The organism is Halomonas sp. KX33721 (genome assembly GCF_001596805.1).
GTDB lineage: Bacteria > Pseudomonadota > Gammaproteobacteria > Pseudomonadales > Halomonadaceae > Vreelandella > Vreelandella aquamarina.
Genome location: NZ_LVIA01000036.1, coordinates 1 through 56779, shown reverse-complemented (window position 1 = coordinate 56779; position 56779 = coordinate 1). Strand labels below are relative to the sequence as shown.

Sequence of the window (56779 nt, the reverse complement as noted above, 5' to 3'; positions counted from 1 at the left end):
ATCTTCACGATGTGCAATTTCTGCTAAGCCCACTTCAAATGAACGGTTCAGCAGATTGTAGGGGTTTTGGATGGAGGCAACACGAGGCAGTCCTAGTTGATCAGAGAGCTGTAACATCCGCATGACGCCCCAAGGGGTATCATTTGAGAGCCCTACAGCGCGAATTTTACCCGCATCGACCAGCTCTTTAAGTGCGGAGAGCGTCTCTTCCAGCGGGGTGGCATCTTCCTGCTCAGCGTGGGTGTAGCCGAGTTTGCCGAAAAAGTTGGTGTTACGATCAGGCCAGTGCAACTGATACAGATCGACGTAATCCGTTTGCAGACGCTCAAGGCTGGTATCAATGGCTTGATGAAGGTGGTCCCGGCTCATTTTGGGGCCGCCGCGGATATGCTCCAAACCTGGGCCTGCCGCTTTGGTAGCGATGATGACATCGTCGCGAGCGCCCCGTGCTTTTAGCCAACTACCGATATAAGTCTCTGTTAACCCTTGTGTCTCTGCTTTTGGGGGAACTGGATACATTTCCGCCGTGTCGATAAAGTTAATACCGAACGCCACCGCGCGGTCGAGCTGTTCATGAGCCTCAGTTTCGCTGTTTTGCTCACCAAAGGTCATGGTGCCTAGACAGAGTCGGCTGACCTCAATTCCGGTTCTACCCAGTGGGCGCGTTTGCATGATTGTCTCCTCGCTAAGGCGAAAATGTGTCTGGAAAGGTGGCGATCCATATCGCCGATACCAGCCTGTGGGAGGCATGTTAGCGAGGGTCTACAAAAGCAGCAAATCAATAGGGTTGAGTCATGGCGAAGGCAGGCGTATGCTTGCCAGCCCATCGACCGGCCAAGCGCCGGTTTATCGTATGGTTAGCCGTCGCGGAAGGTGAGATGGTTAGCCGAAGGTCTCAACAGATAGGCAGGGTGGTTGGCCATGCCGCAGGCATCATCATTGTTTACACGGTTAGAGTTTCGACTGGCCGAACAGTTGTTCCATACTCGTTGGTTACTACCGCGCTCACCGCGCACGCAGCGCCTTACCATGCGACTGTTTAAACGGTGTGCAGAAGCGGGGCACCCAGATGCGCAGTCTATTTACGGGCATATGCTGTTCCATCGCAGTTTATCTCCACAAGATAAAGCTCGTGGTGCGCGCTATGTGCTAGAAGCCGCCCAGGCGGGCGATGTAAAGTCGCAGTATCAGGTTGCGCAAATTCACGAGCACGGCTGTGTACAGTACCCCCGTCGTGAGGATTATGCGGTCACCTGGTATGCCCGTGCGGCACAGGCGGGGCACTACTTAGCGGCTGAGCGCCTGGCGCGTGCTTACCGAATCGGTGAGCTAGGCTTGGCGGTAGATCACGAGCAGGCCGATTACTGGCAGCGCATGGCAGAGCAACAGCCAGCAGTGGAGATGGCCGCCGCCTAAATCGTCAGTCAGGTTGCGATACGTAAAAGAGGAAGTCAGTGTCCGAGACGCTACCCACAGTGCTAGATATTGAAGCGTCCGGATTCGGGCGCGGCAGCTACCCGATTGAAGTTGGCATTGCGCGTGCTGACGGTAGCTGCTGCGCGTTTCTTATTCAGCCATTAGATGAGTGGACCCATTGGGATCCAAAAGCCGAGCTACTGCACGGTATTTCTCGTGATCGGCTGATGAAAGAGGGCTACCCGGTGCGCCAAGTTGCCCAGTGGCTTAATGATGAACTGCGGGAGCTAGGTAAGGCTTATAGCGATAGTTGGGGCTACGATAATACCTGGCTGTCGTTACTGTTCCACCATGCTGGCATGCTGCCACGCTTTCGCCTGGAAGCGCTACGCATCCTGCTCAGCGAAGAGCAACAGGCGCTGTGGAGCGATACCAAAGAGGCGGTAGTGGCTGAGCGTGGCATCCACCGCCACCGTGCTGGGGAAGATGCTCGCTTGCTCCAGCTCACCTATCAGCGTACGCGCACGCTGACTACCAAAGTATAAATTTCCATTCTACTCTGCTCGTACTCAGCTTAGTTCTGCTTCTAAAGCGTCTAATAGCTGGCTGGGCGTCGGTGCATCAAGCAGCATATCTCGTGTAGCTTGCGCCAGAAAACCGTGGCTGACCGTGCTGTCTAAAAACGCCAGCAGTGGGGCGTAAAATCCATCGGTATCTAGCAGGCCCATCGGCTTGTCGTGTAGCCCCAAATAGCCCCAGGTCCAGATCTCAAACAGCTCCTCAAACGTGCCAATGCCACCGGGCAAGGCGATAAAGGCGTCAGCGTTCGCCGCATGGTGGCTTTACGTTCATGCATATTAGGCACGCAAATCAGCTCGGTTAAGCCGAAATGTGCCTGTTCACGCTCAACGAGATGGTCGGGCATAACGCCGATGACGCTGCCGCCCGCGTTTAGCGCTGCATTGGCCAGTTCCCCCATTAGTCCGACGCGTGCGCCGCCGTATACCAAGGTGTGCCCGCGTTGCCCAAGAGCCGTGCCAAGCGTATGGGCGGCTTGGCGGAATGCTGGGCTGTTGCCCTCTCTTGAGCCGAGGTAAACACAGATGCGTGACATAGTCGGGGAGTCCTTATCGAGGAGTTAAGGGTGAATCAGCGGGAGGCATTGCAGGACATCTAGCCTAGGCAGCGCTGTACGTCGTAGTGTTCGTCCATCCACTGTCCAATCACATTGTTACCGCACAGATGATGGGCGTATTGAGTATGTAGGCAGCGCACCTGCTGCCAGTTGCTGATGCCGCCTACACCGCGTTCGGTGAGAACATCGGTGTAGCCCAGGCGTGCCACTTCTTCGCGCTGAGCCTCGCTCATAAAGCGCCAGCGGGCATCAACGTAATCGCGATGGCTCTGTTGGTAAGCGGCTAAGAAGTCAGGTTCGTCCTGCAGACGCTGTTCTAGCGACTTGATCACGCCGACGGCTTCAATGCGCGAAATCTCGATTTTAAGCAGGTCGGAGCAGAGCCAGTAAAGCGTGGGGAAAGGCTTGCCATCCACAATCGGCGACATGCGCAGCACTAAAGGGGTGCCCTGTGTATCCGTGGCTGCAACGGCTTCGATACCGCGAGGCGCTCGCCCGAGCTGTTGGGTAATAATCGCCAGCTGGCGCTCGTCGGGTGCTTGGTCGGTACGAATTACCATTGCGTAGAACTCTCACTTTCGGTCGTCTTGAACAAATTTATTTGAGCGGCCAACGGCACGGAAAAAGCAGCGGTTAAGCTGCTCTGGAGAAGCGACATAGCGCCATTTCTCCTCGCAATACTCAGCTGCGCGGGCCATTAGCACGTCGTAAAGTCGATTGAATGGGGCATCATAATCGTAGGGGTCTGCGCCGAACAAGCGGATATGCGGGTAATCAGCGAAGCGCTCCATGAAGTAGCGTTCAAGGTCGGCTTCCACGGCGCGATGCTGCGCCGTGTTGTCAGGATCAATCCAGAGATTATAGCGAATAGCCATGGTGACTCCTGGAAGGCCCCACCATACATGGCAGGGGGAATTAAGCGGAGGCGGGCGCGGTATCCAAATGTGCTGTCAGCGCCTCGCGCAGCTCACCCTCAATAGGAACGGCGCGCTTCTCTTGATGGTCGTACTGCACCATTACCGTATGCCCTAAGTTGGTCAGCGTACCATGCTGCCGCGCTTCCTGGGTGACGGTAAACGAGCTGTTGCCCAAACGGGTTAGATAGGTACGGATTTCGATGTCATGGCCGTAAAACAGTTCAGCGCGGTAATCCACTTCCATGCGCGCCATGATTAATCGCCACTGTTTAGGGTTCAGGTCGGGCGTAAACAGTTTGAACAGGTCGTTGCGTGCCAGCTCAAACCAAGCGGGGAGCCGCGTGTTATTAATATGGCCGAGGGCATCCGTATCGTAAAAAGCGGGCTCAATGGTGCGAGTGAACATAGCGCTATCCTTATTATTAGAGGGAACGAGGGAGGTAAGAACCCTCCCAGAATTAACCCAAGCGAGCGCTTGGTCAAGCGTTACGGCGCTGTTGCCAAGCAGTGAACTGCATCCAGCCAAGCAGCCATAGGGTCGCGGCGAGAAATCCTGCCAGCGTTCCCCAGAAAAGCCCCAGCGTGCTGTAAGTGTACGAAACGCATAGGGTATAGCTCAGCAGCGAGCCAAGGCCCATGGGATAATGCTTAATGACTGTGGCGACGGGGGCATACCCATGCCCCACGTGCAGGATCAGCAAAAATGGCAGCATGGTGACGGGAAATGCAGCCAGCGTGCCTGCCCACTCTGGGGGGAGCCAGTGGGCGATACGGGTGATAGCAAAAATAATAACAGTGGCAAGCCCCGCGCGTGCCGCTAGCGCGGGCCAAGAAAAGGCGCTGCTCGCGGTACTCTTCACATCGGGAATGGAGCGGAACAGCCAACTGAAGACGCCAATGGCACAAAGCGTCACCAGCGTGCCGCTGAAGCGGGTGAAGCTGAACTGCGCGAGCAGGGTACTCATGACCAGCCACGCGGCAAAGCCTCCCAGCACACCGCTAATAACGCCCTTGATGCCAGGCTGGCGGCCTGTGACCACATAACCTGCCCCCAATGCCATTGTCGCGGTAAACCCGGCCAGCGTATGCACGGCGCTCTGGGTAGCGAAGGTGGGCGAGATCTCTAAACCGATAAAAAACAGCGCTAGTGCGGTGCCTAAAGGATAACCTGAGAGTAGCCCTGCAATGCGTGGGCTTGCACGGACAGCGATAGCGCTTAAGCCCAAAACCATGCTGACGGAGAGCCCCAGCTTTGCTAACTGCCAAGTGAGTGGTACTTCTACCATGCGGCGTTTTCCTTACGTTTATTATGTGGTTGCTATTATTATGTCGCTGATTTTTAGCACATTAGGTGTTATTAACCGTTAAGACGTTGCTAGCGTGCGAGGCTGTTTACCGTGCCCCTTTCACCGGATTCCGGCACCCACGTGCTCTCTCCGCCGCCTAAACCCAGTGGCTGCGAACTGTGCCAGCGTGCATCGCCGCTCACCAAGCACCATCTCATTCCAAGGACGCTGCATAACAAGCCGCGTTATCAAAAGCGCCATAGCCGTGAAGAGCGGCTAACGGCCATTGTGTGGCTGTGTCATCCCTGCCATAAGCACATTCTCCGTCTCTACAGCGAGCGCGAACTGGCCGACCGCTTGGCTAGTTTGGAAGCGTTGATGAACGATGCCGATATTCGCGCTTTTGTCGATTGGCTTGCCACCAAGCCTGCGGGCTTTAAACCGAAATCACCGGGGCGCAAACGGCGCTAAGCTATACCAGCCTCAGCCCCTGTTGGTCGCTCCAGGCAGCTGCCAGAGCCTCGTCCAGCGGTTCGGCTAAGTGGGCAGGCAGGGCGGCGCGGGCTGCATCCAGCGAATCAAACGAGCGGTTACGCAGCCAGCAGTACGCCCAGGCGCAGGCTTCTTCATCGCTTTGCGGGGTGGGCCGAGCGGGCATCTGGTTGAGCAGAAACACCGCCGTGCGTGGCGCCCACAGCGGTATCTCGCCCTGCTGGTCTTGGCTCCACTGCTCTAGCGTGGCGCCACTTGGCGTAGCATCGGGGGTGCCTAGTTTAGCGACCCTAGCGGTTTCTGCCAGGATGAGTGCCAGCTGGTCGGCATCTGCCTGCCCCAGCGAGCGCCACTGCCGCAACAGCGCCGATAGGCCAGCGCGCATCTTGGTATAAAAGTCATCTTGCGGCATGCTCAGTGTTTACTCCCGTGGAAATAAGTGAGATTTGTTATGGCGTTCGATTTTGCCACGCCCGTCGAGCGACGCGCTCCCGAAGGAAATTACGCCTCGCAGAAATGGCACCGCTATGCGCAGGATGTGCTGCCGCTATGGGTCGCCGATATGGACTTTCATTCGCCGCCTGCGGTAATCGACGCGCTCCAACGGCGGGTGGCCCACGGCGTTTACGGCTATGGCGAAGTGCCCGCCACGCTCACCGCGGCCCTTTGCCAGTGGAGCGCTCACCACTATGCGTGGACCATTGAGCCCGAATGGCAGCAGTGGCTACCTGGTGTAGTGCCCGCGCTGCACTTTGCTGCCATGGCATTGACCCAGCCAGGGGAGGGCGTGCTGACCATTGCACCTATTTACCCGCCCTTCCTGGCCGTGGCTGAACGCACTGGGCGGCTAGCGCAACAGGCGATGTTAGCGGAGCCAGCCGCCCCTGGCGAGCCTTGGCAGCTGGATATCGCAGCGCTGGAAGCGGCCATTACCCCGCAAACCCGGCTACTGCTCTGGTGCCACCCTCATAACCCGACCGGGCGCGTATGGATGCTGAGCGAGCTTGAGCAGTTAGCCGCCTTGGTCGAGCGCCATGATTTATGGGTAGTCTCCGATGAGCTGCACTGTGATTTGCTGCTGGATGAAGGAGCACGCCATCGCCCCCTGGCGGCGCTGTTCCCTAAGCTTGCCAAACGCACGATTACTCTATGGGCGCCCTCAAAAACATTCAACGTGGCCGGGTTAACCAGCGCCTGCGCGGTCATTCCCGACGCCACGCTACGAAAGCGCTTTGCCACGGCCACAAAAGGGTTTCTACCGGATGGAAATGTGCTGGGCTTGGTGGCCGCCGAGGCAGCGTATCAAGAGGGCGAGCCTTGGCGACAAGCACTGCTGGACGTTCTACGCAGCCATCGAGCAGCGTTAGAAGCACGTGTGGCAACGTGGCCTGGGGTGTCGCTGAGTGCGCCAGAATCGACTTATTTAGCGTGGCTAGATATGCGTGAAACGGGCCTGGGGGCCTCTCCCGCACAAACGCTGTTGGAGCAGGCGGGTGTGGCGTTGTCAGACGGCGCGGCTTTTGGCTGCCCAGGGTTTGTACGGCTTAACTTTGGAACCACCGCTTCCCAATTGGAAGCGGCGTTATCACGGATGGATACGCTGTTAAAAGCGTAACGTTGCCTTCGTCAGGCGCTATCAATAGAGCAGGGCGAACAGCTTGCGGCGGTAGGTGACCGTTAGAGGGTGGTCGGCTCCCAGCGCGTCAAAGACCTGTAGCAGCGTTTTGCGGGCCGCGTCGTCGTTATAGGCGCGGTCCTGCTTCATCAGCGCCAGCAGAGCTTCCAGGCCTGCATCGTACTGGCCATCGGCCACTTGGCGTAGCGCCCGCTGGTACTGCGCTTCGCTGTCAGTGCGATCACCCAGCGCGGCGATCTCTTCTGTTGAGAGTGCCTGTTCGCTGAACTCGATGCTGGCGCGAACGCCACGGGCGGGTGCTGCATCGCGCTCCTCTGGCGGCAGGTTATCCAGCACGCTACGGGCTTCTTCACCACGCCCTTCCGCCACCAGCGCTTTGGCAAGGCCAATTTGGTAGGCGTAATGTTCCGGGTATTGGCCAATCAGCGTTTGGTAAATCTCCCGCGCGCCTGCGGCATCGCCAGCGCTCAAGGCTTCTTCCGCCTGCTCTTCGGGGCTGGGCGGTGCGTCGCCGGGGGCAGGGAAGTAGCGGTTCAACCACTCGCGCACTTCTTTTTCAGGCAGTGCCCCTTGGAAGCTGTCTACTAAGCCGCCTTGGCTAATGAGCTTCACGTCAGGCACCGAGCGCACGCCCAATTGCCCAGCGATCTCTGGATTGGCTTCCACATCCAGCATTGCCAGCAAGAAGGCACCGGCGTACTCCACCGCCAGTTTCTCAAGCACCGGCATCAGGTTCTTGCACGGCTCGCACCAAGGAGCCCAGCAGTCCATCAGCACCGGCACCTGCATAGAGGCTTCCAGTACCTGCTGAATGTTGCCTGCGTTGAGCTCAATGATGACCTCTTCGCGAGTCACGCTAGGGCGCTCGCCACTGGTGGGCGCATTATTGCTCGCGACAGGGTCGGCAGTCATCGGGTTGCCGGTACGGGGATCAATAATCGACATGGGTAAACTCTGCATCGCATGAAAAAGGTTACTTCATGATATGCAGGCAGCCGCCCAGGGATTCAAGGAAGTGAAGGGAAATAAAGCGCAAAGCGCATGTGAGACTTTCTTATTTGCGCTTTGGGGTGGCTGTGCAGATGTGCAGGCTTGAGGTGGCGATCCCAGCTAGGTCGACGATGGGTAACAAGTTGCTTCAACAGATGACGTTGTAAAGCGCTGGTGGAACGTAGGCTGGTGGCGGCGCTGTCATTTATATTACCCAGCAACTCGCCAGAAGATGCCTCGTTAGCGATAAGAATTGATCATAGGCCGCAAGATGACTTTAAGAAGGAGTGCCTGAGGTAAGCCAAACCCCAACGCACTCCAAGGCATTATTGAGCAAGGCAATTAACGAGAGCACTAAAGTGCCAGCCTTAATGCTCTTCTTAGGCATCCCGTGCGTTATTAATTTTTCAGTGTGTTCTTGACCAATCTGCCAGAGTGTCGCCATCTTTGGCGATGCGCACTTTGAGTGGTAGATCCGGAGGTTTTACCAGGCACTCGGCATCCAAGTCGTGACTGATATGAGTGAGATAAGCCCGAGGGGGATTCAGTCGAGTGATGATATCCAACGCCTGGGTGATGGTGTTGTGATTTCGCGGTGTTAGGTAGGACGCTGGATGGCACGCATCCAGCACTACCACGTCGGGTTGCCAACTGTTGAGGAAGCGCTCTGTTTCTACCGGCAGACCGAAAGTGTCGGTGAGATAGGCAAGCCTTGTCCCGCCATCATCAAGACAGTAGCCTAACGTTGGCTTTGAGTGCTTAAGCGGCACCGGTGTTACTGTCAGGCTATCGAGCTTGATAGGCTTGAATGGTTTAAGCCCAGGTTGAAAATCCAATACTCCAGGATTGCGATGCAAATCGGCGCAGCCGTGGGGGTCTTTGGGGCCATAAACCGGGATGGATTCTCCACTGCCCCAGCGCAAATGGAAAAGCCCCTGAACGTGGTCGGCATGATAATGCGTAATTAGAAAAGCCGCAGGCCGCTCAATCTCGCAACTAAGGGCCAAGTCCATGCGTCCGGCGTCGAGCAAGTAACGCTTGCCATCGACCCGAACCTCTGCTGAACAGGGGCCGCGCTGTAGGCTAGTGAAGACTCTGGCCCGCGTACAGGCCGCGCAGCCGCATCCAAAGCGTGGCACCTGAGCACTGTCGCCGGTACCTGTAAAGCGAAACTCCATCAATAGCTCTCCTGCCATGAAGTCACAGGCAATCAAGCCTGAGCAGAACATCCCTTGATCACCGCTGCCAGTTCCGTAAGGCTGTCCGCAAGGCGTCCTCCATTGTTGACTCGGGCAACGCCAGGAAAAGCATCCATCAACTCACGCTCCATTTCCTGATGGCGCTTAAGCCGATGCTCAATTTCGTTGATCGACTCTCTTCCACGCGCAATAAGCCGACGGCGCAAAACATCCGGGGGCGCAGTGATCACCACGGGCACCAGTGCATCACCGAAGCGTTCAAGCGCCATCGGCAACGCCCGACGGCTACCGTTGAGCAGCACCGTCGTGCCCCTGCTGAGCCACGCTTCGACCTCTACGCCAACGCCGTACTTAAGCCCATGGGCCTGCCATGCCAGGCATAGCATGCCCAACTCACTGCGCACCGAGAACTCAGCATCGCTGAGCGCGACACAATCCTCGGTGGCACTACTTTCCCGGGTCAGATAGCGGTGGGCTACCAGCCATTCCGGATGCGCACGGCGGGCTGCCTGCAGCAGGCAATCTTTACCGACGCCACTGGCCCCCATCAGGTAGATCAAGCGGCCCATTAGTACACCTGCTTACCGGCACACCACACTCTCTGAACCAGAGGATGGTTATCGACTTCACGCACACGAATCAGGTCGGCACGCAACCCTTCGGCAATGCGCCCACGGTCATTCAAGCCCACCGCTTCGGCAGGTTTTCGTGAGGCAGAGGCGACGGCACGAGGTAAGTCATAGCCATCCTCCATCTTGCTGATCAGGAAGACCGAATCGAGCAGCGCAGCGGGGTAGTAGTCCGAGGAAAGAATGTCGAGCACACCGAGCCGCACCAGTTCGCTGGCAGCAATGTTGCCCGAATGAGAACCTCCACGTACCACATTAGGCGCGCCCATCATCACGGCCATGCCGTGGTGGTGAGAAGCATGAGCGGCCTCTAACGTTGTAGGGAATTCCGCCACTTGCGTGCCGTACTCAAGGCTTTCGGCCACGTGCTCAATCGTGGCGTCGTCATGACTGGCGAGCGCTAGACCACGCTCATGGCAGGCCTGAGCAATCGCTTTGCGGTAGGCACTTGAGTATTGAGCACTAAAGCCTTGCTGACGCTCGATGAATGCATCCAGGCTGGCGTCATCAAAGCCGTGTTTGCCCTTGTAGTACACCCGGTAGGCGTCGAGGCTGGCGAACTGGCGCTGCCCCGGCGAGTGGTCCATCAACGATACCAACCCAAGCTCGGGTGTGTCCGCAAGGGATTGAAAGCGTGCCAGCGTATCCGGGTGGCAAACTTCACAGCGTAGATGCAAACGGTGGTCCACCCGCGCGATACCGCTGCGGTTGATGTCAGCTAGCGCTTCCACCATTTGATATAGCGCCTCTTGGCGCATGCTCTGGTCATCCACATCGCCGATGGAGACAGCATCAAACACCGTGGTGATACCGCTTGCTGCCATTTGGGCATCGTGAGCCAAGGCAGCGGAGCGTGATGGCCAAGACACCTTGGGCCGCGGCTGAAAATACTTCTCCATGTTATCGGTATGCAGTTCTATCAGCCCTGGGATTAGCAAGTCGCCTTCGCAGTCGATAGCATTGGGTAGCGCGGTAGCCCCTTGGTCGATCGCCTTGATGCGCCCTGCCTGAATCACCAAGCTGCCACGGACGATATCGTTATCAAGCACTAAGCGGGCGTTGGTCAGAACCTGTTCATTCGCTCTCATCGTGGCGACTCCTGGGTATCATTGTTCACGGCGGTTGAGGCATCACCCGCTCTCAACATATGCGCTTCCAGCGGCAGTTGGCGGTCAGCGACACGTTCGCGCACATCCTCATCATGGAAAATTCCCAGCATCGCCGTACCGCGTGCTTTGGCCTCCTGAATGAGTTCAACCACCACATCGCGATTGGCGCTATCCAGCGAGGCGGTAGGCTCATCCAACAACAGCAACGGATGTTCGGCGATAAAGCCTCGAGCGATATTTACACGCTGCTGTTCGCCACCGGAGAACGTTCCCGGCGCTAGATCCCATAGCCGCTTAGGCAGGTTGAGCCTTGCCAGCAGTGCCTCGGCTCGGCAACACGCTTCGTCCAGCGCAACGCCTTGCGATAGCAGTGGCTCCATCACCACCTGCCGCGCAGAGACCCTGGGCACCACGCGTAGAAACTGACTGACGTAGCCGATCACATCGCGCCGAAGCACGTGCCAGGCCTGGGCGGGCAGGTCGGAGAGCTCCAGCTCTCCGTCATCAAAGTGCAGCGTCAACCGACCTGCGGAAATGCGATAGTTGCCATTCACCATTTTGAGCAGCGTGCTTTTACCGATACCACTACGTCCGGCCAGCACAAGACATTCACCGGGCATCAGACTCAGCTCGAGACCGCGCATCACATCTAACTGCTGGCCACTCTGTGCGTGTAGCACGAAGGACTTGTCGAGCGCCGACGCGCTCAGAAAAGGTTGCCTTATCGCCGTCATAGCAGGCTCCTGAACATGAGATCCTGAACATCAGTGCGGCTCATGGTGTTAACACCGATGAGACGAGTAGTTGGGTATAGTCGTGCTGCGGGTCATCGAGAATCTGGTCGGTCAGACCGGCCTCCACGACCCGACCTTGCCGCATGACCATCAGTCGGTGGGCCAGCAGACGGGCAACGGCTAAATCATGTGTCACCAGGATCACCGATAATCCAAGCTGCCGGGTCAAGGTGCGGAGCATGTCGAGCAGACGCGCTTGCACCGACACGTCGAGCCCGCCGGTGGGCTCATCCATGAACACTAAGCGAGGCTCGGTCACCAAGGTGCGGGCAATCTGCAAGCGCTGCTGCATACCGCCAGAGAAGGTACGCGGCGCATCATCGATACGTCGTGGGTCCAGTTCCACGCGGCCCATCCAGTCCTGGCTTGCGGCGCGTAAATTGCCATAGTGACGCTGCCCCAACGCCATCAGACGTTCGCTGACATTGGCCCCGGCGGAGACACCAAGACGCAGACCATCGCGGGGATTTTGATGCACTAGTCCCCACTCCATACGCAGTAGCGCGCGGCGGCGCGCCTCGCTAATGGCGTAGAGATCAAGTGCGCCTTCGGCCCCGCCTAGCCCGGTGTGAGCTGGCTCTGGGCTAGTAGGCTCTGTGCCCGTAAGCTCTGAAAAAGAGGGTTCAGAACGGTGATAAATCACCTGACCGTTGTCCGGTTTTTCAAGCCCTGAAAGCACTCGTAGCAAAGTCGATTTGCCCGAGCCAGACTCACCGACAATACCGAGCACTTCACCCTGGTGCAGTGTGAAGTCAATCTCTTCGCACCCCTGCTTGGGGCCGTATAGACGAGTGATATTGCGTGCTTCAAGCAGTGCCGGGCGTATTAGCTGTGGACGTTTCATGCCATCTCCCCGCGACATTGCTGGCAGTAATCCGTGTCTGAGCAGACGAACATTCGCCCGCCTTGGTCATCGGTAATGACCTCATCTAGGTAGCTGTCCGACGCTCCACATAGGGCGCATGCCTCATCCCACGACTGGATCTCGAACGGGTGATCCTCGAAATCGAGACTCTTGACCTGGGTGTAGGGAGGAATCGCGTAAAGGCGCTTCTCACGCCCAGCGCCAAACAGCATAAGCGCCTCATTCATATCGAGTTTGGGGTTGTCGAACTTGGGAATGGGCGAGGGATCCATCACATAGCGTTCATCCACCTTGACCGGATAGGCATAGGTAGTGGCAATATGACCATGGCGAGCAATATCTTCGTAGAGCTTCACGTGCATCACGCCGTACTCTTCGAGAGCGTGCATCACCCGAGTTTCCTCTTCGCTCGGTTCGATAAATCTCAACGGCTCAGGAATGGGCACCTGGAACACCAGGATCTGGTGTCGAGAAAGGGGACGTTCTGGAATCCTATGACGCGTCTGGATAACGCTTGCTGCCTCTGTACGGGTGGTGGTTTCAACCCCCGCCACACGCTCGAAAAATGTGCGAATGCTGACGGCATTAGTCGTGTCATCCGCGCCTTGATCGATCACTTTAAGTACATCGTCAGCACCCAGGATGCTGGCGGTAAGCTGCATCCCACCGGTACCCCAACCATAGGGCATCGGCATTTCGCGACCACCGAAAGGCACCTGATAGCCGGGAATCGCCACAGCCTTTAGCAGTGCGCGGCGAATCATACGTTTGGTCTGTTCGTCCAAGTAGGCAAAGTTATAGCCGCTGTAAGCTAGACCGCCTTGGTCATCAACGCGGGGAGTCATACGGGGCGCTCCTGCTCTGAGGGTTCGCGGAGGTCGTGCTCCCGGCGTAGGCGGCGCAACAGCTCTAGCTCCGACTGAAAATCGACGTAGTGCGGTAACTTCAAGTGAGACACAAAGCCCGAGGCCTCGACGTTATCGGCATGGGCAAGCACGAACTCGGCTTGCTGGGCGGGCCCTTGTACCGGTTCGCCAAGCTCTTCAGCGCGTAAGGAGCGGTCGATCAACGCCATTGCCATGGTTTTGCGTTCATTGCGACCAAAGGCCAAACCGTAGCCGCGGGTAAACTGCGGCGACTTTTCGCGGCTGCCGCCGAACTGGTTGATCATCTGGCATTCACTGATCATGACCTCACCGATACACAGAGGAGCATCGAAGCCTTCCACTTCGATTTCCACTTCGACGGTGCCCTGACGAATCTCGCCAGCGAAGGGGTGGTTACGGCCATAGCCACGCTGAGTCGAGTAGCCCAGCGCCAGCAAGTAACCCTCATCGCCTCGCGCTAGCATTTGTAAACGCGTGGCTCGGTCGACGGGGAAATCCGGGGGATCCCGAGTGATGTCATACGGCTCGGTGCCATCGTCCCGCTCTTTTTCAATCAATCCTTCGGCATCGAGCGAATCCAGGATCTGGGGGCAAGCCTCAAGCCCTGCCTGGGCTCTTTCCGGATCAGGAATCTCCCCTTCGGCAAGCAGCATGAAATCCAGCAGTCGATGGGTGTAGTCGTAGGTTGGGCCCAGTACCTGCCCGCCAGGCACATCCTTGAAGGCGGCACTGATACGCCGCTCGACATGCATGGCCTCTGTTTTGAGCGGCACGCTGTCGGCGAGCCGGGGTAACGTGGTTCGATAGGCACGCAGCAGAAACACTGCTTCGGTTAGGTCACCGCTGGCTTGCTTCAACGCCAACGCGGCAAGCTCAACGTCCATCAGTGAGGCCTCTGCCATGACGCGATCCACCGCGAGCCCCAACTGGTCACGAATCTGTTCGGTCTGCAGTTCAGGCTGGTGTCGGTCGCCTCGACGGCGATCCGCCATCCAGCGGTGGGCGTTCGCAATGGCCTGCTCGCCTCCTTTAACGGCAACGTACATCAGACGCGCTCCTTGGCTGGATGAGTAAGGGAAGTGGGTGATGCGCCCTCCAACGGCTTCTGGATACGCGTGCTACGGGGAATGGCCGTTAGGGAAGATCCCGAGGTGAGAATCGTGTCGAGACCCAGTGGAAAGCTTGCGCGGTTGAGCGCTAGCCGTTGCATTAGCGCCTCAGCCGTGTCATCGAGCTCAAGCACTCGCTGGTTTAAAATGCCGGGGCCGCTTAACTGCCAACATGTATTACCGCGCTGGCTGGCATCACTACGCGCTTCCGCCAAGGACTCCAGCACCACGATGAGTGTGGTACTCCGGTCAGGGTAGGTATCGCTGCCTTCAGAAAAGCGCGGCATTGCCTGACAGGTGGAGGGCACCACAAGCGCAAAATCAGCCTCATCTGCGCGGCTCACAATGCGTGCCCCGGTATGGAAAGCGATCGCCTCGGCTAAACCATCACGGTTTAGCTCGTCAGCAATCCATACCCGTGTATCCAGGTCACACAGCACCAGTAGCACTGCCCAGGCAGCGGGCGACATCGCAACGTCTTGCGGTAGCGGTGCCAGGTTCACCTCAGCAAAGGTGCCGGGTTCGGCCATACTGCTTAATACTTGTCGGAACAGCTGCTGGCTGTGGTGAACCGCTTCCTTCAATGCTGGCCATTGATGCGGCTTGGGCACATGAGGTGACTGTTCCGACGACGAGAGCTCCATGGTGATGTCGTGCATATCTACTCCCCTCGCACCATTGTGAAGAAATCGACCCGCGTTGCTGCAGCAAGCTGGGAGCGCTCAGCGCGTTCGTCCGCTAGCGCCTGGGTCAGTGGTTCAATCAGCTCCGCATCGATACGTCGCGCCCAATGCGCTTTGTGTGCGCAAGCGTTGATCAAGGCGACTAATTCCGCGTGTTCACGGCTCCGCCCCGCGACCCACCCGTGGCCGATATCGCCGTCATCGGGCGCATTTTCATCGAGCACCACGCTGACACGGGTCATGGTCATCTCGCCCAGGTTAAAAGCATTGCCCGTCCCGCCTATACGGCCACGCACCATAACCATCCCGGTTTCAGGCCCGCGTACGCAGCGATGAGTCGCTTTGATGCCGAGCTTCATCCAGCCTTCATTAAGGCGCTCTAAAGGTGTCAGCGCGAGAATGCGGTGACGCTGTTCAGGAGTCATCATTGTTCCTCGTCGTTGTCAGATCGGTGAAGGCCGACCCTGAATTAGCGCTCATTCGGAAAATCAAAGTGGTAGGCGACACGGTCGGCCCGGGCGCGACTGACGGAAATTTCCACCAAGCGCCGTGATTCATCGACGTTGTCGCTGGTCAGAATCAGTAGCGGCGCAAGCTGTGGGCACTGCAGTAAGCGGCTATCGTCGCGATCCGCCTGGGCGGCATCCAAGCGAACTTGGGCGCGGGAGAGTCGCAGGCCATAGTGCTGGTCAAGCACTGCGCGGGTAGAGCCACCGCGATAACGCTCACACCAGTCGGGTACGCGTGTGGCATCGAACCAATGACGCAAATGAAGCAGCGGCGCACCATCCACAAGCCGCAGCGTATCCACGCATAACAGACACTCACCCTCCGCCAGTTCAAAGCGCTGAGCGATCGCTTCTGGCGGCCGTAAAAGCCCTTGATCCAAACAGCGTGTTTCGGTGTTAAGCCCCAATTCCGCTAAGTTGTGGGTGACCTTGCTACCGGCGCTCACCATGTAGTCCAATCGCCGGTCTACCACTTGCGTGCCCCACCCTTGATGGCGTGTCACCATGCCGGCCGCGACCAGTTCATCCAGCGCACGGCGAACCGTATGGCGATTTACCTCAAAGCGTTTGGCCAATGCCTGTTCGCTGGGTAGCTGGTCACCGGCGCTATGGTTGTTACGGATTTCCTGGGCCAGAATCGTGGCCAATTGGCGATAGCGCGGCTCGCTCGCTTCCTGGCGGTGGTGCTGTATTAGTTGTCTAGACATTTATACTCCTGCCAAATAGACGCTGGGTTGCCAAGCTAAATGAAGCGCTTGCGTAAACGCTGGGAGGCCACATCAAGCAACGTGACGGCGACGATGATGACCAGCATGATGGTGGCGGTTTCAGCGAACTGAAATCCGCGCATGGTTTCCCACAGCGCCACCCCAATGCCGCCACCACCCACCATGCCGAGTACGGTGGCAGAGCGAATATTCGACTCGAAGCGGTAAAGGCTGACCGATATCCATAGCGGCAGTACCTGGGGGATCAGTCCAAACGTGATCTCCTCAATACGACCTGCTCCGGTCACGCGAATGCCTTCCATTGGGCCTGCATCGCTGGCTTCCACTGCCTCTGAAAACAGCTTCGCCAGTACCCCCGTTGTGTGTACAAACAGAGCCATCGTGCCGGCAAAAGGCCCCAGCCCTACGGCCACCACGAACAGCATGGCAAAGACCAGTTCATTGATGGCACGGCACGCGTCCATGAGACGACGCATCGGTTGGTAAACCCACCAAGGCACCAAGTTTTCGGAAGAGAGCAGGCTGCAGGGAACCGCGACAATGATGGCCAGCAATGTGCCCCAAATGGCGATTTGGATCGTCACCAGCATCTGGTTGATGTAATGCCCCAGATTGCCAAACGCAGGAGGAAAGAAATCCCCAGCCAACGTGGCCATGTTGTCAGCATTCGTCACCAGCAAGCTGGGGCGCATTTCGGCACCCTGCCAGGACCATGCCAACACACCCAGCAACACACCCCAGGCGATTAGCGAAAACCAGCTGCGTCGATGCTGCAGCGGTGCGGTCATTTGAGAAGCGTGAGTATTCATGGTCTCTCCGGGCTGGGGGATCGGCCAGCGATCCCCCGCCGTGGATAATCAATTAGGTGCTTGAGCGTTATTCGGCGTTGGCCACAGAGGGGGCGTCGGATTCAGCCTCTTCCATTTCCTTGAGGCGTTGATTGAGCGCATCCAGCTGTTCATCTAACGCCGCTAGCTGCGCTTCACGATCAGCGTCAGAGAGACTCTGGTCATTGGCGATATCAGCACGCTGACTAAACAACGCAAGTTGACGAACCGGTAAGAGGCTATCGTTGCTGGAAGGAGCAAAATTACTCCACTGCAGCGGGGCTAAAATCTCCTTCTGTTCTTCGCTTTCGCCGTAATTGAAGAAGAAGTCGCGCAAGTTCTCTTTGGTCTCTTCGGGCAGGTTGCTGCGCCATACGAGGGGATCAGAAGGGATCAGCGGAGATTTCCACACCACGCGAAGTTGTTCCGCTTTATCAGGTGCGGTGATCTCCAGGCGCGCCATACTCTCTGTATTGAAGGTCGCCACATCGACCTGGCGGTTGGCGACCGAAAGCGCGTTCGTTTCATGGTTAGAGTTCAAGGTGCGCTTAAAGGCAGAAGAAGCATCCACGTCATTCTGGGCAAACACGTAGTAACCGGGCACCAAGTAACCAGACGTTGAATTGGGATCGCCGTTACCAAAGACGAGATCAGATGCGTTAGCCAATACGTCTTCGATGCTGTGCAGGTCGCTATCCTCATGCACAATCATCAAGCTCCAATACCCTGGCTCACCACTCTCAGGGATCGTCTGGGCAAACACCTCGCCACCCGCACGATCGACGGCTTCCATCGCCGATTTGTTGCCGTACCAGGCGAGATCGATCTGATCGAAGCGCATTGCCTGAATCACCGCGGCGTAATCGGTCGCAAAGAAGGGCTCAACTTCTACCCCAAGGCTCTGTGACATATCATCCAGAAACGGCTGCCACATAGGTTGCTGGTTCTGGCTGGATTCGGTAGAGATAATGCCAAACTTAAGCGTTTCGGCGGCATAAAGCTGGGCGCTAGCCACCAGGCCAATTCCCGCAATCAACGGTAGAACCAAACGGCGATATGTAAACGTCATGGGTGTCTCTCCAGATTAATAGGGTTATCAATGGCAGGTTTCATACGTGACCGGCACGGGTATCAACCCAGCACGGGCGTGACGACGGTGTGTGGCGTTCTATTTCTGCGATCACTGGGCAGCGCTTCGCCGTTTGAGGCTTCGCTTGCGCGGAGCTCATCAAGATCGGCATTTTCGTAAAGCGCTTGTAGGCGTTCATCGGTGAGTTCGTTAATTGGGCCATCGAAGTACAAGCGGCCATCCTTGAGCGCAACGGCACGGTGACAGTAGCGACGCGCTACATCGACCTGGTGCAGGGTGACGACGACAGTGCGGCCATCTTCAGCGTGGATACGGCTGAGAATTTCCATGACCTCGCGGGCACTACGCGGGTCGAGAGAAGCAATGGGTTCATCCGCTAAAATCAGTTCTGCGTCCTGCATGAGTACTCGGGCAATGGCGACCCGCTGCATTTGTCCGCCCGACAGCGTATTGGCACGCTGATGCATGAGCTCTTCCAGCCCTACTCGCGCTAAGCAAGCGCGCGCACGCTGGCGCTCCTGATCGGTAAAGCGGCCACAGAGAGCTCTTAGCCGCGACATGCTGCCTAACTGCCCAACCAGCACATTGGTCAGTACGCTGAGACGTCCTACCAAGTTGAACTGCTGAAAGATATAACCGGTGCGGCAGCGCTCGATGCGAGCGGCTCTGCGCAAACGCCCGCTCGCCTGCACTTCACGACCCATCAGCGACACATGGCCACCCTGATGACGGTTTCCGCAGGTCAGACCGACCAAATGGCGTAGTAACGTGGACTTGCCTGAGCCTGAGGGCCCAATCAGCGCAACCATCTCGCCTTTTGCAACGCGAAAGCTGACGTCGTTTAGCACCTGACGGTGTCCAAACGACTTGTTTAAGCCTTCAGCGTTAATAGTAGGAATAGACATGACGCTTCTCCTTTAGGGATAGCGCCATTCTGGTAGAAGGAGATGAACACCAGTTGTCTAGACAATGTCATTTTGATGATATTTTTGACGGATCAAGAGCAAATTCGCTCAAAGCGGACACACTCGACCAACCGTATATCAATAGCTTGGCTATAATTGACTTGTTTTTGCCATTCTTATGACACTAAATCGTCATCTTTTTTTCGGGGCTTTATCGTGCGGTTGCGAGGCGAGTAGGGTGGTCGTGGGCACGAGAGAAGCTAGTTAAAAGGAGCACTGGTTGGGTAAGCGATTTGCTTGGTTTTGAGGTCGAGCAAGGGGGAATAGAAAAACGAGGGAAAGGGTGGTGGGTTGCCTAAACGTCGTAGGAAATTCTTGTGGGAAAGAAAAAATGCCACGGTGTCACATGTCGCCACAAGAAATTGGCTAACATGCAAATACAAAAAAGGCAGATCAGTAAGAAACTGATCTGCCTTTCAAAAAATTGGTAGCGGGGACCGGATTTGAACCGATGACCTTCGGGTTATGAGCCGGATTGATTTGATTTCCTTAGCATTGCTTTATTTGTTGTTATTTGTCAAAAATAGCTGCTATATAAGGGTTTTCGTCGGTTTTTGAAATGCTATTTAGGTAATTTAAGGTCAATTTCGCACGCTAAAGAGTGTCACAGAATAAAATGTAAAATTTACAGCATAAATGACCGTTAGGCTGCTGCTGAGGTCGGCAGCGGGTTAGCCGGACTCTGAAACCGGCGGGACTGGCATCATAGGTTTTGTCAGAACGGATTGTTTGGTATGCCAGTTCCCGTGAGATGGCGCTGGGCGGATGTTCCAATTGTCGGGCGACGGTTCGGATTTAGTAGTGAACCCGCATCTGCATGATGGCGGCTCGGTCTTCAGTAGAGAGGTCGCAATAGCAGTGAGTCGTGGCAAAAGCATACCGGAGGGTCAGATATTGCATTTGGTCATTGAAACCGCCAACCCAGGTGCGAATAGTCAACGGCATCTTATTGGTGATACGGCTACAGTGGAAACAGCTTGAAGCATTCGATTGATGAGCTTATTATATCTGAACTGATATAAATTTATGGCAGTCAAGGAGCCAGTGTGGCGCGCAAGAAACCTGTTGCATTCGTTGGAGACTCGAAGGATCGGCTGCGCGACTTCTCTCTGGACGCCAAGCGAGAAGCGGGGTTTCAGATAGACAAGATTCAGGCTGGAGGCCAGCCGGACGATTTCCGCCCAATGCCAAGCGTTGGCCCTGGTGTCATGGAAATCCGCATTCGGGAACACAACGGCGCCTTTCGGGTCTTCTACGTGGCCAACCGGGGCGACGCGGTATTTGTGCTCCACTGCTTCCAGAAGAAAACCCAGCAGACCGCCAAAAAAGACATCGACTTGGGCAAGCAGCGATACAAGGAGCTGCCCTGAGCCCAACCACCAAGCGAGGTTAGAAAATGGCCATCGAGTATTACGACAGTGTGTGGGACGCCATCGAGGACACTCCTGAAGAGGCGCTGAACATGCGGCTGCGCTCCGAGCTCATGGCGAGGATTGCTGGCCGTGTAAGGGAGTGGGATATTACTCAGAAAGAGGCTGCACATCGTCTGGGAATCACCCAACCCCGCCTCAACGACTTGCTGAACGGCCAGATTAATAAGTTCAGTCTCGATGCTTTGGTCAACCTGACGGGGCCAGCTAACTTCCATCTCGAACTGGAGATTGAAGACGAGAAGGAAGTAGCCGCCTGAGAGTGACCAGATAAACTGGGTTCAGCTAGACAAGTGAAGAAATTCTTGGCCTCAGTTCACTTGATGAGCTTTTAACGACTGACTGCCTCTCAAAGGCTAAAGCAATCTGGTTTGCCCGGAAGCGATAAACTTATACCTCATAGCCTTATAGCCTTTCTCACGCTTTCGGAACATTCGCTCAAGCATAGGCAGGCCAGTATCCAAGTAATCATAGACAGTGACTTCTAGTTTGCCTTCGGTGTCTCGATGGAGTCTGCCTGCATACTGTGACAGCGTTCCTTTCCATGCGATGGGCAGAGCTAAAAACAGGGTGTCCAGTCGAGGCAAGTCAAAGCCTTCTCCAATGTATTTCCCAGTTGCAACGATGACTTGAACCCTATGCAACTCTTTTTCTGCCAACTGGCGCTCTTTGACGCGCATCCCACCACGTAAGATAACTGACGATATGGATTCAGCATCCAGCAGTGTCGCCAAGGTCTCGGCATGTTCTCGTCGTTCCGTCAGCACAAGGCAATTTGCTTGGTTGTGCGCACAGCTTGCAACATCCTGAACAATGGCCTCATTTCGGGCGCTGCTCTGGGCAAGCCAATGGTAAACCGATGCGATATGGGGCCGCACGCTAGGCTGGCAGATGTGGGTGGGTGGCGTTTCGTGATGCTCTCGAACAATGACGTGTTGAATAAATCGGTTACTGTGGTGCGCCTGGGCTTTGTGACGAATGGGCCCTGCAACCATCAACATGATTTTTTGGTGGCCATCCTGACGATCAGGCGTTGCTGTCAAACCAATGACGTATCGGGCGCTGACCTCATTAAGCAACATCTCGTAACGTGGCGCTGAGATATGATGGCATTCATCGATGATGACTTGCCCGTACTCCTTGACCTGCTTCGAGACTGTATTGTCTTTCTTATTGATCAAGCTTTGGTAAGTGGCAACGTCGACCTGCCCAGTAGGTTTCTTTTTACCGCCGCCAATTACACCGATGAGCGCACCCTCAAGGAAGGTGTCGAGTCGCTCCTTCCATTGATCAAGTAGCTGACGACTGTGCGTGAGGATCAGTGTGTTGACTTGCCGCCTGGTTATCACGCCAATAGCCGTTACGGTTTTACCGAAAGCGGTCGGTGCATGAAGTATTCCGGTATCGTGTTGGATAAGTGCCTGCACCGCCTTGTCCTGGTCGCTACGCAGCGTTGCTTTTAGGCTGACTCCAGGTAAAAACTGGCCTGATATTCTACGGTCATCAATGTCCACCGTGATTCCCTGTTTCAGCAGCAGATCTTGAAGCTCATCCAAGCAGCCTCTGGGAATAGAAAGATAACCTTGCTCAATATGGGCGCATGATATGTAGCGAGGGATGCCATGCGTCGAGAAACGAAGCGACTGTGTTTTGAAAAATACAGGATTAGCAAAGCTGGCCATTCGCTTTATTCGTGTCGCCAATGTTCCTGGAATGCCTGATAACTTTATATAAATGTGACTGGTCAGGATGAGCGTGATGCTTTCAGGACATCCAGAAAGCTTCCCTGTATCAACCGGTAACGTTGACTCCCACGGCAACACAGTATCTACAGTCACACCGGAATTAGCCTCATTGCCGATCAGCTCTTCAAGTTGAGCTGATGCAAGTGTCTGTTGCTGACTGAGCAGTGCCCATTGATCCGGGTATGGCGCAAAGTTGTCGTCGACGAAGACGGTGCATCCGCGACTTCGCGCCTCGTGTTGAAGCGGCAGGGCAATCAGATTGCCAAACCCACCATCAGGCATGGTGTCTTGGTTGGGAAATAGCCGGTCATAGGAGTCGAAGGATAAGCCTGGATGAAGCTCCATGGCCTTATCCAACAATTTGAATCCCAACCTCCTCGCTGATGAAGCTTGAACAGCTTCTGAAAAGAAAACCCATAGATGGGCACCCGCACCGGACCGAGAAACCTCCATAAGATAGGGTACGCCTTCACCACGACAGGCCTGGGCTAGTGCACGAACATTCGCTTTCCAGTCCCCCTTATCAAAATCCGCCGCCAGCAAGTAACAAGAGCTATCCGGCAGTAAAGGGTAAAGGCCGGTCACATGTTTGCCAGACAGGTGGTCATAAACTGCATCAAAATCGAGGGGTTTGAAATTTTTGTGTCGACATTCTCCGCACTTGATCCTTGGTTTCTGACAGATGACCAGCATCCACTCGTTCGCACAAGCGACAGCATAGCCGGAACGACCGCCGGAACTCTGCCAGCGAACCGCATAAACATCCTGCCTGCCTCGAAAGAGTTTTCGGTATACTTCAACTTTCTGGCCAGGGGTGAGTAGCGGTAAATCATGTCGGTTTGCAGAGCGATACAGCTCTTGCTTTCGAGAAAGGAGAGCAGCCTTTTCTTGTTCAAGCTCTGATAGTCTCAGCTCAATAGTGACGAGTTCTTGATCTGTGCGGATACCTACCTCGTGCCCAGTAAAGCTATAGGGGTCTACGGTTTAACAGGTTAGAGACGCTTATTTGTAGTCTAGCTTATCGTCAGCACTCGGCTGACAGACCACACTCGTCACCATAAAAATTTACGGCGATCTATTTTGATATAATAGTAATGCATTGGACTGACAACACTGAGGCATGGTGTGACAAAGTTGGTAATATCGAAGATCAAACCCCCTTCCGGAGCGCTCGCTGAGATCGAGCGAGTCAACATTAACATTGCCAATCAATTGCCAGTATATAAACGATGTCGTATGAAATCATGTTAAAGCGTATATATGCGCCGATAGAGGATCACGACGGCACGCGCGTGCTGGTTGATCGGGTACGTCCTAGCGGGCTGTTTCCCAGTTTACTGGCGCTGAATGAGTGGTACCCGGAGATAGCGCCTGCATCTCAATTATGCCGTCAGTATCGACAGAAAAAAAATCAGTCAATCACTCTTTCTTGAGCGCTACAGGCGTGAGCTGAAGGCATGTCCTGACAAGCTACTGCCTTTAATGAGATTCGCACGAGCGGGGCGGGTTACCCTACTAACCGCCGCTCGTGAAATTGAAGATTCCCACCTTCCAGTAATCAAAGAGCTGGTGCTATCAGCGCTCGAAGAGGAAGACGCCAGTGATCGTGAATTTTGCTCATCGCCCTGCCTGGCGCACACATTACCCACTTCTCAACGTTAGACCGTTTGCTTCACGCGTCATCATTGGGCTTGACGATGAATGGGTTGGTGCCAGTGCGCCTAATATTCATGGCTTAATAAGCCCAGATAACCGCAAACAAAATACCCCACCCCAGAGCACTGGCAGCCATGATTGTGTAAGTGGCTGAGATCGTAGCAACATCAAATTCTTGATGGGTACAGAGTGCTTGTAAGCCGTGGTAAATCAAGCTGCAAGAGATGCCCAGCCCGCTAAGTATAACCACTACGTTGAAAAGTAAGCTGGGTACCAATAGTGCCAATGAAGCGACGAATAACGGTAGTGGTGCAAGTGTGGCAAGTAAATAGGCATCTTGATAGCTGATAGATAGCTCTTCAGTTCCATTGACTACAGCGTAGATTACCCAGCCAATAACGAAAAAACTCAATATCTCTGCTAGGAAAACAATTGTCGTGATAAAACGCCACTCTCGGTCAGCAAAGCCTGCCATAAATGCATCGCCGTAATGGGTGCCCGCATAATAGAGCATTACTGGCGGCAAGAGCGACATGGGTAAAACCACCAGCCACGCTAGTAAAGGAATGGAGGGGGAGGAAGCCTGTAGCTCTTTCCAGCCTTCACGATGGTTGAATGGTAATTTGAGAAAAGTTAGTGCTCTCATTTCAGATCCCCCCTGCAGGTGTAATCTCAATGGTTATTTGTATCATGGTGTGATATTGTATTTTTTTAAAGCGCTCTAAATTGGCGAGTCAGCAATAGCCGAGTATGTGGTAAAGAGAATTGGAAAAATGAATAACCCTCAGACACTTGATAAAAGCGACTTTGAGCGGCTGTCGCAATTTCGTTACCGGTTGCGTTGCTTTCTTCGCCATAGTGAAGATATCTGTCGCCGCTATGGGCTGACGCCCTTGCAGTATCAACTATTGCTACATCTTCGTGGTTTCCATGGAAGAGACTGGGCGACGGTGGGGGAGCTAGCGGAACGGCTTCAATCAAAACATCATGGGGTGGTGGCGCTAGTTGATCGCTGTGAGCAGCTATCATTGGTTGTGCGGCGGCAAGGGCGTGAGGATCGCCGCCAAATAGAAGTGCATTTATTGGAAGAGGGCGTGAATCGGGTAACGCAAATCGCTGAAGCTCATCAACCTGAGTTGCGTCATTTGCAGGAAGAGACGCCATTTCCGGGTTGGCATAAGTCCACTTAATGCAGAGCTTAAGACGTTGGATATAGCCAATATACATCGAATGTCCTCATTAATAATGCTTGGTTCGATTGCTGTGTTTAGCTCTTAAGTGTGGTGTGTGGCATTTAGTTTCTGTACTTCTATACTGTGAACTTCAATTTATCGTTAAGGTATTGCACTATGACAAAGCATGATTTGCCTTCTGGAGCTGGAGATGTCGCAAACCAGTATCCTGAGATATGGGAAGCTTATGCCGCTTTGGGCAAAGCCTGTGCTAAAGCTGGGCCGCTTGATGAACGTAGCCGACGCTTGATAAAACTCTCGCTGGCCATAGGGGCACGCTCCGAAGGGGCCGTTCACTCCCATGTGCGTCGTGCCTTGGAGGAGGGAGTGAGTGCCGAGGAACTGAAACAAGTAGCCATGTTAGCGATTCCTACCACCGGATTTCCGACTGCTGTGGCGGCCTTAACCTGGATTGAGGACATCACGGATCCTGATTAAGGGCGCTCTGGGGGCGCTCTTCTGAATCTAGAGGCACTGTCCGGATCCAATCGACGCGAAAGTGCCGTGATGCTACAGATATTCCGACCGTTCAGTGCTTGGCGTTCTGAAGAGCCTGTTCTTCGATGTCTCTATCGACTGAAGAGACGTAGTATTCGTCATCGAAAGCGCCTTCTGGCTCCTTGAGCCACACTAGGCAGATAACCCAACTAATGAAGGCGCCGGTCGCGATGATGTAGAAGAACTGCGACGGTGTGACAAACGTAAAGATGGTGAGGTAAACCACCGCGCCAACATTACCGTAAGCGCCCGCCATGCCCGAGATTTGACCAGTGATGCGGCGCTTGATGGAGGGAATGATACCGAAGGTTGCCCCCTCAGCCCCTTGCACGAAAATCGAGGTGCCGATGGTCACCGCAATGGCCAGAATGAGTGGCCAACTCGAATTGAGCATGGCCATTAGCAAGAACCCAACGCTAATCCCAAACATGTAGCACAGCATCACAAAGCGCCGGTTACCCATGCGGTCGGAAACCATGCCGCCCATGGGGCGCGCCACCAGATTGACGAACGCGAATGACGCAGCGATCAGGCCGGCCGTAGCGGCATTCAGGCCCCAGGTCTCCTCAAAGAACATGGGCAGCATCGATACCACTGCGAGTTCAGCGCCGAAGTTGGCAAAGTAAGTACTGTTAAGCGCAGCCACACTGTTGAACGAGTACTTGTCATCCTCAGGCACCCCCTTGCGCAGAATCGGCAGGTTGACCCGCAGGATCTGTATGATCTGATAAATAACGATCGCCACGATGGTGAGATAAGCGATGACCGCCCCGGTGATGGATAAATAGCCCATGTACTGGATGCGCCAGACCAGGATGGCGAGTACGCCGACCAGCGGGATCGTCCAGATGATCAGCTTGATCATATCGCCCCAGGAGCTCACTTCCATGGCGGCGGTCTTACGTGGTTTGCGGTGGGCCTGGGCATCTGGGCCATCAGTGATCGCGAACCAGTAGTAAACACCGTAAGCGGCCATAACAAGGGCACTCTGCGCGATGGCCCAGCGCCATCCATCCGGGCCGCCATACATGCTCAGGGCGATAGTCGGCAGCGACATGGCCGCTACGGCGGAACCGAAGTTACCCCAGCCAGCGTAAAAGCCTTCGGCGAAGCCGATGTCCTTGGGCTTGAACCACAGCGCCGTCATGTGTATACCCACCACGAAGCTGGCACCAATCGAGCTCAACACCAGGCGCGCCACTAGCAGCTGCGTCATGCTGTTACCGAAAGCAAATGCCAGCGCCGGTAGCGACATGCTTACCATGAGTACCGAGAACACCCGACGTGGCCCAAAGCGGTCCAATGCCATACCGACGATAATGCGCGCTGGAATGGTCAAGGCGACGTTACAAATAGCGAATAGCTTGAGATCGTCCGGGGTCAGCCAGTCGACGCTTTTGAGCATGCTCGATGCAAGCGGCGCCATGTTGAACCAGACATAGAAGGTAATAAAGAAAGCAATCCAGGTCAGGTGCAAGGCCCGGATTTCAGGGCTGCGAAACTTGAATACAGCGGAAACTTTCATGGTCGTATCGTCCTGTGTCCCAAATGTGGTTAGAGGCTGCTTAAGGGCTGGGTAGGATCAACAAGGGACACTCGGCGCGTCGGGCCAGGAATGAGCTGACGCTGCCGAAAGTCATGTAGTCGAGTTCATCAACAAAATAAGTCAACGACTTGGCGATGATGCCGCCGTCCGGCTGATGGCTATGGCGGGCAATGACCAGTAGGTCTGGCGAGAGTTTGCGAGTGGCCTGAAGCAGCATCTTGCGTGCATCCCCCTCGGCGAGAAGCTGCTCGGCCTGGAAGCCCTCACCGATGGCGAATGCCACGCCCTCTTGAAGGTGTTGTTTAACCTCATCGTGTTCCTGCTGAAAAAGCGCCTCGTTGTTATCGGTAGCGTCGAGTGGGTTCTCCACCACGCCAACCAGTACCAGCAGGGGTTGGTTACAGCGGAACATATTGACGACCTGAGCGAGTGCCAGCTTGGCGTTTCGCGAACCGTCATAGGCGATCATGATTTTCATGGTGTCCTCCCGCATTGGGGTAGGGGGTGAAGACCCGGAGCTTGGCTCCGGGCGTAAAGACGCAAGCCCTATTTAGGGGTTCTTAACGTAGGCACCTTTGCGTAGGTAGAACCACCAGTTGATGACCAGACAGATGGCGTAGAAGACCGCAAAGCCGTACATGGCAAGCTCCGGTGTGCCGGCCTGGATTTGCTCGCCCATTACCCGCGGGGCGATGAAGGCGCCATAGGCAGCGACGGCTGAGGTCCAGCCAAGTACCGGGCCTTTCTGCTGCTGGTCGAAAATAACCCCGATGCTGCGGAAGGTAGAGCCGTTGCCGATACCACTGGCGGCGAATAACACGATGAAGAGCAGCAGGAATAGCCAAAAGAATTGATTGGGATCGGTGGCGTTATAGGCCTGCATCATCACGTAGCCGGTGGCGATAGAGGCGACCACCATGATCGCAGAGATTATTTGGGTAACGATGGAGCCACCCACTTTGTCGGAGATCCATCCGCCCAGCGGACGGATCAGGGCGCCCACGAAGGGGCCTATCCAAGCCCAGGTTAAAGCGCTGGGCGCCTCTGGGTTGGCCACGCGAATCAGCGTGCCATCGGCTGTCGCTTCCATCATGTTGCCGAAGATAACGTTGATGGAGAGCGGCAGGGCTGCAGAGAAGCCGATAAAAGAGCCGAAGGTCAGAATGTAGAGGATGGTCATTGACCAAGTGTGCTTATTGGAAAATATCGCGAACTGCTTTTGGATATTGGGCTTGATGTCGCCAGGAATCAGGCGCAACAGCACCAGAGTCAGAACAATGGTTAGCGGCAGGGCAATCCACATATTAAGCCAGCTGAGAGCCAGCATGCCGACGATGGCAGTTACCATGCCGACGCCGTAGAGGCCTAATATTTTGCTGAAAGCAGCAAGCGAAGAACCAGGGTTGGGCGTAATAGTGCGAAGATTGTTCATGCCGAACCAACCGGCGAATGCTAATGGGATTAGAAATAGAAGCCAGATAAAGCCAGCATTCTGGATCCAGGTATCGGTGCCTGCTTCAATCCGGCCGATCAATGTACCGCTAGCGCTTTGCAATTCCATCGGCGAACCGGCCATAGCGCCGAAAATGCCGACGGTCATTACCAGCGGGATCACAATCTGCATGGTAGTGACGCCGAAATTACCGAGGCCTGCATTCATGCCCAGGGCGTAACCTTGCTGTTTGCTGGGATAAAAAGTGGAAATGTTGCTCATCGAGCAAGCGAAATTACCGCCGCCGATACCGGAAAGTAGCGCCAACGCCTGGAATACCCAGAACGGCGTGCCTGGATTCATCAAGGCGATACCCGTTCCGGCAGCGGGGATCATCAATAGCGCGGTAGTCAGGAAGATAGTGTTACGCCCGCCTGCGATGCGGATCATGAACGACGCAGGGATGCGCAGGGTGGCACCTGCTAGACCGGCAAGCGCCGTCAGTGAAAATAGCTGGTTAACCGTGAACGAAAAACCCAGGTTCTGCATCTGGGTGGTAATCATTCCCCACATCATCCAGACAGCAAAGCCCATCAGCAGGCTGGGAATGGATATCCATAGGTTGCGGTTGGCGATGTGTTTGCCTTCCTGTTCCCAGAATTGGGCGTCTTCGACATTCCATTTCTCAATGTCGGCATTTATCTTGCGCATGGCGGTTTCCCCTTGGCATCAAACCTTTCTGCGTTTGGCAGTTAGAAGGCAAGATACGCTTGCAAAGGGGGTTGGGAAACTAAGGGAAATGACCTATAAATCAGCGATATACCTCTTGAGAGGTAGTCGCTGAAAAGCCAAGGTTCATTGATTTTAAAGACAAAAAATCGAGAGGGGGTAAAGGCGGATCAGAACAAAAAGTACGCTGGGAGTCTTTAGAGGTAACCACACAGAACCAGCTAGTGATCGATACCTGCCTGAACGGCCCAGACGGCGGCTTCAACACGTGAACGCAAGTTGAGCTTTTTGAGCAGGTGCTTGACGTGGACCTTGACCGTGCCTTCAGTAATATCCAGCTTGCGCGCAATGAGTTTGTTGGAGAGGCCGCCAGCAAGCTGTTGCAGAATTTCACGTTCACGCTGCGTTAGGCTATGAACATCAGGGGTGGTGGGGGCATTGCGCTGATTACGAAGCGCTTCAGCGAGTAAGGCGGTCAGGCTTTCGCTGATGACCATGCGCCCCAAAGCAGCCTGACGCAGTTGGCGAACCATGTCTTCAGGCTCCATATCCTTTAACAGGTAACCGTCGGCACCGTTACGCAGTGCGGCGACAACATCATCCTCATGGTCGGAAACAGTGAACATCACCACACGGCCGCTATAGTTGGCTTCCCGTAGGCGGCGCAAGGCTTCTAAGCCATTGACGCCCGGCATGTTTAAATCCAGTAAAACTAGGTCAGGCTCAAGTTTGAGGGCCAGTGCAATGCCTTCTTCAGGGTCACCCGTCTCGCCAACCAGTTCAAGATCGTCCTCTAGCCCAAGCAGCTGAGCGACGCCACGCCGGAGTAGCGGGTGGTCATCAATAATCATCAGGCTGGCGGGTGTATCGTTGGCGGTGGTCAGCGTCATTAAGAAGTCCCTGTGCCTAAGTGAGAATCGGAGGCAGCCGAATCGGGCTGCTGTTGAATTAAGCGAGCGGTCAACGGCGTAAAGACAAGTTTAACACCGGTACCACCAGTAGGGCGGTTGGCGATACTCAGTTCCCCGTTCAACGTGTTGGCCCGGTCACGTATGATCACCAATCCATAGTGCATTGGCGGTGACCTGTCGTCTTCCAGACCGATGCCGTCATCCTCGATGCGAACCAGCAATTGAGCATCGGCGAAGCGCACCGTCACGGCAGCCCAGTGGGCTTTGGCGTGCTTGTGGGTGTTGGCCAGCGCTTCACGAATGATCTGCAGCACATGAATTTCTTCATTGGGATTAAGTAGGTAAGGCGGCACGTCGTAGTCAAGCTCGACCGTTGCTCCCATACGTTGGGTGAACTCATCGACAGTCTGACGCAGGGCGAATTGTAAACCCGGGCCTTCGAGTTTGAGCCGAAAGGTGGTGAGTAGTTCGCGCAGTTGGCGATAGGCGCTGTTTAATCCGTTACGCAGCTCATCGAATACCGCAGACTGGGCCTCTCGAGTTGCCTCTTTTTGCTGCATGCGTTCGAGTCGCGCGACCTGCATCTTAAGATAAGACAGCGATTGTGCCAGAGAGTCGTGCAGCTCGCGCGCAATGATGGTTCGTTCGTTGATCAGTGTGACGTGCTGCTGCTCCTCGATACGTCGCTGCAGATACACCGCCGTGGCGAGCTGGTCAGCTAACATGGTAAGCAGACGATGGGTGCTATCGTTGAGCCGCTCCTGGGGATACCACACTTCCAGGGTGCCGAGCAGCGTATCGCCTACGCTGATAGGTAACAGCAAACACTGCGACTGGTTGTTGTCAATCAACTCCAATGGACGAGGGTCGATCAAACAGGCATGGCAATCCTGATCGCGGCAATACTCAGGTCGGGTACGCGAATGGGTTTCCAATACCGGCATTTCCCGTTGGTCGAAGGGGTCGTTTAGCGAAAGCCGTATCGGCCCGACATCCAGCAGCTTTTCCAGTTCACGCAGCATGGGGGCGGCGCTAGAGCAAAGATCGTTGCCGCCGCCATACAGCGAACGGCTGGCATCGTGCATCACCCGCAGCGCCTGATTGCTGCGCTCAAGCTCCTGCTTCTTGCGCGAGACTTTGTCTTCCAGCGCGGCGTAGCTGGTTGCCAGCTCGGCAGACATCTTGTTAAAGGTGTGGCCCAGCAAGGCCAATTCGTCACTGCCACGTAGCTGAGAGCGTGGCTTAAAGTTACGCTGTGCCGCCTCGCGGGCAAGCACCATAAGCTGACGCAAAGGCACTACCAGATTGTAGCGAACATCGTAGAGGGCGATTGCGACTACAATAGCGATCAGCACTAAAAAGAGCACTTGCATCATGCCAAGCAGGCGCACCTTGGCCTCGGTGCTCTGTTCCAGGAAGGTCACTAGCCCTTCGATGTCATTGACCATCGCAACGATCATCATTTCCAGCGTATCAAGATCACGTTCAGCGGCGCTGGGCTGGGCCTGTAGGGCAGGGCGAAGTGTGCGCTGCCAGTAGGTCTGAATCTTTTCCAACTGACGGTGGCGCTCGTGACGGTCATCAGTCGGGATAGTTTGCTGTAAGGTTGTGTCATGCAAACGCTGATTAAAGCTCGCCATCAAGCTGGCTAGTCGCTCTTCACTGGTTTCCTCGGGGGCATACTCCAGACGCTGCAAGGTCCCCATTATTTGATAAGCATTCATGCGTAACGAGCCGGCGACATTAATCGCCGCAGCATCGCCACGGCTGCTGTTAGACATTGCCATGGTCAACGTGATGCTGATAAGTGCCATACCGCTAATGGCTAGCAGCGACGCAATGATGCGAGCAACCAGGGAACGTTGAAGTAATTTCATGGTAGTTCCGATAGCGCGGAAGAGGTAAGAGAGTGTGGCACTGTCTGCATCTTGATACGAGGGCTATTCCTTTGGGGTTAGCCGACCTACCTCCGATGTTTTTTGACCTACGACCTGTATTTACAGACAATTCTTACATGTCTTCCGATGTCTTTATACCCTCGCTGGGAAATGCCATGCCATCATCTGTGCCGCCTCCCACGTTGGAGACATCAACACAGCAAGTCAATGGTTATCAGTTACTGGTAGCCATGCTGCTAATGCCGCTGGCAAGCGCTTTAGCGGTGGCTGGCTGGACATTTTATGCCCTGCTCGCAAAACAACCCCTCTATGTGCTGGTACCGTTGAGTAGCGGTGTGCTGTTGGCATGGCCTGCTTGGTATATCGCCAGGCGGGGAGACACCTGCCGCTTGATGCAATGGCTATTACTGGGGCTAGCGTTGGCGCTGGGCGGGTTTGGGATGGCTAGCCGGCCGTGGGAGTTTTTGTTAGTGGGGGCTGGGCTTGGACTGGGAGGTGCGGTGATTACGACGGGCATCGCCCACGCCAAAGGCTGGATGCCTGGTTGTTGGGTGAGTCTTTGTGTTGCCCTTTTTCTGGCTTTAGCGGCGGGGGTAGCGTTTTCCTTGCGGATGGCGCCTCTGGTAGTCCAAGCCTATGGTTGGCGCGCGGCGCCACTTAGCCTGTTGATCCCTCTGTTTATGGTAATGCTGCTGCTGTGGCTTTTCGTAGAGTCACCCGAGTAACGCCGCCTATGAGTCTCACCTGTTCATTCTTACCTACTCTCTCACCTTCTGATTCTAAACCACTAGCGATAAGGCCCATTTTATGACCATAGCGACATTTGCCGATTTACTGCAGGAAGCGCGTAAACAACCTAAGCCCCAGCGCCTGCTGTTTGTGTTCGTTCACGCAGAGCTGCCCGACTTCCCTGATGCTGACCAGCGTCGTCGCTTCGAACAGGGTGAAGGGGGTGTGTTGGTGCCTGTGGTATGCGTAGATAAGTCGACGGAGGAGTTGACCAGCATGGCGGCGTTGGTTGAGGAGTCACGCCGTACCGAGATCGAATGGGATCTTGTCTTCACTGCTGCCATGGACGATCCAAAAGATGATGCCGAGGTTGAACGGCAACTCCAGCGTATGATGGAGTCGCTGCAAATGGGTAATATCACCGCCTATCTTGCCTTCGATCATCACGGCAATGCGCTTAACGTCGGCTAGGGATGGTTAGCATGGAGCACTATTTCCTCATCAAGCATTTGCACATGACGGCCGCTGCGCTGAGCATCACGTTATTCGTAGTGCGCGCCTGGTGGTCGGTGCAGGAAAGCCCGCGACTCAACGCCCGTTGGGTCAAGGTATTGCCTCATCTTATTGATACGGCTCTGTTGGGGCTGGGGGTGACTTTGATGGTATTGCTTTCCGTATGGCCCTGGCAGCTTCCCTGGCTTGGCGCCAAGCTATTAGCACTGCTGGCCTATATCGGTATTGGTACCATTGCGATTAAACGTGGGGCCACGCCAGCGGTGCGAGCCCTAGCCGCGGTAGTGGCGGTGGCTATCTTCGCCTATATGGTGGGGGCCGCTGTTCATCACAGCCCTCTCTCCTGGCTGGCCTGAGGGGTGATTGCCTTCAGCACTTACTCCATACTTTAGAGCAAGTTGATGTGCCATTGATTGAGACGATTATTTTAGCATTTTCAAGTACTGGCGCAGCACTTCGGCATTGTTATGTCGCTCTTCTTTAGAGGCAAATACTAAAGTGACACGCTCTTTCCTGGCACGTTGTGCAAGGCCACGAAGGGCCTCGCGATAGGGAGTTAACTCTTTGAGATAGCGTCGGCGGAAGTCATTCCAGCCGAGTGAGCCGTTATGAAATGCTTTGCGAAGTTCGCTGCTCGGTGCGACTTCCTTACGCCACTCATTAATTTTGGCTGCTTCCTTGGATACCCCACGCGGCCAGATTCCGTCGACTAAGACACGATAACCATCCTTATTGTGAGGAGAGTCGTAGGCACGTTTCAATTCGATACTCATCGTTACCTCGTTTGCACTGGGTTGCCCTATAAACTTAGCGAGTGATTAGCTCCCATCACTACCTAAACTTTAGTAAGCCCAAACAATAGCCATCAACAAGCCCCATGCCAGCAACCCTGCGGCCATAACGGTGTAAGTAACAGACATCGTTGTTACGTCATTCGTTGAGCGCTCACATAGAGCCTGAAGGCCGTGATAGACCAAGCTACAAGAGGTACCCAATGCCACCATAACAACCATGGCATTGAAGAGCAGGCTGGGTACCAGCAGAGCGATCGTAGCAAACCATAATGGCAGTGGTGCTAAGGCCGCCACCAGATAAGCGTCGTGGTAGCTCATTGAGAGTTCGCGATTGCTATTGACTACTGCATGAATCAGCCAGCCCATCAAGAAGAAGGTAAGCAGCTCGGCCAAGAACAAGATAGTAGTGATGAAGCGCCACTGGCGGTCAGCGAAGCCCGGAGCGAAGCTATCTCCGTAGTGGGTAGCCGCGTAATAGAGCAGTACAGGAGGTAGCAACGACATGGGCAGCACGACGCACCAGGCCAGAGTGGCGATTGAAGGGTGGCGTTGTTGGATGTGTTTCCATCTCTTCAAGTGGGAAAAGGGTAGCTGAATAATACTGAGGAGAGTCATTATCTAGCCTCGAGGTTAGTGGAGGTCGTGGTTTATTTTTTAAATATCATACTATGATATTATGTTTAAGATTTAGGACTTAATGAAGGTTCTGTCAAGCGAGCCTGGCTCTCATATGGCTAAAGGAGCACAGCAAACTGGGTAGCTCTGCAAACGTCACTAGCCGGAATTAAGTTATCTACTGAAAGAGTCCGGTCTTATTGGATCGTCGAAAATGACCTGAAGGATGGGTTTTTCTTAACGTGCAGGGTGGTTTGGTTTGGTTTGGCTTGCTGACGCTTCTAGCTTCTTAACTGCTTCATTGAGCTAATACAAGGCGGCCCCAGTTATACTACTGGGGCCATCCATTATCAGGTTGCGTTGAGGGGGCGCGAGGGGCCAAAGTGCTCAAAGTGTCGGCGATCCTCATCAACACCCAGCTCCGACAGGGCTCTGTTAATCGCTGTCATGAATCCTTGAGGTCCGACGAAATAGCAGCGTGTCTTAAGGTCTGACAGGTAGTGAGCTAATAAGCTGCGGTCGATACGGCCAATATGTTCGGCTTCGTTACCGCGCTCATGAATACGGACAGCTTTAAGATGTTGAGGATACTCGCTCTTCAGCTCCTCTAATTCGCCTTTAAAGGCCTGGTGGTCGGCATCCAGGGCAGCGTGTAGATAGATGACTTGCCGCCCAAGAGATAAGGCATGGCGCGCCATGGGGAGCAAGGGAGTTTGACCAACGCCGCCGCTGGCAAGCAGTAGAGGCTCATCACCTTCAATCAGCGTCAGATCACCTGCTGGCGGTAACAGCTCCAAGATATCGCCTGGTTTTAAAACATCGTGGAAATGACAGCTGACTTGGCCCTGTTCTTCGCGCTTGATCGAAATACGGTAGCTTCGACCGTTCGGTGTGTCCGAAAGGCTGTAATGCCGATAGACCAATTCGTCGTTAATAGTCAAACGTACGCCGATATACTGCCCGGGCTCGTGGTTAGCCACGCGGCCCCCATCTTCGGGCTCAAGGATAAACGAGCGAATTAAAGCACTTTCCTGCTGGGTACTGGCAATCTTGAAACGGCGTGTGCCGCGCCATCCGCCTGGGCGCTGCTCAAACTCACGATAGCGCTGATCTTCGAGGTCGATTAACAGAGCGGCAAGCTCGTTATATAGAGCGCCCCAGGCATCGGCGATTTCCGGGGTGACAGCATCACCCAGCACTTCGCCAATCGCCGCCAGCAAACATTCACCGACGATGGGATACTGCTCGGGAAGAATGCCTAGTGAGACGTGTTTACTGACCACAACATCCAGCGTAGCACGCGCCTGAGCTGGATTACTGCGTAGTTGGACATAGGCCAATACAGCATTGGCAAGGGCACGGGGCTGCCCCCCGCTTTGCTGATGAACCTCATTAAAGAGGGGCTTGACCTCTGGATAGCGAGTAAACATCAGCGGATAGAAGCGCTGGGTAATCGCATTCAGATGTTCGGCCACGACGGGAGCTGTCGCGTCGATCAGCTTTTCCTGCTCATGTGTTAGCACTGTTAATCCCTCGGTATATTAAGAAGTATTTAAAATGAATCTTAATGCGACGAGTCTGTAAATGCTAGCCATAAGATGTATTTTTGATGCATGTCATGGTCTTTGTTGATAGCTAGGCGCACAATCATATTTCCAAGTAATTTAGTCGGGATTAAACCATGCCAACGACCACCTCATCCCAGCCTGCTTCTAAGCTTGAGAATCTGCCATTAATGCGCCTGGCTTTTCGGCCCTTCTTTCTATTGGCCGCGCTGTTTAGTGTGGCCTCCCTATTGGTGTGGTTGGGCTTCTGGCATGGCAGTATTTTGCTGCGCCCTTATGGCGGCCTGGTGTTCTGGCATCAGCATGAAATGTTGTTTGGTTTTGCTGCGTCTGTGGTAGCGGGATTTTTACTGACTGCTGTGCGCAACTGGACCGGATTGCCGAGCTTAAGCGGCGCGCCGCTAATGGGTCTGGTGGTGTTATGGCTATTGGGCAGGGTGCTGATGGCTTTCCCCTTGGATTTGCCGGGGTGGCTGCTGCTGGCGGTTGATCTTGCGTTTCTGCCGGTGGTCGCCATTGTGATGGCGCGTCTGGTCATCACTGCAAAGCGGTGGCGCAACTTGATCTTTATACCCGTGCTGCTGCTGTTTGCCACGGCTAATCTGGCGATGCACTTAGGGGTGATTCAGGGTGACGCCGAGCTTATCCGCCAAGCCGCCTACTTAGCCGTGCTGTTAATCACACTGATGATGACAGTCGTTGGCGGACGCGTGATTGGCATGTTTACTGCGAACCGTTTGGGACGCACCAAACCTGAACCTATTGCTTTACTTGAAGGAGTGACGCTGGCTAGCACGGCTGGGGTTGTCGTGCTGCAGTTGATTATCATGCTGGATGTTGCCATTCCTGCGTCATTAATCGGCGGGGTGATGCTCTTAGCGGCGTTGGCCAATACTGTTCGCATGGCGCGCTGGGGTGGGCTGCACAGCTGGCGCGAACCTTTACTTTGGGGACTCCACGGTAGCTACGTCTGCATCCCGTTAGGGCTAATCATGTGGGTCTTGGCACTAATGGGGCTGATACGCACAGAACTAGCTATACATGCCCTGACCATTGGTGGCATGGGTGCCATGATGCTGGCCATGATGGCCAGGGTTTCGCTAGGTCATACAGGCCGCCCCATACGCACCTTGCCCGGTATGGGTGTGGCGCTGGGCTTAATGCTAATAGCCGCCCTGGTGCGCTCACCCGTCTTGGCGATATTTCCCCAGATTACCCACTGGACCTACACGCTAAGCATTATCTTCTGGTGTGTAGCCTACGCAATATTCCTAGTGCATTACACTTGGCCGTTAATGCAGGCGCGAGTCGACGGACAGGATGGCTAGTGAGTGCTAAGCGCTGACAGTAGGAATGCGCATAAGTTGCGCCAGTTGAGAGCGTTGATTGCCCAGGAGGTCGGCCAACGTATAGTGGTCGAGCACACCTAGAAATGCTGACAGTGCATCATTAAGAATCGGTTGAAGGCGACATGCCGGTGTAATGATGCAGGCGTTGTCGCTATGAAAGCACTCCACTAACGCCATGTCGTTTTCCATCTCGCGTACCAGCTCGCCTAACCCAATGGTTGCAGGATCACGTGTCAGCAGTAAGCCGCCATTCTTGCCACGAATAGCGGTAACGTAGTTCTTTTGACTCAGCTCCTGCACGATTTTCATCAAATGATTGCGTGAGATATTAAACGTCTCGGCAATTTCATTAATCGTAGAGCGCTCCTCCCCCTTGGTAGCAAGAAATATCAATACGCGTATCGAATAATCGGTGAATCGGGTGAGATGCATGGAGTGCGTTTTGCTCCGAGAGTAATTCAGCTATAAAAAGTATGTTGTATGAATGTTCAGTGAGTTGCAATGTAAACGTGATTGAAGGCCTGCGAGCCTATCCAGCCTTGCTACAGCAAGCATTCGCGCACGGTGTAATTTCAACAGTGCCAACCGTCTATTCCTTTACGTTGGCCGCTCTATCACCTTGGGGGTAGATAGGGTGTATATGGAGGTAATCACGCAGTAATTCGCTTGTCGATCACGCAGAATCCACTCCATGGAACCCGCACTGTCGGGTATGCAAATTTCCGAGGAGCCTGGAGATCGACCATGAGTCACTTCATAGATCGGCTGAATTTCTTCCGCAAGTCCCGCGAGCCTTTTGCCAACGAACACGGTGAACTACGCAGCGAATCCCGCCAGTGGGAAGATAGTTATCGTGCCCGCTGGCAGCACGACAAAGTGGTACGCAGCACCCATGGGGTGAACTGTACCGGCTCCTGTAGCTGGAAAATCTACGTTAAGAACGGTTTGGTTACCTGGGAAACCCAGCAGACCGACTATCCGCGCACCCGTCCTGATCTGCCTAACCATGAACCGCGTGGCTGCCCACGCGGTGCCAGCTACTCCTGGTATCTGTACAGCGCCAACCGACTCAAGTACCCGTTGATCCGCAAGCCGCTGCTGGCGCTATGGCGGGAAGCACTGAAGGCAAACCCAGACCCAGTAGATGCCTGGGCGTCGATTGTCGAAGACCCCGCCAAGACCAAGCAGTACAAGCGTGCCCGCGGTATGGGCGGCTTCGTGCGCGGTAATTGGGACGAGCTCAATGAGCTGGTCGCGGCCTCGAACGTCTACACCGCCAAGCAGTATGGCCCCGACCGGATCATTGGCTTTTCGCCGATTCCCGCCATGTCGATGGTCAGCTACGCGGCGGGTAGCCGTTATTTGTCGCTGATTGGCGGCGTCTGCATGAGCTTCTACGACTGGTACTGCGACTTGCCGCCAGCCTCACCAATGACCTGGGGCGAGCAGACCGACGTACCTGAGTCCGCTGACTGGTACAACTCCGGCTACATTATCGCCTGGGGCTCCAACGTGCCCCAGACGCGTACCCCGGACGCCCACTTCTTTACCGAAGTGCGCTACAAGGGCACCAAGACGGTCTCGATCACCCCGGATTACGCCGAAGTCTCCAAACTCACCGACGAGTGGCTGTCCGCCAAACAGGGCACCGATGCCGCCCTGGCCATGGCCATGGGCCATGTCATCCTCAAAGAGTTCCACCTTGAGAACCCCAGTGCTTACTTCACCGACTATGTGCGCCGCTATACCGACATGCCATTCCTGGTGGAGCTGGAAGTGCGTGAAGATGGCAGCTTCGCACCAGGCCGCCAACTGCGTGCCAGTGATTTTGATGCTGCCCTGGGCCAGGAAAACAATCCCGAGTGGAAAACCGTTGCCTGGGACGAAACCCGTGACCAGCTGGTGGTACCACGCGGTTCCATCGGTTTCCGTTGGGGGGAAACCGGTGACGAAGTGGGCAAGTGGAACCTGGAATCGCTGGACGCCGCTGGCACTGAAATCAAGCCGTTGCTAAGCCTGGCCAACCACCACGATAGCGTTGCGCGCGTGGCGTTCCCTTACTTCGGCGGTATCGAGCACGAGCACTTTGAGCACGTTAAAGGGGCGGGTGTCGGCGCGGCTGACGACCTACTGTTCCACAATTTGCCCGCCAAACGCTTAAAGAGAGCCGATGGCAGCGAAATGCTGGCGGTCACCGTTTTTGATCTGATGTGTGCCAACTACGGTATCGACCGTGGCTTTGCCGGCGACGGCGAAGATGATGGCGCGACCTCGTTTGATCAGATTCGCCCCTATACCCCCGCGTGGCAGGAGAAAATCACCGGTGTCTCGGCAGAGCAGTGCACCCGCATTGCCCGTGAATTTGCCGACAACGCTCATAAAACCAACGGCCGTAGCATGATCATCGTTGGTGCCGGTATGAATCACTGGTACCACATGGACATGAACTACCGCGGCCTGATTAACATGTTGGTCATGTGTGGTTGTATCGGTCAGAGCGGTGGCGGCTGGGCTCACTATGTGGGTCAGGAGAAATTGCGCCCGCAGACGGGCTGGACCCCGCTAGCCTTTGGCCTCGACTGGCAGCGTCCGCCGCGTCATATGAACTCCACCTCGTTCTTCTATAACCACTCCTCCCAGTGGCGCTACGAGAAGCTTGAGATTAAAGAAATTCTTTCGCCGTTGGCCAAGGCCGAGGATTACCCCGGTAGCCTGATTGACTTTAACGTGCGCGCTGAGCGTATGGGCTGGCTGCCGTCAGCACCTCAACTGGACGCTAACCCGCTGCGCCTGGCGAAAAAAGCTGAAGCCGCGGGTATGTCTACCGCCGACTATGCGGTTCAGCAGCTCAAGAGCGGCGAACTGCGCTTTGCCGCAGAAGACCCGGACGCGCCAGAGAACTTCCCGCGCAATATGTTCATCTGGCGCTCCAACCTGCTGGGCAGTTCCGGTAAGGGCCATGAGTATATGCTCAAGTACCTGCTGGGTACTCGTCACGGTATTCAGGGTAAAGACCTGGGCGACTTCGGTGGCCAGAAGCCCGAAGAAGTGGTATGGCGTGACGAGGCGCCGGAAGGCAAGATCGACCTGCTGGTGACGCTGGATTTCCGCATGTCCACCACCTGCCTCTACTCGGATATCGTGCTGCCCACGGCGACCTGGTATGAGAAGGACGACCTTAACACTTCTGACATGCACCCCTTTATTCACCCCTTGACTGCCGCCACCGACCCGGCCTGGGAATCGCGCAGCGACTGGGATATTTACAAGGGTATTGCCAAGGCGTTTTCCAAGGTGTGTGTAGGCCACCTGGGCGAAGAGACCGACCTGGTCACGCTACCGATGCAGCACGACTCGCCAGGAGAGTTGGCCCAGCCGGCGGTGATGGATTGGAAGAAGGGCGAATGCGCGCCGATTCCCGGCAAGACCATGCCGTCGCTGATTGAAGTCAAGCGTAACTATCCCGAAACCTATGAGCGCTTCACCTCAGTAGGGCCGTTGCTGGAAAGCATCGGTAACGGTGGCAAGGGCATCGCCTGGAATACCGATGCTGAAGTCGAGCTGCTGGGCAAACTCAACCATCGCAAGTTGGATGGCCCACATAAAGGCCGCCCATTGATCGACAGCGCTATCGATGCCGCTGAGATGATTCTGACCCTGGCACCGGAAACCAACGGCGCCGTGGCAGTAAAAGCGTGGGATGCACTCTCCAAAATTACCGGGCGTGATCACACGCATTTGGCTAGGCCCAAACACGAAGAGAAAATTCGCTTTCGCGATATCGTCGCTCAGCCGCGCAAGATCATTTCCAGCCCGACCTGGTCCGGCCTAGAGGATGAGCACGTCTCCTATAACGCCGGTTACACCAATGTTCACGAGCTGATTCCCTGGCGCACCGTGAGTGGACGTCAGCAGTTCTATCAGGATCATGCCTGGATGCGCGCTTTCGGCGAAAGCCTGCTGGTCTATCGCCCGCCCATCGATACCAAGGCAGCCAAAGGCTTCACGCTGCCCGCCGACAATGGTTTCAAGAGCAAGGCGCTGAACTTCCTCACGCCGCACCAGAAGTGGGGCATTCACTCCACTTACTCCGACAATCTGCTGATGTTGACGCTCAACCGCGGCGGCCCGGTGGTGTGGCTCTCCGAGGCGGACGCGGCGGAGATCGATATCGAGGACAACGACTGGATCGAGGTCTACAACGCCAACGGCTCGATTGCCGCGCGGGCAGTGGTCAGCCAGCGGGTCAAGGCGGGCATGGTGATGATGTATCACGCTCAGGAGCGCAACGTGAACGTCCCAGGCTCTGAGGTCACCGGCACGCGGGGCGGTATTCACAACTCGGTCACCCGTGTCTGCCCCAAGCCAACCCATATGATCGGCGGCTACGCGCAGCTCTCTTACAGTTTTAATTATTACGGCACCGTCGGCTCAAACCGCGATGAGTTCGTGTTAGTGCGCAAGATGAAACACGTTGACTGGCTGGATGGTGAAGGCAATGACAGCGTTCAGGAGGCCGTGAAATGAAAATTCGTTCCCAGGTAGGCATGGTTCTCAACCTTGATAAGTGTATCGGTTGCCACACCTGTTCGGTGACCTGCAAAAATGTCTGGACCAGTCGCGAAGGTATGGAGTACGCCTGGTTCAACAATGTCGAGACCAAGCCCGGTATCGGCTATCCCAAAGAGTGGGAGAACCAGGCCAAGTGGAAAGGCGGCTGGATGCGCCGTAACGACGGCCGCATTGAACCGCGTATTGGTGGCAAATGGCGGGTGCTGGCGAATATCTTCGCCAACCCCGACCTGCCCGAAATGGATGACTACTATGAGCCGTTCACGTTCGACTACCAACACCTGCATACCGCCAAGATCGGCGAGCACCAGCCGGTGGCACGCCCACGCTCGCTGATTTCCGGTCAGCGCATGAAAAAGATCGAATGGGGCCCCAACTGGGAAGAGATCCTGGGCACCGAGTTCGCCAAGCGGCGTAAAGACGCCAACTTCGACAAGGTACAGGCAGATATTTACGGTCAGTTTGAAAACACCTTCATGATGTACCTGCCGCGCCTGTGTGAGCACTGCTTGAACCCTACCTGTGTGGCGTCCTGCCCCAGCGGTGCGATCTACAAGCGAGAAGAGGATGGCATCGTTCTAATCGATCAGGACAAGTGCCGTGGCTGGCGGATGTGTATCTCCGGCTGCCCCTACAAGAAGATCTACTACAACTGGAAAAGCGGTAAGTCCGAAAAATGCATCTTCTGCTACCCGCGTATCGAGGCCGGTCAGCCGACTATTTGCTCCGAGACCTGTGTGGGCCGCATTCGCTATCTCGGAGTGCTGCTATATGACGCCGACCGCATTGAAGAGGTGGCAAGCTCTCCCGACGAGCGTGACCTCTACCATCGCCAGCGCGAGATCTTCCTTGATCCCAACGACCCGGAAGTGATTGCCCAGGCCCGGCGGGATGGTATCCAGGAGAACGTCATCAAGGCGGCCCAAGCCTCACCGGTCTATAAGATGGCCATCGACTGGGGGCTGGCGCTACCGTTGCACCCGGAATACCGCACGCTGCCGATGGTGTGGTACGTGCCGCCGCTGTCGCCGATTCAGTCCGCCGCCGAGGCAGGCCATGTGGAGTTCGACGGCATCCTGCCCAAGATCGAATCACTGCGTATCCCGGTGAAGTACCTGGCTAACCTGTTGACAGCCGGCGAGGAAGAGCCTGTGGTGTTGGCGCTCAAGCGCTTAATGGCGATGCGTGTCTACATGCGCGGCAAGCACGTGGAGGGTACCCCCAACGCCGAAGTGCTCGATGCCGTGGGGCTGAGCGTGGCCCAAGTAGAGGAGATGTACCGCTACCTGGCCATTGCCAACTACGAGGATCGTTTCGTGATCCCCACCAGCCATCGGGAAATGGCCACCGAAGCCTTCCCTGAACGGGGAGGATGCGGCTTTACCTTTGGTGATGGTTGCCACGGTGAGAGCCAGCCCAGCCTGTTCAATGGCCGTAAGCAGACCAGCGTTTTGGTAAAACCGGTAGAGGTCTTCGACCCGCAGCCACAATTTGAGGAGTCTCGTCATGACTGAAGCCGCTACCCAATCGCCCACCCCGGTAGAGCCGTCGTTCGAGCCGCTACAGGGTATGCGAAGCCTGCGCGTACTGGCCCGCCTGCTCGATTACCCGACCCAGGAACTGCAGGATGCCAGCGGTGAGCTCATCGAAATCCTCAATGCCGAGCGCCGCCTGGGGGCGGCTCTCAAGTCGTCGCTAATGGAGTGGTGTCAGCGTCTCCAAGAGGGTGACTTGCTTGAGCTGCAGGCCGAGTACGTCGCCATGTTCGATAAGGGACGGGCTACCTCGCTGCTGCTATTCGAACACGTTCACGGCGAGTCCCGTGATCGTGGTCAGGCCATGGTGGATCTTATGGCTGAGTACAGCGCGGCCGGGTTCGAGTTGGATGCCCGTGAACTGCCCGATCATCTACCGGTATTTCTTGAATACCTTTCGATGTGCGACGAAGCCGAGATCGGCCGCTGGCTGGGCGAAATACGCCATATCCTGGCGCTGCTGACCGCACGACTGGAGGAGCGGGGAGCGGATCACGCGCTAGTACCGCTGTCACTTTTGGCGTTAATTGGGGCCGAGGGCGAGGTCGAAGAGCATCGGCCCCAGGTCAAAAAAGAAGCGCCTGACAACACGCCCGAAGCATTGGACGCCGTATGGGAAGAAGAGGCAGTACGCTTCTCGGCCACTTCTGACGAAGACTGCGCGCTGCAGTCTGCGGAAGGGCGGCGGCTTGCTGAACGCAAGAATGCGGTGCACAGCGACCCCGTCAAAATCATGCCGTCCGCCTGGAGCGCTTCCCCTCCCTCAACCGTGGCCGATCGCTAAAAGGAGAAACGCCATGTTCATAGAATATCTGCAACATCTTATCTACGGCTATTACCCCTACCTGGCCGGTACGGTGTTCTTGGTCGGCAGTCTCATGCGTTACGACCAAGGCCAGTTCACCTGGAAGACCGGCTCCAGCCAAATGCTGTCCTCAAAAAACATGCGACTGGCCAGCAACCTGTTCCATATCGGGATTATCGTCATCTTCTTCGGTCATTTGGTGGGCATGCTCACGCCACACTGGGTCTATGCGCCTTTCCTGCATGCCGGTACCAAACAGCTGATTGCCATCGTGGTCGGCGGTATCGCCGGTGCCATGTGCGTGGTGGGCGGCGCCATGTTGCTCTATCGGCGAGTGGTCAATCCTCGCGTAAAGGCGTCGTCGAGCATGATGGATACCTTGATCCTGGGTTTGATCGTCTTACAGGCATGTCTTGGCATGGTGACCATCATTTTCTCGCTAGGCCATATGGACGGCGAGATGATGTTGACACTCTCCAGCTGGGCGCAATCCATCGTCTTCTTTAGCGGCGGCGCAGCGGACTATATGCAGGAAGTGTCATGGATCTACAAACTGCATATCTTTATCGGTCTGACCATCATCCTGCTGTTCCCCTTCTCGCGCTTGGTGCATGTGTGGAGCGTACCGTTTGGCTATGTGACCCGGCGCTATCAGCTTGTCCGCCGTCGCGCCTAAACACTTGCTGTGCTTGCCCAGGCCTAGAGGAGAAATAACATGCAGATGATTGATATCGAACAACTACCAGGGGGTGTCGCCCCGCCTCCGGTGCGCGTCGGCGACGCTAGTATCGATGAAGCAACGATTGCGTTAGAGATGCAGTATCACCCCGCCGAAACGGCGGGGGAGGCCCAGCTTCAGGCGGCTCGTGCCTTAGTGGTTAGAGAGCTGCTGCGCCAGCGAGCTAACGTCCTGGGTCTACTATCGACACAGGAAGCCAGCGAAGCGCAGGAGGATGCGGCGATTGCTGCCTTGCTTGAGCAGGAACTTGAGGTGCCCGAGCCGGGAGAAGCCGATTGCCAACGCTTTTTTGATACCCACCGTGAGCGCTTCAGCGAGCCGACCCAGCTACGTGTAAGGCATATTCTGCTAGCAGCGGCGCCAGATGACTCCCAGGGCCGCGATGACGCGTACCAGCTTGGCGAAAAACTGCTTAAAGAACTTAATTCCATACCCGAGCGGTTTGCCGAATTTGCGCAATACCACTCCGCGTGCCCTTCAAAAGAGATGGATGGTGATTTGGGCTGGCTAGTGTCAGGCCAGACCGTTCCTGAGCTGGATCGCGCTTTGCAGCACCTGCCCGAAGGCCTTCACGAGCGCCCCTTGGCGTCTCGCTATGGCTGGCATGTAGTAATCATTGACGAACGGCGTGAAGGGCGGGCGTTACCTTTCGATCAGGTGGCCGACCGAGTGCGCCACAGCCTCCGGGAGCAGGCGACGCGACGTGCGTTGCGCCACTATTTGCTGGCGTTAGAGAGCGAAATAGGCGTCGAGGGGATTGTTCTGGATGACGATGCTGGCGGCAGCTTGATGCAGTAGGAAAGCTAATAGGAGAGGCTTGATGTCCCATGTTCCTGTAAATGCTCTTTTCACCCCGCTTGGCATCGCAGTACTAACGGTTTCCGATACGCGTGGCTTCGACGAGGATGGCAGCGGTGACCTGCTGGTTAAGCATCTGAACGAAAGCGGCCATATTCTGGTAGAGAGACGCATCGTACCTGATGATATCTACCAGGTTCGCGCCGTGGTCTCGGGATGGATTGCACGAACAGATATCCACGCGATCCTGGTTAATGGTGGCACCGGTTTTACTGCCCGGGATACCACTCCCGAGGCGTTGATACCGCTGTTCGACAAAGCGATTGAGGGGTATGGCGAGCTGTTCCGCCACTACTCCCTGAAGACCATTGGCACAGCGACGATCCAGTCTCGCGCCGTCGCGGGGGTGGCCAACCGAACGATGATATTCGCGATGCCCGGCTCGCCCAAAGCGTGTGCGTTGGCGTGGGACAGAATTATCGCTTTGCAGCTGGACGCCCGCACTCGGCCCTGCAACTTCGCCGCCATGGTCCTGCCTTCAGCGACCCTGTGTAACGGGCGTCACACAACGACCTCTGCCAATGATGGGGTGCGTTTATGAACTGTCACTGCGCAGAAATAGTCACGCCCGGCTTGTTAGATCTGTTTGATGCACGCCAACGGCTTATCGACGCCGCCACGCCCATTAATGCAGTAGAAAACATCACCCTAGAACAATCGGCGGGGCGAGTGCTGGCAGAAACGCTGGTCGCACCTCTCGATATGCCGGGTGTGGATAATAGCGCTATGGATGGTTACGCGCTGTGCCTGGCTGATTACCAAGCGGCACCTCCCGGCGCAGGCTTACCCATTCTTCAACGCGTACCGGCGGGCGCAGGCGTCATGCTACTACCGAAAGGAGGCTGCGCGCGTATTTTTACCGGCGCGCCGGTGCCCGTGGGGGCAGATATTGTGGTGCCTCAAGAGCGGGTCACCCTTGATCAGCACGGGCATATACACCTTGAGGGTAACGTGGTGGTAGGCGCTAATATTCGCCGTCAAGGCGAGGAGACCCGCATGGGAACCCCGCTACTCGCCGCGGGTAAGTTTCTTGATGCCGCGTCGATTGCGTTGTTGGCAAGCCATGGAATCAATGCCGTGACCGTCAAACGGCGCCTGCGGGTGGCACTGCTCTCAACCGGAGATGAACTGATTGCCCCTGGCATGTCGCGGTCTCCGGGGCAGGTGTACGACAGCAATCGCGCCATGCTTAGCGTACTGCTAGCGCAAGCTCAGTGCGACGTGCTGGATTTGGGCGTCATCGCTGATTCGCCGGCGTCATTGCATCAGGCCTTTGAACACGCACAAACCGTTGCAGATGTGGTGATGTGCACTGGGGGCGTTTCGGTAGGCGAAGAGGATCATGTTCGTCCGGTGATCGAGCAGCGCGGTGGACTACATTTTCATGGTGTCGCGATGAAGCCAGGGAAGCCCTTTGCTTTCGGTTATCTAGGCGCGGAGTCTTCCTCTTCCACCCCGTTAATGGCTCTGCCGGGTAACCCCGTGGCGTCCCTTGTGGGCTGGCAACTGCTGGTGCTGCCGTTTATCCATGCCATGCAAGGTAGAGCTGTAGCGGCTCTACAGCGTTACCCGGTAAAAGCCGGCTTTTCTCAGCGTGGACCCCAAGGGCGCTGCGAACTATTACGGGTGGAGCTGGATTGGTCACAGGGGACTCCCGTGGCGCAGTTAGCGGGCGGTCAGGGCTCGCATATGCTCAGCGCGGCTAGCCAAGCCGATGGCTATTTAATGATCAATCCCGAAACAGACGTAGCAGAAGGGAGCACCTACCACTACTACCCCATTAATCAGTTCGCCGCTTGAATTTTTATACTCACTGTGGCTGCTGATGCTGTTTTCTTTTTATAGGAGAGGGTATGTCTTCACATCACAAACCCCGCACACTGATTTATGCCTGCTCCGGCTGCTCTGATGTGGCGCAACTTGCCAATAGCGTTGCCCTGCGTCTTGACCATGCAGGAGAGGCAGAAATGTCCTGCATTGCCGGTGTGGGCGGTGGTGTGCCCGGTCTGGTGCGCATTGCCCGCTCCGGGCGCCCTATCGTAGCCATTGACGGGTGCCAGATGCACTGCGCCAGCCACTGTCTCGCCAAAGCGGATGTGATACCCACAGAGCACGTAAAGCTATATGAAAACGGCCTGCGCAAGCGACGGGGTCAGTTTTATGATGAGCAAACAATTACCGAGGTTACCGCAGAGGTAAAAGGACTCATTGCCCGGCTGCCCGTTAATGCCAGTACCCAAGAGGAGCCCGTAGAATGAGTGCACTAGTAGATGGGTTTGGCCGCACGGTGCGTTACCTGCGTATATCGGTGACTGATCGTTGTGATTTTCGCTGTGTGTACTGCATGGCTGAGGAAATGACCTTTCTGCCACGCGCCCAGCTGCTGACCCTTGAAGAGATAGCCGCGCTTTCGCAGGCGTTTGTCGAGCTGGGCGTAGAGAAAATCCGCCTAACCGGCGGGGAGCCGCTGGTACGCCAGGGCGTACTCACGCTAGTGCAAAAACTCGGTGCATTGGAAGGTCTGCGCGAGCTGGCGATGACCACCAACGGCTCAGGCTTGGTCAAGCATGCCGATGCTTTGCGGCAAGGCGGGCTACATCGGCTCAATATTAGCCTCGACTCGCTCAAGCCCGAACGCTTTAAAGCATTAACCCGAACGGGGGATCTTGATCAGGTGGTCGCGGGTATCCGTGCAGCGCGCCGCGCTGGCTTTCAGTCGATTAAGCTCAACGCCGTACTGCTCAAGGGGCGCAATGACGACGAAATTCTCGACTTGGTAAACTTTGCCCGGAATGAGCAAGCCGATATCAGCTTTATCGAGGAGATGCCGCTGGGCGCTATCAGCGAACATAATCGTGGTGAAACCTTTCTTTCCACTGATGCGGTACGCGAGACCATAGAAAACCATTATCAACTCCTGCCCACCACCGAGACTACCCTAGGGCCATCCCGTTATTACCGCATGGTAGACAGCCAGTCGCGCATTGGCTTCATCTCTCCCCATAGCCATAATTTCTGTGGTGCCTGTAATCGTGTTCGGGTGACGGCAGAAGGGCGACTACTCCTTTGCTTGGGCAATGAGCACTCGGTAGATTTACGCGCTGTAATGCGGCGTTATCCGGGTGATACCCAGCGGCTTAAAGCGAGCATTGTGGCGGCCATGAAGAAAAAACCTGAGCGTCATCACTTCACCACGGATGGTGAGGTTCAAATAGTGAGGTTTATGAATGCAACAGGTGGCTAGGTAGTGCAGTTCCTATAGGAAACCTTACCCATGGCTATAGCCTCCATTTGCCATCGGAATGGAAATAGTGCCATGAGCGGCTTTAAGTATTTCTTTTCCAACGGCTTCCCACAAGAACAAAATTTTCCGTCGTCCAAATGGCTTGATGTAGTGGGTGCCCTCGATAAGGACGCTGTCTTTTAGCTGCTGTCGGATAGTACGGCAGTCGTACTTGATGCGCTGGGCAAGCTCTTCGGTCGTGAGATAGGTATAAGATGATTCCATCGAAAACCTCCAAAAGGAGTGGTATTCTGCGTGACTAAAAGGCATCTCAAATATCAGAATGCGATCCTGCATGACATTTTAGACAGCAAAAAAACCATTCGCAATCGTTTTTTGACATTCAGGATAGCAAAAAAGCATTTTCAGGAGGTTTTGATGGTTCGTTGTCATCTCGCGCGCTTGATGGGTGAGCACAAAATGAAGATTGTGGATGTTGCGCGTGAAACAGGGCTTAACCGCAATACTGTTACGCTTCTTTATAAAGAAACTGCTCAGCGAATCGAGCTGGATGCACTGGATAAGCTATGCAAGCTTTTCAATTGTGAGGTGGGCGATCTGCTAGAAATTCAAAAAAATCATGAGGAAATTAGAGATGATTAATACTGCCAGCCGTTGACTGAAGGTCGTAAGAATAAATTACTGACGCAAGCAACGGAGCGAATGTGTCACATATACGTCACAGATGTGTCACAGGAAGTTTGCAGACAAACAAAAACAAAAAAAGGCAGATCAGTAAGTAACTGATCTGCCTTTCAAAATATTGGTAGCGGGGACGGTTATGAGACTGATGATTTAGGGGCATTTATTTTGTCCTTAAATGGTTTTAAATGGCTTTAAACCTTATGATAGAGCGGTTTTCGGCAAATGCCGCTTCTGGACGTAAGGGTTATTAATGACACGGGAAGGCGTAGGAGATTGTCACAGCCAGCAGCTGGAAGCAGTGACCGTAAGTCTCGGGAAGCGGTACCGCAAGCTAATAGCATGGGCGCACGAGGAGAATTTACTTGATGTTCTCCAGGTCATTTATCACGCCCTAGGACTAAGCCCCCGCAATGACGCGATTGCCAATCTTGTAAGGGAATGCTCTCACCCTGAATCTGTCGAGATTCTCTCGCTTTGGGCGGGCGACCCGATAGTCGATGAACTACAGCGGTTTGTTAACCATTTCAATGCATCGCCAGACATCTCTCGTGACTACTCACAGGTACCTCATGTCGGCACGGTTGAACAAAACAAACGTCAGTTTCAGGAAGGGGGTGTAAAAAATAAAACGTTTTTGATTACGTTGCTCACTAACCCGCTGGCTGATGGTAAGGCGAAGTCGACCGAAGGCTACCTGCTGTTTTGGCGTCGACTTTTGCGTTTATGGTTTTTGGTGCACGCAGCACAGCGTATCGCTCATCAAAAATGTATCGCGGATCGCAATATCAGTGATGCAGCACGTTTTATGACCTTAGGCCCCTACGATGAAAAATGGCATGTGGTAGACGCGCTATTAAGGCGGTGTCGCAGTTTTGTGGGGCAGCATGAGCCGACGCTTGAGCGTGTTAACGATGCGTTCATCTCTGCCGCCGATGAGGTGAGTCATGATTATCGTGATAACAAGAGCTATAGCCGCTTTTTCAACGCCATTACTGCTATTGCGCGTCAAGATGTTAATCCCATTAATCATGAGGCAATAGCATCTCTCTTGCGTATTGAACGGTTCTTGCCGACTGTCCTCCCACTGGTACACCAAGGTTATGACGAAAGCGAAGATACCGAGTACGAATTTTACGCGTATCAAAAAGAAGAAGATGCCGATCAAGACCCAGAGGATGAGGGAGTCTATGTTGCAAGGGTAGATCCCTCTGATAGCGATGCGGAACAACAATTAGCTAGCCGAAGCTATTTTGTCCAAACGGCAGAAGCATCGCATTTTTTGCCATGGAGCTGGGAAAAGCTACTGCCGCCAGAGCGAGAAAAGCTGCTTAGTTGGGTGGATCAATGCTTATTTTCAACCGATGAGGTAGAGCAGCTCGGCGCCGTGATGGTATGGCTGTCAGTTCGCTTCTCACGCTCGCTCTATTTTGCTGCACAGTTTCAGATAGATGATGCCCCGGGTGATGAGTGGACATTGACACGTGACTTTTCATCGATAGCGCGGAAATCACCTCGACGTGGGAATGCCTGGCAACCCAATAGCGAATCACTCGATTATGTTCACTCAATAAGAGAAGTGCTCTCCGTTGAACTGCCGGAACAGGTCACTGCGATCCTCCAGCGAGCCGCTAACGCGCAGCAAGCTTCGCTCGCCACGTTAGGGGATATGTGGGAGAACACTCTGCCTTTGGAACGTTGGTTTTATCAGCAGACCCAATTACATTTTCCCCGAGTAACGAGCGCTAAATTGGCGCAGGTCTGGGGACAAGCCGTCTTTGATAACACCCATGACCCCCATTTGGCGCGTCTTTTAACCGCTCACCCCAACGCAGGGTTGCCAGGCGCATGCAGCTATGCGACATGGGATATAACCGCGATCGAAAAAGGATTGTCTCTATCCCTCTCCGACTCAACGCCATTTCCCCCCTCCGTGAATCTGATTGGTAGCCGTCTCTCGCCCATCACGACGGTGTTGCGTCAAGAGATTACTAACGCCAGGGCAATGGTTGAAGGCAGCGCCGACGGTGACCTGATTCACTATCACAACGTCCTGGCTCAATACTGTGTCATGGGACTTTATGCAGCCTCGGGCGGCCGATATCTTAAAGATCCATTTGAGTCGCTGGGACACTTCAACCTAACAGCACGTTGTTTATATCTTAACGATAAAATCGACCAAGGGCGCCGAAGTAGCCGGATGGTGCCGTTACCAGACAGAGCGATCGAACTGTTGCAGTGTTACGTGACGCATTTGCAATGGCTGGCTCAAGTACTCAAAAACGTCAACGCTGCGCTGGCAGAAGCGATACATCAAACACTGGATAACAACGCTTTATCAGCACTTCCGCTGTTCTTCTTGTTGGATGATTCGCTGGTATGGCACTCCATGACAAGCACCGACTTGCCCGGGGTGCCTCTCTTTCAGTGGCCCTTGCCCGGCAACGTGTTTCGCCATCGCTATGCCCAACAGCTGCGTTTTTTGAAGGTGCCATCAGAAGTGGTTGATGGGTGGATGGGGCATGCGGAGCGCAGTGTGGCGACCTACGGCGATTTTTCGCCGCGTTGCTGGACCGACGATGCGCACAGCTATGCCGATGCCGTTAACACCGCCTTTGATGAATTAGGTTTTTTTCCTCCCACGCTGCCTTCGGTGTTGCCTTTATTAACGCCTCCATCTAGCAGTGCTGAGGATCAGCACTATCAAAAGGCACTGGTGAACCGTCGGTTTGGTCAGTGCCAGCGAGAACACGAAAGACGCCAAACGATGGTGCGAGAACGTAAAGCGGCTGAAGCGGATATCGCAATATATATGAGCCGCAGAGCATGGGGGGAGCTGACACAGGACGATATTGATGTGTTAGTTCAGCGTATGCTGCATCGAAGTGGTTCGGTGATACATACCTATGCATCGCTACGGTTGTCAGTGCTGTTGCGGTGCTTGAAAGAGGAAGGCAACCGGCACCAGCACGGTATCAGTAAGCGCGTGGCAGAAGCGTCGGCTGAAAAATCGTTACTGTCCAGCAAGGCTTCAGAGGCCCTTTCATTGTGGCCAGAGCTAAAGCGGTGGGCGGATAACATTCGAGCGAAAGTACTGAAAGCGCATTTTTCTAAATTGAGCGCTTTGAGCGTTGGGGCGCTTTTGTTGTGCTTAGAAAAACGCATTAGTTATCAACGTATGCTGCTAGATGTAGCCCGAGGGCGTAATTATCGACTCATTCAGCACAAGCAAGAGTATTTGCTTGAGTATAGCGAAAGCCTGGAACTGGACAATTACCTCGCACCCGTTCAGCGCCACCGTATCAGCTATAAGACTGCATCTTTGCTAGCCGCCGGGCAGCAAATTCAAAAAGAAATCGATCTAAACAAAGTGCTGATGCCAGCCACTATCACTCCACCCCCTGATGCATTGAGAGGGCATTTGCCGAACATAGCGGAGACAAGCGTTCAAGCCTTGTTTGCAAGCTTGGGTGAGCTGATGGATCAAGTAAATCTCTTATCACTGCCTGGCATGGTGGCAGGCATGCTAGGCGGGCGTGTTCTTTCGACGAGCTTACCGCTTCACGATGAGCTACGGATTCGAGAGGGCGTTAGGTTAGCATTTCCTACCCATGACGATAGCGCAGACAGTGAACTCAATGTGTCGGCCACAAAAACGTCTCGTTGGCGCCATCTCAACAAAGTGGAGCAGCAGGCCAATGCGCAACGGCTTTATGAAGAAGTCCAAGAGGTTCTGAAAGGGTATACAAAGCGGCAATTACGCCAGGGGGCTTCGCAACTCGATAGGCTAAGCAGCGCATACGACGGGCACGTCAGTAGCTGCGTCCTGCTATTAGTGCGGTGGATGAGTTTTATTATGCGGCGAGGCAAAGTCGGTAAACGGAACGACTATGCGCAAAGCTCATTAACGCGGTACTTCTCAGCATTGAAATCAGCCTTTGCTGAGATTGGCTACCAGGTAGATCTCCTCGACTTTGACGAAGAGGAAGTCACGCACCTTTACGCTAAAATGCTGACGTTTGTTGAGCTAACGTCGCAAGATGCGCACTACTTCAGTCATCGGTTGCGTGATTTTCATGCGTGGGTGGAAACGTTGGGGGTGGCAAGCCCTGATTGGCAAGAATTAGCTATCGAGAATGATCGCCGCAGCGTTCGCGCAGGGATGTTGATACAAAGTGAATACCTCCTGTGTCAGTCCGCTTTGCAATCAAAATGGCAAAGCCAACACGATGAGAAATTTCTGTTGTTAGGGTTTGTGCTGTTACTGACCTTTCGTTTTGGGCTGCGCGCGCAAGAAGCGATAGGGCTACAGCGCAATGACTGGTGTGAGCATTACGGTATCCGTTGGGTGCTGGTGCGTGATAACGCGCAGCGCAAGCTCAAAAGCGACGCTAGTCGCCGCGCAGTGCCACTGCTTTTTGCGCTAGATCCAGCCGAAGAGGATCTCATCGGTCACGTGTTAAGTCGCTTCCACTCACTGGCGGGTAACGATTCAAAACGTCCTTTATTGGGTGAACTTTACGAGACCCAAGTCAGGCTCATTCACTGGGCAGCGCAGGTGAGTCCAATTTTGATTCAGTTACTGCGCAATGGGACGTCGAGTAGGGGAATGACGCTGCACCATTGCAGGCACGCGTTCTACAGCACATTAGCGCCCTCGTTATTTGGTATACAAACATTGCTTACAGAAGCGATAAGCGGTCACCTTGATCCACAGTTCATACGTCAGCACGTATTAGGTCACAACAACCAAGTATCGCGACGCAGCGGTATGGCCATGGCGAGATTGATGGGGCATCGTCACCCGCGTACGGGGTCATTAAACTACAATCATGTATTGACTGATTGGGCAGATCAACTAACCCCCGTACGTCATATGCGTGCAAGAAAAATTGATGGTGTTCTAAACACCAAGACATTGTCGCGTATTGAAACTCCGGCGCTTGAAACAACCGATATTTCCGTTCGTTACACTCGTTTAAATTTTATGGTGTTATGGAAAATACTACGGTTTGTAGGGCTAGGTATGAGCTATGAACGTGCAGGGAAGCACGTTAATCTTAATCCAGAGGCTACAGAAGTCATTGCAAAAATCGTTCGCGAAGCCGAATCACATATGCGATTTAAATTGAAAGGGGAAAGCGATGCTTGGGTAAGCGGGGCGAACTATCCCAATATTTTATTACGTCAAGTAGGCGAAAAGGCGTGGCGCCGACTTATTGAGCATGTAACAGGACTAGAAGCGAGCCGGTTGGTGAGCTTGGATGGTAGCGTAATTTTGGGTGAGTTACCTTTTTTAATCAGTAAGAACCGGCAGCTACTAATGAGTCATCAGCATCACTGCGCCTTTCTTATACAGGTATTTTCTCTGTTTAATGTGCCAAAGCAATATATACAGATTGCCTTAAAAAATGCGCCTGAAGAGCTCGTCAAAATGCTAAAATCAAATGGCCTTTATCAAGAAAAGAACATTAATACGTTCCAGCTGGATCCGTTTCCGATTATCGTCGATAATGTGCTTGATCGACGCCAAGAATATGTCGGCATTGGCCTTAAAAGATCTCCGGAAGGAACGATACGTAACAGTCACGAGCTGTCTGTAGCCTTGCTAGCTTGTGGTCTCTTTGCGACACTAAATAGATCTTAGTTGTAAGTATCTAACGTTTCTTCAGTTTCGCTGATAAGCGTGAAATCATCTATTTCTGTTAAGGATTTATCTATCTTCAGTTCTGATAATGTATAAGAAGGTTTTTGCTTCATTTTTTGCGTGATCTTTTTTGCTTTGAAGCGGACATAAGATTCTTGATAGCTGGCTTCTAAAAATACCTTAAAGTCATCGGGGTGAGTAACGGTAAAGTGTCGTACGTCACCTGCCTGTTGTAGACTATCTTCAATGACGCGAAGTTCTATCCAAGTTTGCGTTCTTGAAAAACCATCAGGGAGGCCAACGCCTTCGATCGGTATATTTGTTTTCTCCTCATCGTCGAGCGTAATAAAGTCAGAGTTAACACAAAGAATTGACTCTTTTTCAATAGTGTCAATTAAGCTAAAACCATTCGCCGGGATTTTTGTATTTTTCCAGCTTGATAGAAACCTGAATCCGTGAAGCCGGCGCCGACACTTTCCCTATCACCGCCAGCGAGCACTTTTTGATCATTCGCCCCGTGCAAGTTGGCTTTCGCAAGCCCGTTATTGCCAAAACCCACCGTGCTGATCGGTGCTGACGGCCCGTTTTGTCATGCCTTTCCACCCGCCAGGCACGACATATCTGGCGATCGCGTGTCGCTTGGAACTGCTTGTGGATAGAGTGTCGCCGATTGACGGTCAGCATGGCGTTCCTCGTGGATAACGCAGTCGGCTCCGCAGCGTCTTGAGCACCGTCATGCGCCCGATATCCTGCCCGAAGTCGAGGATGATCTGCCGTGCCTTGTGAATCA

57 protein-coding genes and 1 pseudogene (1 of these 58 cut by a window edge) are annotated in these 56779 nt (G+C 54.6%); 25 read left to right on the top strand and 33 right to left on the bottom strand.

Annotated elements, in window-relative coordinates; genetic code table 11:
- Nucleotides 1-672, bottom strand: partial view of an NADP(H)-dependent aldo-keto reductase gene (locus tag A3220_RS13515; RefSeq protein ID WP_062375307.1) — the 5' portion only. 360 nt of this gene lie to the left of the window's left edge; 672 of the gene's 1032 nt are visible here — the first part of the coding sequence; it begins with the start codon at nucleotides 670-672; its stop codon lies off the left edge, out of view.
- 249 nt (nucleotides 673-921) lie between these two features.
- Between A3220_RS13515 and A3220_RS13510 the strand changes: the two genes are divergently transcribed.
- Complete coding sequence (locus tag A3220_RS13510; protein WP_058579721.1) at nucleotides 922-1416, top strand: tetratricopeptide repeat protein; 495 nt, start codon at nucleotides 922-924, stop codon at nucleotides 1414-1416.
- Nucleotides 1417-1454: 38 nt separating this feature from the next.
- Nucleotides 1455-1961: a hypothetical protein gene (locus tag A3220_RS13505; RefSeq protein ID WP_044630712.1), complete on the top strand. Its 507-nt coding sequence runs from the start codon at nucleotides 1455-1457 to the stop codon at nucleotides 1959-1961.
- 24 nt (nucleotides 1962-1985) lie between these two features.
- Here A3220_RS13505 and A3220_RS13500 read toward each other — a convergent pair.
- The 5 genes and pseudogenes from A3220_RS13500 to A3220_RS13480 all read right to left on the bottom strand — a co-directional run bounded on the left by A3220_RS13500 (nucleotide 1986) and on the right by A3220_RS13480 (nucleotide 4754).
- Nucleotides 1986-2530, bottom strand: a pseudogene (locus A3220_RS13500) (TIGR00730 family Rossman fold protein).
- Nucleotides 2531-2589: 59 nt separating this feature from the next.
- Nucleotides 2590-3111: a DUF501 domain-containing protein gene (locus A3220_RS13495; protein WP_044630714.1), complete on the bottom strand. Its 522-nt coding sequence runs from the start codon at nucleotides 3109-3111 to the stop codon at nucleotides 2590-2592.
- Between the two features lie 12 nt (nucleotides 3112-3123).
- Nucleotides 3124-3426, bottom strand: coding sequence for a hypothetical protein (locus tag A3220_RS13490; protein ID WP_044630715.1), 303 nt, complete (start codon nucleotides 3424-3426; stop codon nucleotides 3124-3126).
- 40 nt (nucleotides 3427-3466) lie between these two features.
- Nucleotides 3467-3874, bottom strand: coding sequence for a thioesterase family protein (locus A3220_RS13485; RefSeq protein ID WP_044630716.1), 408 nt, complete (start codon nucleotides 3872-3874; stop codon nucleotides 3467-3469).
- 73 nt (nucleotides 3875-3947) lie between these two features.
- Nucleotides 3948-4754 carry a hypothetical protein gene (locus A3220_RS13480; protein WP_062375305.1) on the bottom strand — a complete coding sequence of 269 codons (807 nt, stop codon included), beginning with the start codon at nucleotides 4752-4754 and terminating at the stop codon, nucleotides 3948-3950.
- A 111-nt stretch (nucleotides 4755-4865) separates the two neighbouring features.
- Between A3220_RS13480 and A3220_RS13475 the strand changes: the two genes are divergently transcribed.
- Nucleotides 4866-5225 carry a hypothetical protein gene (locus tag A3220_RS13475; protein ID WP_232068203.1) on the top strand — a complete coding sequence of 120 codons (360 nt, stop codon included), beginning with the start codon at nucleotides 4866-4868 and terminating at the stop codon, nucleotides 5223-5225.
- A 1-nt stretch (nucleotide 5226) separates the two neighbouring features.
- On the opposite strand, the gene A3220_RS13470 is transcribed toward A3220_RS13475, so the two are convergent.
- A complete protein-coding gene (locus tag A3220_RS13470; protein ID WP_062375304.1) occupies nucleotides 5227-5658 on the bottom strand; it encodes a hypothetical protein in 432 nt (143 codons plus the stop codon).
- Nucleotides 5659-5697: 39 nt separating this feature from the next.
- Between A3220_RS13470 and A3220_RS13465 the strand changes: the two genes are divergently transcribed.
- Nucleotides 5698-6861, top strand: a complete 1164-nt coding sequence (locus A3220_RS13465; RefSeq protein WP_062375302.1) for a PatB family C-S lyase — start codon at nucleotides 5698-5700, stop codon at nucleotides 6859-6861.
- 21 nt (nucleotides 6862-6882) lie between these two features.
- Here the strand turns inward: A3220_RS13465 and A3220_RS13460 are convergent, their stop codons facing one another.
- The 14 genes from A3220_RS13460 to phnC all read right to left on the bottom strand — a co-directional run bounded on the left by A3220_RS13460 (nucleotide 6883) and on the right by phnC (nucleotide 19206).
- Nucleotides 6883-7827, bottom strand: coding sequence for a co-chaperone YbbN (locus A3220_RS13460; RefSeq protein WP_062375301.1), 945 nt, complete (start codon nucleotides 7825-7827; stop codon nucleotides 6883-6885).
- 452 nt (nucleotides 7828-8279) lie between these two features.
- Nucleotides 8280-9050 (bottom strand): phosphonate metabolism protein PhnP, encoded by a 771-nt coding sequence (gene phnP / locus A3220_RS13455; protein WP_062375299.1) that lies wholly within the window; start codon nucleotides 9048-9050, stop codon nucleotides 8280-8282.
- 32 nt (nucleotides 9051-9082) lie between these two features.
- Entirely contained in the window at nucleotides 9083-9640 is a 558-nt protein-coding gene (gene phnN / locus A3220_RS13450; RefSeq protein ID WP_062375297.1) for a ribose 1,5-bisphosphokinase, read from the bottom strand.
- A complete protein-coding gene (locus A3220_RS13445) occupies nucleotides 9640-10788 on the bottom strand; it encodes an alpha-D-ribose 1-methylphosphonate 5-triphosphate diphosphatase (protein ID WP_062375296.1) in 1149 nt (382 codons plus the stop codon). Before A3220_RS13445 ends, phnN begins: the two co-directional genes overlap by 1 nt.
- Nucleotides 10785-11543, bottom strand: a complete 759-nt coding sequence (phnL, locus tag A3220_RS13440) for a phosphonate C-P lyase system protein PhnL (protein ID WP_062375295.1) — start codon at nucleotides 11541-11543, stop codon at nucleotides 10785-10787. The genes A3220_RS13445 and phnL overlap by 4 nt, the downstream gene beginning before the upstream one ends.
- A 40-nt stretch (nucleotides 11544-11583) precedes the next feature.
- Nucleotides 11584-12447, bottom strand: a complete 864-nt coding sequence (locus A3220_RS13435) for a phosphonate C-P lyase system protein PhnK (RefSeq protein WP_230835077.1) — start codon at nucleotides 12445-12447, stop codon at nucleotides 11584-11586.
- Nucleotides 12444-13313: an alpha-D-ribose 1-methylphosphonate 5-phosphate C-P-lyase PhnJ gene (locus A3220_RS13430; protein ID WP_062375291.1), complete on the bottom strand. Its 870-nt coding sequence runs from the start codon at nucleotides 13311-13313 to the stop codon at nucleotides 12444-12446. The genes A3220_RS13435 and A3220_RS13430 overlap by 4 nt, the downstream gene beginning before the upstream one ends.
- Nucleotides 13310-14401 (bottom strand): carbon-phosphorus lyase complex subunit PhnI, encoded by a 1092-nt coding sequence (locus tag A3220_RS13425; protein ID WP_062375289.1) that lies wholly within the window; start codon nucleotides 14399-14401, stop codon nucleotides 13310-13312. Before A3220_RS13425 ends, A3220_RS13430 begins: the two co-directional genes overlap by 4 nt.
- Entirely contained in the window at nucleotides 14401-15123 is a 723-nt protein-coding gene (gene phnH / locus A3220_RS13420; protein WP_230835076.1) for a phosphonate C-P lyase system protein PhnH, read from the bottom strand. Before phnH ends, A3220_RS13425 begins: the two co-directional genes overlap by 1 nt.
- A gap of 2 nt (nucleotides 15124-15125) precedes the next feature.
- Nucleotides 15126-15575, bottom strand: a complete 450-nt coding sequence (phnG, locus tag A3220_RS13415) for a phosphonate C-P lyase system protein PhnG (protein WP_230835075.1) — start codon at nucleotides 15573-15575, stop codon at nucleotides 15126-15128.
- A gap of 41 nt (nucleotides 15576-15616) precedes the next feature.
- Nucleotides 15617-16363 carry a phosphonate metabolism transcriptional regulator PhnF gene (gene phnF, locus A3220_RS13410; RefSeq protein ID WP_062375286.1) on the bottom strand — a complete coding sequence of 249 codons (747 nt, stop codon included), beginning with the start codon at nucleotides 16361-16363 and terminating at the stop codon, nucleotides 15617-15619.
- A 35-nt stretch (nucleotides 16364-16398) separates the two neighbouring features.
- A complete protein-coding gene (gene phnE, locus A3220_RS13405; RefSeq protein ID WP_062375284.1) occupies nucleotides 16399-17193 on the bottom strand; it encodes a phosphonate ABC transporter, permease protein PhnE in 795 nt (264 codons plus the stop codon).
- A 67-nt stretch (nucleotides 17194-17260) separates the two neighbouring features.
- Nucleotides 17261-18280, bottom strand: a complete 1020-nt coding sequence (gene phnD, locus A3220_RS13400; RefSeq protein WP_062375282.1) for a phosphonate ABC transporter substrate-binding protein — start codon at nucleotides 18278-18280, stop codon at nucleotides 17261-17263.
- Nucleotides 18281-18342: 62 nt separating this feature from the next.
- Complete coding sequence (gene phnC, locus A3220_RS13395) at nucleotides 18343-19206, bottom strand: phosphonate ABC transporter ATP-binding protein (RefSeq protein ID WP_062375281.1); 864 nt, start codon at nucleotides 19204-19206, stop codon at nucleotides 18343-18345.
- A gap of 1106 nt (nucleotides 19207-20312) precedes the next feature.
- Here phnC and A3220_RS13390 point away from each other — a divergent pair.
- Nucleotides 20313-20636: a type II toxin-antitoxin system RelE/ParE family toxin gene (locus A3220_RS13390; protein ID WP_035565904.1), complete on the top strand. Its 324-nt coding sequence runs from the start codon at nucleotides 20313-20315 to the stop codon at nucleotides 20634-20636.
- A gap of 26 nt (nucleotides 20637-20662) precedes the next feature.
- Nucleotides 20663-20956, top strand: a complete 294-nt coding sequence (locus tag A3220_RS13385; protein WP_039860777.1) for an XRE family transcriptional regulator — start codon at nucleotides 20663-20665, stop codon at nucleotides 20954-20956.
- A gap of 96 nt (nucleotides 20957-21052) precedes the next feature.
- Here A3220_RS13385 and A3220_RS13380 read toward each other — a convergent pair whose 3' ends face one another.
- A complete protein-coding gene (locus A3220_RS13380) occupies nucleotides 21053-23134 on the bottom strand; it encodes a DEAD/DEAH box helicase (protein ID WP_252860475.1) in 2082 nt (693 codons plus the stop codon).
- A gap of 536 nt (nucleotides 23135-23670) precedes the next feature.
- Here A3220_RS13380 and A3220_RS18005 point away from each other — a divergent pair.
- On the top strand, nucleotides 23671-23874 hold the full coding sequence (locus A3220_RS18005; protein WP_354702742.1) for a DUF488 family protein: 204 nt from the start codon (nucleotides 23671-23673) through the stop codon (nucleotides 23872-23874).
- On the top strand, nucleotides 23813-24103 hold the full coding sequence (locus A3220_RS18340) for a DUF488 family protein (RefSeq protein ID WP_354702743.1): 291 nt from the start codon (nucleotides 23813-23815) through the stop codon (nucleotides 24101-24103). The genes A3220_RS18005 and A3220_RS18340 overlap by 62 nt, the downstream gene beginning before the upstream one ends.
- A gap of 73 nt (nucleotides 24104-24176) precedes the next feature.
- On the opposite strand, the gene A3220_RS13375 is transcribed toward A3220_RS18340, so the two are convergent.
- Nucleotides 24177-24743 (bottom strand): YIP1 family protein, encoded by a 567-nt coding sequence (locus A3220_RS13375; RefSeq protein ID WP_062362550.1) that lies wholly within the window; start codon nucleotides 24741-24743, stop codon nucleotides 24177-24179.
- Nucleotides 24744-24870: 127 nt separating this feature from the next.
- Here A3220_RS13375 and A3220_RS13370 point away from each other — a divergent pair, with 127 nt between their 5' ends.
- The gene (locus A3220_RS13370) at nucleotides 24871-25287 is read left to right on the top strand and encodes a MarR family transcriptional regulator (RefSeq protein ID WP_039858438.1); all 417 of its coding nucleotides are present in this window, start codon (nucleotides 24871-24873) and stop codon (nucleotides 25285-25287) included.
- Nucleotides 25288-25446: 159 nt separating this feature from the next.
- Nucleotides 25447-25767 carry a carboxymuconolactone decarboxylase family protein gene (locus A3220_RS13365; RefSeq protein ID WP_062362547.1) on the top strand — a complete coding sequence of 107 codons (321 nt, stop codon included), beginning with the start codon at nucleotides 25447-25449 and terminating at the stop codon, nucleotides 25765-25767.
- A gap of 91 nt (nucleotides 25768-25858) precedes the next feature.
- Here the strand turns inward: A3220_RS13365 and A3220_RS13360 are convergent, their stop codons facing one another.
- The 5 genes from A3220_RS13360 to A3220_RS13340 all read right to left on the bottom strand — a co-directional run bounded on the left by A3220_RS13360 (nucleotide 25859) and on the right by A3220_RS13340 (nucleotide 32322).
- Nucleotides 25859-27352 (bottom strand): MFS transporter, encoded by a 1494-nt coding sequence (locus tag A3220_RS13360; protein WP_062375277.1) that lies wholly within the window; start codon nucleotides 27350-27352, stop codon nucleotides 25859-25861.
- Between the two features lie 40 nt (nucleotides 27353-27392).
- Nucleotides 27393-27851: a universal stress protein gene (locus A3220_RS13355; RefSeq protein ID WP_035558455.1), complete on the bottom strand. Its 459-nt coding sequence runs from the start codon at nucleotides 27849-27851 to the stop codon at nucleotides 27393-27395.
- Nucleotides 27852-27923: 72 nt separating this feature from the next.
- On the bottom strand, nucleotides 27924-29516 hold the full coding sequence (locus A3220_RS13350) for a hypothetical protein (protein WP_062375275.1): 1593 nt from the start codon (nucleotides 29514-29516) through the stop codon (nucleotides 27924-27926).
- A 239-nt stretch (nucleotides 29517-29755) separates the two neighbouring features.
- On the bottom strand, nucleotides 29756-30424 hold the full coding sequence (narL, locus tag A3220_RS13345; RefSeq protein WP_062375273.1) for a two-component system response regulator NarL: 669 nt from the start codon (nucleotides 30422-30424) through the stop codon (nucleotides 29756-29758).
- Nucleotides 30424-32322 (bottom strand): type IV pili methyl-accepting chemotaxis transducer N-terminal domain-containing protein, encoded by a 1899-nt coding sequence (locus A3220_RS13340; protein ID WP_062375272.1) that lies wholly within the window; start codon nucleotides 32320-32322, stop codon nucleotides 30424-30426. The genes narL and A3220_RS13340 overlap by 1 nt, the downstream gene beginning before the upstream one ends.
- Nucleotides 32323-32498: 176 nt before the next feature.
- Between A3220_RS13340 and A3220_RS13335 the strand changes: the two genes are divergently transcribed.
- From A3220_RS13335 to A3220_RS13325, 3 genes are all read left to right on the top strand, one after another.
- The gene (locus tag A3220_RS13335) at nucleotides 32499-33068 is read left to right on the top strand and encodes a hypothetical protein (protein WP_252860473.1); all 570 of its coding nucleotides are present in this window, start codon (nucleotides 32499-32501) and stop codon (nucleotides 33066-33068) included.
- 82 nt (nucleotides 33069-33150) lie between these two features.
- On the top strand, nucleotides 33151-33543 hold the full coding sequence (locus A3220_RS13330) for a hypothetical protein (protein WP_062375268.1): 393 nt from the start codon (nucleotides 33151-33153) through the stop codon (nucleotides 33541-33543).
- Nucleotides 33544-33554: 11 nt separating this feature from the next.
- Nucleotides 33555-33941: a SirB2 family protein gene (locus tag A3220_RS13325; RefSeq protein WP_062375267.1), complete on the top strand. Its 387-nt coding sequence runs from the start codon at nucleotides 33555-33557 to the stop codon at nucleotides 33939-33941.
- Nucleotides 33942-34007: 66 nt separating this feature from the next.
- On the opposite strand, the gene A3220_RS13320 is transcribed toward A3220_RS13325, so the two are convergent.
- The 3 genes from A3220_RS13320 to hmpA form a co-directional block, all read right to left on the bottom strand.
- Complete coding sequence (locus tag A3220_RS13320; RefSeq protein ID WP_062375265.1) at nucleotides 34008-34358, bottom strand: DUF488 family protein; 351 nt, start codon at nucleotides 34356-34358, stop codon at nucleotides 34008-34010.
- A 69-nt stretch (nucleotides 34359-34427) separates the two neighbouring features.
- Nucleotides 34428-34994: a Yip1 family protein gene (locus tag A3220_RS13315; protein WP_062362514.1), complete on the bottom strand. Its 567-nt coding sequence runs from the start codon at nucleotides 34992-34994 to the stop codon at nucleotides 34428-34430.
- 350 nt (nucleotides 34995-35344) lie between these two features.
- The gene (hmpA, locus tag A3220_RS13310) at nucleotides 35345-36517 is read right to left on the bottom strand and encodes an NO-inducible flavohemoprotein (protein WP_062362510.1); all 1173 of its coding nucleotides are present in this window, start codon (nucleotides 36515-36517) and stop codon (nucleotides 35345-35347) included.
- Nucleotides 36518-36675: 158 nt separating this feature from the next.
- On the opposite strand from hmpA, the gene A3220_RS13305 reads away from it, so the two are divergent.
- Nucleotides 36676-37887 (top strand): NnrS family protein, encoded by a 1212-nt coding sequence (locus tag A3220_RS13305; protein ID WP_062362507.1) that lies wholly within the window; start codon nucleotides 36676-36678, stop codon nucleotides 37885-37887.
- Between the two features lie 6 nt (nucleotides 37888-37893).
- Here the strand turns inward: A3220_RS13305 and A3220_RS13300 are convergent, their stop codons facing one another.
- Nucleotides 37894-38340 carry an Rrf2 family transcriptional regulator gene (locus tag A3220_RS13300; RefSeq protein ID WP_062362504.1) on the bottom strand — a complete coding sequence of 149 codons (447 nt, stop codon included), beginning with the start codon at nucleotides 38338-38340 and terminating at the stop codon, nucleotides 37894-37896.
- 312 nt (nucleotides 38341-38652) lie between these two features.
- On the opposite strand from A3220_RS13300, the gene A3220_RS13295 reads away from it, so the two are divergent.
- From A3220_RS13295 to moaA, 9 genes are read left to right on the top strand one after another with little or no spacing between them, the layout of a single operon-like run.
- Entirely contained in the window at nucleotides 38653-42435 is a 3783-nt protein-coding gene (locus A3220_RS13295; RefSeq protein WP_062375263.1) for a nitrate reductase subunit alpha, read from the top strand.
- Entirely contained in the window at nucleotides 42432-43994 is a 1563-nt protein-coding gene (gene narH, locus A3220_RS13290; protein WP_062375261.1) for a nitrate reductase subunit beta, read from the top strand. Before A3220_RS13295 ends, narH begins: the two co-directional genes overlap by 4 nt.
- Nucleotides 43987-44799: a nitrate reductase molybdenum cofactor assembly chaperone gene (gene narJ / locus A3220_RS13285; RefSeq protein WP_062375260.1), complete on the top strand. Its 813-nt coding sequence runs from the start codon at nucleotides 43987-43989 to the stop codon at nucleotides 44797-44799. The genes narH and narJ overlap by 8 nt, the downstream gene beginning before the upstream one ends.
- A 13-nt stretch (nucleotides 44800-44812) precedes the next feature.
- Nucleotides 44813-45496 carry a respiratory nitrate reductase subunit gamma gene (narI, locus tag A3220_RS13280; protein ID WP_062362493.1) on the top strand — a complete coding sequence of 228 codons (684 nt, stop codon included), beginning with the start codon at nucleotides 44813-44815 and terminating at the stop codon, nucleotides 45494-45496.
- Nucleotides 45497-45535: 39 nt separating this feature from the next.
- Nucleotides 45536-46357, top strand: coding sequence for a peptidylprolyl isomerase (locus A3220_RS13275; RefSeq protein WP_062362490.1), 822 nt, complete (start codon nucleotides 45536-45538; stop codon nucleotides 46355-46357).
- Between the two features lie 22 nt (nucleotides 46358-46379).
- Nucleotides 46380-46958: a molybdenum cofactor biosynthesis protein B gene (moaB, locus tag A3220_RS13270; RefSeq protein WP_062375258.1), complete on the top strand. Its 579-nt coding sequence runs from the start codon at nucleotides 46380-46382 to the stop codon at nucleotides 46956-46958.
- A complete protein-coding gene (gene glp / locus A3220_RS13265) occupies nucleotides 46955-48217 on the top strand; it encodes a gephyrin-like molybdotransferase Glp (RefSeq protein ID WP_062375256.1) in 1263 nt (420 codons plus the stop codon). The genes moaB and glp overlap by 4 nt, the downstream gene beginning before the upstream one ends.
- Before the next feature lie 53 nt (nucleotides 48218-48270).
- Nucleotides 48271-48675, top strand: coding sequence for a putative zinc-binding protein (locus A3220_RS13260; protein WP_062362481.1), 405 nt, complete (start codon nucleotides 48271-48273; stop codon nucleotides 48673-48675).
- Nucleotides 48672-49661, top strand: coding sequence for a GTP 3',8-cyclase MoaA (gene moaA, locus A3220_RS13255; RefSeq protein ID WP_062375254.1), 990 nt, complete (start codon nucleotides 48672-48674; stop codon nucleotides 49659-49661). Before A3220_RS13260 ends, moaA begins: the two co-directional genes overlap by 4 nt.
- 24 nt (nucleotides 49662-49685) lie before the next feature.
- Here the strand turns inward: moaA and A3220_RS13250 are convergent, their stop codons facing one another.
- Nucleotides 49686-49925 carry a hypothetical protein gene (locus A3220_RS13250; protein ID WP_062375253.1) on the bottom strand — a complete coding sequence of 80 codons (240 nt, stop codon included), beginning with the start codon at nucleotides 49923-49925 and terminating at the stop codon, nucleotides 49686-49688.
- Between the two features lie 153 nt (nucleotides 49926-50078).
- On the opposite strand from A3220_RS13250, the gene A3220_RS13245 reads away from it, so the two are divergent.
- Entirely contained in the window at nucleotides 50079-50303 is a 225-nt protein-coding gene (locus A3220_RS13245; protein WP_062375251.1) for a helix-turn-helix transcriptional regulator, read from the top strand.
- Nucleotides 50304-50595: 292 nt separating this feature from the next.
- Nucleotides 50596-55989 (top strand): hypothetical protein, encoded by a 5394-nt coding sequence (locus A3220_RS13240; protein WP_062375250.1) that lies wholly within the window; start codon nucleotides 50596-50598, stop codon nucleotides 55987-55989.
- The last annotated feature ends 790 nt before the right edge of the window (nucleotides 55990-56779 follow it).

Coding starts and splice junctions, on each gene's coding strand:
- A3220_RS13245 (WP_062375251.1), top strand. CDS start 50,079: ATGGTTCGTTGTCATCTCGCGCGCTTGATGGGTGAGCACAAAATGAAG.
- narH (WP_062375261.1), top strand. CDS start 42,432: ATGAAAATTCGTTCCCAGGTAGGCATGGTTCTCAACCTTGATAAGTGT.
- phnF (WP_062375286.1), bottom strand. CDS start 16,363: ATGTCTAGACAACTAATACAGCACCACCGCCAGGAAGCGAGCGAGCCG.
- A3220_RS13250 (WP_062375253.1), bottom strand. CDS start 49,925: ATGGAATCATCTTATACCTATCTCACGACCGAAGAGCTTGCCCAGCGC.
- A3220_RS13430 (WP_062375291.1), bottom strand. CDS start 13,313: ATGACTCCCCGCGTTGATGACCAAGGCGGTCTAGCTTACAGCGGCTAT.
- A3220_RS13490 (WP_044630715.1), bottom strand. CDS start 3,426: ATGGCTATTCGCTATAATCTCTGGATTGATCCTGACAACACGGCGCAG.
- A3220_RS13370 (WP_039858438.1), top strand. CDS start 24,871: ATGAATAACCCTCAGACACTTGATAAAAGCGACTTTGAGCGGCTGTCG.
- A3220_RS13315 (WP_062362514.1), bottom strand. CDS start 34,994: ATGACTCTCCTCAGTATTATTCAGCTACCCTTTTCCCACTTGAAGAGA.
- phnE (WP_062375284.1), bottom strand. CDS start 17,193: ATGAATACTCACGCTTCTCAAATGACCGCACCGCTGCAGCATCGACGC.
- A3220_RS13325 (WP_062375267.1), top strand. CDS start 33,555: ATGGAGCACTATTTCCTCATCAAGCATTTGCACATGACGGCCGCTGCG.
- phnP (WP_062375299.1), bottom strand. CDS start 9,050: ATGGAGTTTCGCTTTACAGGTACCGGCGACAGTGCTCAGGTGCCACGC.
- narI (WP_062362493.1), top strand. CDS start 44,813: ATGTTCATAGAATATCTGCAACATCTTATCTACGGCTATTACCCCTAC.
- A3220_RS13350 (WP_062375275.1), bottom strand. CDS start 29,516: ATGCGCAAGATAAATGCCGACATTGAGAAATGGAATGTCGAAGACGCC.
- A3220_RS13495 (WP_044630714.1), bottom strand. CDS start 3,111: ATGGTAATTCGTACCGACCAAGCACCCGACGAGCGCCAGCTGGCGATT.
- phnH (WP_230835076.1), bottom strand. CDS start 15,123: ATGCACGACATCACCATGGAGCTCTCGTCGTCGGAACAGTCACCTCAT.
- A3220_RS13445 (WP_062375296.1), bottom strand. CDS start 10,788: ATGAGAGCGAATGAACAGGTTCTGACCAACGCCCGCTTAGTGCTTGAT.
- A3220_RS13240 (WP_062375250.1), top strand. CDS start 50,596: ATGACACGGGAAGGCGTAGGAGATTGTCACAGCCAGCAGCTGGAAGCA.
- A3220_RS13425 (WP_062375289.1), bottom strand. CDS start 14,401: ATGTACGTTGCCGTTAAAGGAGGCGAGCAGGCCATTGCGAACGCCCAC.
- A3220_RS13375 (WP_062362550.1), bottom strand. CDS start 24,743: ATGAGAGCACTAACTTTTCTCAAATTACCATTCAACCATCGTGAAGGC.
- A3220_RS18005 (WP_354702742.1), top strand. CDS start 23,671: ATGTCGTATGAAATCATGTTAAAGCGTATATATGCGCCGATAGAGGAT.
- A3220_RS13480 (WP_062375305.1), bottom strand. CDS start 4,754: ATGGTAGAAGTACCACTCACTTGGCAGTTAGCAAAGCTGGGGCTCTCC.
- phnG (WP_230835075.1), bottom strand. CDS start 15,575: ATGATGACTCCTGAACAGCGTCACCGCATTCTCGCGCTGACACCTTTA.
- glp (WP_062375256.1), top strand. CDS start 46,955: ATGAACTGTCACTGCGCAGAAATAGTCACGCCCGGCTTGTTAGATCTG.
- A3220_RS13380 (WP_252860475.1), bottom strand. CDS start 23,134: ATGCTGGTCATCTGTCAGAAACCAAGGATCAAGTGCGGAGAATGTCGA.
- A3220_RS13320 (WP_062375265.1), bottom strand. CDS start 34,358: ATGAGTATCGAATTGAAACGTGCCTACGACTCTCCTCACAATAAGGAT.
- A3220_RS13435 (WP_230835077.1), bottom strand. CDS start 12,447: ATGAAACGTCCACAGCTAATACGCCCGGCACTGCTTGAAGCACGCAAT.
- A3220_RS13300 (WP_062362504.1), bottom strand. CDS start 38,340: ATGCATCTCACCCGATTCACCGATTATTCGATACGCGTATTGATATTT.
- A3220_RS13465 (WP_062375302.1), top strand. CDS start 5,698: ATGGCGTTCGATTTTGCCACGCCCGTCGAGCGACGCGCTCCCGAAGGA.
- phnN (WP_062375297.1), bottom strand. CDS start 9,640: ATGGGCCGCTTGATCTACCTGATGGGGGCCAGTGGCGTCGGTAAAGAT.
- A3220_RS13365 (WP_062362547.1), top strand. CDS start 25,447: ATGACAAAGCATGATTTGCCTTCTGGAGCTGGAGATGTCGCAAACCAG.
- A3220_RS13485 (WP_044630716.1), bottom strand. CDS start 3,874: ATGTTCACTCGCACCATTGAGCCCGCTTTTTACGATACGGATGCCCTC.
- A3220_RS13510 (WP_058579721.1), top strand. CDS start 922: ATGCCGCAGGCATCATCATTGTTTACACGGTTAGAGTTTCGACTGGCC.
- A3220_RS13360 (WP_062375277.1), bottom strand. CDS start 27,352: ATGAAAGTTTCCGCTGTATTCAAGTTTCGCAGCCCTGAAATCCGGGCC.
- A3220_RS13305 (WP_062362507.1), top strand. CDS start 36,676: ATGCCAACGACCACCTCATCCCAGCCTGCTTCTAAGCTTGAGAATCTG.
- A3220_RS13460 (WP_062375301.1), bottom strand. CDS start 7,827: ATGTCGATTATTGATCCCCGTACCGGCAACCCGATGACTGCCGACCCT.
- phnD (WP_062375282.1), bottom strand. CDS start 18,280: ATGACGTTTACATATCGCCGTTTGGTTCTACCGTTGATTGCGGGAATT.
- A3220_RS13340 (WP_062375272.1), bottom strand. CDS start 32,322: ATGAAATTACTTCAACGTTCCCTGGTTGCTCGCATCATTGCGTCGCTG.
- phnC (WP_062375281.1), bottom strand. CDS start 19,206: ATGTCTATTCCTACTATTAACGCTGAAGGCTTAAACAAGTCGTTTGGA.
- A3220_RS13260 (WP_062362481.1), top strand. CDS start 48,271: ATGTCTTCACATCACAAACCCCGCACACTGATTTATGCCTGCTCCGGC.
- A3220_RS13355 (WP_035558455.1), bottom strand. CDS start 27,851: ATGAAAATCATGATCGCCTATGACGGTTCGCGAAACGCCAAGCTGGCA.
- A3220_RS13295 (WP_062375263.1), top strand. CDS start 38,653: ATGAGTCACTTCATAGATCGGCTGAATTTCTTCCGCAAGTCCCGCGAG.
- moaA (WP_062375254.1), top strand. CDS start 48,672: ATGAGTGCACTAGTAGATGGGTTTGGCCGCACGGTGCGTTACCTGCGT.
- phnL (WP_062375295.1), bottom strand. CDS start 11,543: ATGACGGCGATAAGGCAACCTTTTCTGAGCGCGTCGGCGCTCGACAAG.
- A3220_RS13335 (WP_252860473.1), top strand. CDS start 32,499: ATGCCATCATCTGTGCCGCCTCCCACGTTGGAGACATCAACACAGCAA.
- A3220_RS13330 (WP_062375268.1), top strand. CDS start 33,151: ATGACCATAGCGACATTTGCCGATTTACTGCAGGAAGCGCGTAAACAA.
- A3220_RS13470 (WP_062375304.1), bottom strand. CDS start 5,658: ATGCCGCAAGATGACTTTTATACCAAGATGCGCGCTGGCCTATCGGCG.
- narJ (WP_062375260.1), top strand. CDS start 43,987: ATGACTGAAGCCGCTACCCAATCGCCCACCCCGGTAGAGCCGTCGTTC.
- A3220_RS13385 (WP_039860777.1), top strand. CDS start 20,663: ATGGCCATCGAGTATTACGACAGTGTGTGGGACGCCATCGAGGACACT.
- narL (WP_062375273.1), bottom strand. CDS start 30,424: ATGACGCTGACCACCGCCAACGATACACCCGCCAGCCTGATGATTATT.
- A3220_RS13275 (WP_062362490.1), top strand. CDS start 45,536: ATGCAGATGATTGATATCGAACAACTACCAGGGGGTGTCGCCCCGCCT.
- moaB (WP_062375258.1), top strand. CDS start 46,380: ATGTCCCATGTTCCTGTAAATGCTCTTTTCACCCCGCTTGGCATCGCA.